Consider the following 56920-nt stretch of genomic DNA (forward strand, 5'->3'; position numbering starts at 1 on the left):
CTTTTGAAAGTCGCCATCCTGCATACCCGTGGCACGCCACAGCGCGCGGGCACCGGCCATATTGCGGCCAGCGGTGGTGGTACGTGAGCGATACTCTGGCATGGTGTCCTCTACTCTCTAATAAATAGCTAGGCTCTATTTTTTATTAGCCCACAGCACGCAAGGCTGCAGGCTAGACTAATTCTGAAAAATATCAGTGGCTTTTGATTGTGGCATGAGCAATGCGCAGAGACTAGATGTGGAGGCTGGATGTAGAGGCTAAATCACGAGACCCGATAGGAAGTAAAGCGCCCTCCATGGCGCCGATTCATCAGAAGGTCGCCCACGCCTCTTCGGCTGGCTGGGCTTGGGCAGTACGCTGAGTCGGGGAGTTTTGGGGCGAGGCTAATGTGGGAGATGACGCTAATGGGGGCGTGGAGCCAAGCCCTGCTTGTTTAAGCAAGCGCTCGCGAGCAGTCTCACTGCTCTCTTCGGCAGCACCCTCTAAGCGAAAGGCGGCGATAACGTTGGCCAGGCTCAGCGCTTCGCGGGTGAGGTCTTGAGCAGCGCTGGAAATCGACTGTACCTTGGAGGCGTTCTGCTGGGTAACGTGATCCATCTCCGCGACCGCGGTATTGATTTGCGCGATACCGTTGCTCTGCTCACCGGAGGCGGTGCTGATCTCTTCCATGATATCGCTGACTCTCATTACCTGAGTCACTACCTGATCGATAGCGGCTTCGGCCTCCTTCACCGCCTGGGCACCGCCGCTAATCTCCTGGGAGGAGGAATCGATTAAACGACGAATATCGCCAGCCGCATCAGCGCTACGCCCGGCCAAGCTACGCACCTCATTTGCCACAACTGCAAAACCACGCCCCTGCTCGCCAGCCCGAGCAGCTTCTACTGAGGCATTCAGCGCCAGAATATTGGTTTGAAAAGCGATGCCGTCGATGACGCTAATAATGTCGGTCATCTTATCGGCGCTGGCAGCGATACGCTCCATGCGTTCGACTAGCGCCTGCATGCGCTCGCCGGTTTCGCGGCTGGTGGTGGCATTTTGCATGGCCAGTTGATTGGCCTGACGGGCGTTTTCGCTGTTTTGCTGCACGGTCGCCGTCATCTGATCCATGCTAGAGGCAGTTTGCTGAAGCGAGGAGGCCTGCTGCTCAGTGCGCGATGCCAGGTCTTCATTCTGCTGTTTGATATGTTCGGACGCAGGTGTCACCACATCAACTTTGTTGCCCACCTCGGTAATCAGCCCCGATAAGCTAGCGCGCATGGTTTCCAGCGAACTCAGCAACTCGCCTAACTCGTCATTACGCTTTAAAGTCACTCGGTTGGCGAGGTTACCCGCGGCAATTTGGAACGTTACCCGGCGCGCCTCGTTGAGTGATTTAATCAGCGATTTGAGTACCGCCATGCTCAGCCCCACCATTAACACAATACCCAGCAGCAGCACGCCCAACTGACCGTACAATAATACCTGTTGCTGCTGTTCGGCATTGTCCATCAGCGTATGCGCAGCCGTGCGTTCCTGTTCAACCAATACATTGATAGTGGCACTAATACTTTCAGAGGTGGGCTGCACGTTGTCATTAAAGGCTTCAAAAGCAGCAAAGCCGTTACCATCGCGGATAGCCGTCAGGGTGGTATCGGCACTTTCAATAAAAGTGGTGAGATGTGCCGCTAGGCCCTCTTGCACACCGCCGGTTTCGCGCTCTGCAGTATAGCCTTGCCACGACTGCTCAATGTCGGCACTCATGGTGGTTAACTGGCTTTCAAGAGCATCAAGATCCGCCCGCCTCGGGTTGCGCACCGCCGGTTCTAACGCCTGAATGGCTTGGCTAACCCGCTGGCCTATCTGCTGAAGGTCGGTAATGCCTTCAAGGCCCGTTTGATTGAGAGTGCGTAAGCGTTCAGCGGAACTGGTTAAGCCATACACCCCCGCCGCCCCTGCGATGACTAGTAAAACCACCGAAGCCAGCACCATGCCCATTAGTTTGGCCTGCATACTGCTGAAACTAAAACGCTTTACCCATCCACGCAGACCGGTGTGGCGTATTGCACCATAATGCAGCTTGAAACCACGTGTTTTGCCCTGTTGCATTGCAGCGTATACCCGCTCTGCCCGGGCAATGGCTCTATCCACCGCTTTACGCCGGATAGAGGTATAGCCCACCACGCGGTTACCATCGAGCAGCGGCGCGATGGTGGTATGCATCCAATACGCTTCTCCCGTTTGGCGGCGATTCTTGATCAGCCCCTGCCAGGTTTTACCGGCTTCAATGGTTTCCCACAGGTTCTGAAAAACCGCCTTGGGCATGCTGTGGTGGCGGAACAGACTATGGGGTTCACCCATGATCTCGTCCAGCGTGTAACCACTCACCTCCACGAAGGTTTGGTTGGCGTAGGTGATTCTGCCCTGCAGATCCGAGCGCGAGATCAACACTTCGTCATCGGCTAATTCATAAATAGTGGATGCTGCTTGTGCGGCATTATGCATTGAGACCCCCTACTTTTTTATTGAAGGCTTGTGCCATCTTTAGGATTAGCGGTTCCCTAGGAGCCTGTCCGACTTAACACTGATCTACTGCGAATCTATGCTTCTCGCGACGATCGGCCAAGCCAGACAGGCTCCTAACGCTAAGCCTTTTCAATTAGAGGTAATGCATGAAATATGCCACCGCGAAGGGTGGCATGTCATAAAACCGAATAAAGGGAAATCAAGCACCTAACAGTGTCGTCTACCGGGCTAAAACGCTTCCCACTGGTCAGCGCGAGGCTGTGTTGCGGGTGTCTTAGCACGCTGCTCTGAAGGGGCTGTCAATTGCTGAGTTGCTTTACTGAGTGCCTGGTTGGCGCGCTGTAACTTCGCCCGCGCCTCTTTGATGTTCTCGTCTTGAGCGCCTTCCAAACGGAATGCATCGACCACGTTAGCGAGTTCAAAGGCTTCGAGGGAGAGATTGTCCGCTGACGCCGCAATCGACTGAACTTTTGAAGCGTTCTGCTGGGTCACAAGATCCATTTCGGCAATCGCCGAGTTAATTTGACCGATCCCACTGCTCTGCTCGCTGGACGCAGTGCTGATCGACTCCATCAGCTCACTGACTCGACTCACCTGCTGAGAGACTTCCTCAATCGCCCGCTCCGCCTGCTCTACCGCACTACGACCACCGCTGACTTCCTGAGTAGTGCTATCAATCATCTTGCGAATTTCCTGGGCGGCATCTGCGCTGCGACCAGCTAGATTGCGCACTTCGCTGGCGACTACCGCAAAGCCGCGTCCATGTTCACCAGCACGCGCAGCCTCAACCGAGGCGTTGAGTGCCAAAATATTAGTTTGAAAGGCAATGCCGTCGATCACGCTGATCATCTCGGTCATCTTTTCAGCACTCTGGGCGATACGCTGCATGCGCTCCACCAGCTTTTGCATTTGCTGACCGGTTTCCTTGGTGCTGGCAGCGTTCTGCACTGCCAGATCAGTCGCCTGGCGGGCATTATCGGTGTTCTGCTGAACCGTCGAGGTCATCTCCTCCATACTCGAAGCGGTCTGCTGAAGCGACGACGCCTGCTGCTCAGTGCGCGAAGAGAGTTCCTCATTTTCAGCGGCTATCTGCTGAATCGCCGGAGTAACCACTGAGACACGATTCTCTACATCGCCCACGATGCTGGAGAGGCTAAAACGCATGGTGTCCAGGGAGTAGAGCAGCTCGCCCAACTCGTCGTTAGTTTGACGACGTTCACGGGCGGCCAAGTTACCCGCGGCAATTTGGAAAGTGATATACCGCGCGCCCGACAAGCTGCGAAACACGGATTTCAGAATCATTACACTCAAGCCGATCATGACTAAAAAGCCTACCGCCAGTAGCACCAGCTGCGCTATCAGCATTTGCTGACGCCCGCTTTGTGCCTCGGTCACCAGCAATTCGGCATCGGCACGCACCTGCTCAACCAAGGTGCTGTTCATCTCGCGCAGCGACTCTGTGGTCGGCACCACCACGTCATTCAAGGCCTCAAAGGCCGCGAACCCATTACCCTCTTCAATCGCCACAAGGGCGGTTTGCACCGCATCAATCCAGGTATTCAGAGCACTATCAAAAGCCTGGGCGGTCTCATCAGTGACCGTCGCATCCGCATAGTAGCCCGCCCACAGCGTCTGCATGGCATCGGTATACTGGCCAATGTCTGCGTTGACGGCCTCCAGGTCAGCCCGACGAGGGCTTCGTACCGCAGGTTCCAGCGTGCCAACCGTTTGACCAATATAGCGTTCGATATTCTGCAGCGAGGCGACATCGCTCAACCCTGAGCGATTAATGGTTTCCAGCCGCTCGCCGGAGAGTAACAGCGCAGAGACTCCCAACCCACCCGAAAGACAGAGTAGCAGCAGCGACGCCACCACCATACTGGTGAGCTTGGCTTTCAGGCTAGTGAACTGAAAGCGCGACAGCATTCCGGTCAAGCCTTTACGCCGCAGCGTGCCATGGGCTAGTGCGTAGTGGCGGGATTTACCTTTTTCGCGAATCTCGGCATAGATTTTTTCTGCCTGGTTAATGGCTTTTTCTGACGCTTTGCGGCGCACGGAAGTGTAGCCGACGATGCGCTCACCGTCCCGCAGCGGCGCCACGGTGGCATTCACCCAGTAGTGATCGCCATTTTTACGCCGATTTTTAACCACGCCTTGCCAGGTTGTCCCCGCTTGGATGGTTTTCCAGAAATCCTTGTAAGCAGCTTCAGGCATATCAGGGTGACGAAGGAGGTTATGGGGAGAGCCAATGAGTTCTTCACGGCTATAGCCACTGACCTCAACAAAAGTAGGGTTGGCGTAGGTCACATTGCCCTTTAAATCCGAGCGGGAAATCAGCACCGCTTCCTCACTCAGAACATACTCACGCTGCGTCACGGGCTGGTTATTGCGCATTAGTTCTCCAAGAATTAGATATTCTTAATTTTTATAAAAGCATAGGTCATTATCGCTATAGATCATCTCGGCAAACCAGTGAACAAATGTAAAAAAAGCGCCTTACTCTCGTAAGACGCTTTAAAAGGTTAGATAGCCATTGCTGCAAATAAAATCAACGCTCTATTTTCGGCCAAACACGACATCTGCCACATCACGGTAGCGCTTGGCAAAGTGCACCGTCATGCCCTCTTTCAGGTAGTCCGGCAACTCTTCGTAATCGCGCTTGTTGGCGTCGGGCAAAATCAATTCAAAAATATCGCTGCGTCGCGCGGCAATGACTTTCTCACGAATACCGCCAACGGGGAGCACTTGGCCGGTTAACGTTAGTTCGCCGGTCATCGCCAAAGGCCTATCGATCGCATGGTGCTTGGCCAGCGAGAGCAGCGCCGTGGTCATGGTGACACCCGCCGAAGGGCCATCTTTCGGCGTGGCGCCCTCGGGTACGTGCAAGTGTACAAACGCCGAGTCAAAGAAGTCGGTATCGGCACCATACTCCTGCAGGTGGCCCAGGGTATAGCTGTAAGCGATATTGGCGGACTCCTGCATCACTTCGCCTAACTTACCGGTCAGTTTAAAACCACGATCCAGTGAGTGTACTTTGCCTGCTTCGATGGGCAATGTTGCCCCCCCCATGGAAGTCCACGCCAGGCCGGTCACTACCCCTTCGCCGGTAAGCACTTTCTCCTTACGGAAAATCGGCGCACCTAAGAACTCCTCCAGGTTTTTAACTGATATCTTGACCGTTTCAGACTCCTCTTCAAGCAGTTTAACGGCCGATTTACGCACAATGCGGTGCAGTTGCTTCTCCAGCTGGCGCACTCCGGCTTCCCGGGCGTAGCCTTCAATGACCTGCTTTAAAGCCGCATCGGAGAGGCTGATCCTCTTTTTCGTCAGGTTGTCGCGCTTGAGCAGCTTCGGCCACAGGTGGTGCTTGGCAATCGCCAGCTTCTCTTCAGCGATATAACCGGAGAGGCGGATCTGCTCCATACGGTCAAGCAGCGGCCCTGGAATCGAATCAAGCGTGTTGGCAGTGCAGATAAACAGCACCTTGGAGAGGTCCATGCGCACATCAAGATAGTGATCAAGGAAATCGACGTTCTGTTCGGGATCAAGTACTTCCAGCAGCGCCGATGCTGGATCGCCCTGAAAGGACTGCCCGAGCTTATCGATTTCATCCAGCATGATAACGGGGTTTTCGACCTCGACCTCTTTAAAGGCTTGCACCAGTTTGCCGGGCATAGCGCCCACATAGGTACGCCGATGGCCTTTAATTTCCGCTTCATCGCGCATACCACCGACTGAGAAACGGTAAAACTGGCGCCCTAAGGCTTCGGCGATCGAACGTCCGATGGAGGTTTTGCCTACCCCAGGAGGGCCTACCAACAATACAATCGAGCCGCCTACGTCGCCTTTGAAAGTACCCTCGGCCAGAAATTCGATAATACGCTCTTTAACGTCTTTCAAACCGTCGTGGTCGCGATCCAGCACCTGGCGGGCATGGGGTAGATCCAACTGATCCTGGCTGGTCACTCCCCAGGGCAGCGAGGTTAACCAATCCAGGTAGTTACGCGTGGTGCCATACTCCGGCGAACCGGTTTCCAACACGCTGAGCTTATTAAGCTCATCGTCAATACGCGATTGAACACGCTCGGGCACTACCAGTGACTCCAAACGCGCTCTAAAGGTATCTACATCGTTTTCTCGATCACCTTTGGAGATACCCAATTCACGCTGGATGACCTTGAGCTGCTCGCGCAGGAAGAACTCGCGCTGGCGATCCTGCATTTGCGCGTTTACCTGCTCGCTGATCTCGCCCTGTAGCAACGCAACATCGATCTCTTTCCGCAGCAGCGGCAGCACTTTCTGCATCCGCTCTTCTACCGAAAGTGTTGCCAGCACATCCTGAAGTTCGGGGCCTTTGGCGGAGGTAATAGCGGCGGCAAAATCGGTCAACGGCCCCGGCTGATGAGGACTAAAGCGGTTGAGGTAGTGCTTGAGTTCTTCACCGTACAGCGGGTTAATCGGCAGCAGCTCTTTAATGCCGTTGATGATCGCCATGGCGTAAGCGCGGGTCTCTTCGTTCTCCGCATCAACCGGCTCTTTAGGGTAGGTCACCTCGACGAGGTAAGGCGGCTCTTTGGAGAGCCAGCGGGTAATTTTAAAGCGCTGAAGCCCTTGAGCGATAAACTGAATCTGATCGTCTTCGCCCTTAAGTTTGTGCACTTTGACCGCAGTACCGATCTCCGGAAAACCTTCGTGATCCAGTGAGGTGACACCCTGCTCGCCCACAAAGGCAACACCCAATGTGTGGTGCGGCGTGTTACCCACACGGCGCATGGTCTCTTCCCAGCGCTCACGATTAATCACCAGCGGCTGTACCTGGGCGGGGAAGAACGGCCGGTTATGAATAGGCAGGAGGTAAATGCGTTCGGGCAGCATTTCACTAGCGGGCACCAGAGAGTTTACCCGCTCGCCGTCTGAGCGGTACTCACTTCCTCCCTGCTTACTATCGGCCTCTTGAGAGCTTTTTTCAGTCTGTTCGTTAGAGTGGTTTGCACCACTGTCTTCACTACTCTCTTCACTACCGGGGGTGTCATCAGTAGTGGATGACTGCTCATCATCAAGTTGCCAATCAAGATGTTCAGCGTCGTGTTCGTAATCCTGGTCGCTCATGCGTCCTCCAATGAACCGATACCGGCGGTGAGAACCGCCTAGTGTTGTCCATGGAATGCGGGCAGTGGGCCAAAACTTCAACCCTTCGCGAGTAGAACAGTCAGTTTAGCGGCGCTCCCTGCGACCGTAGGTAAACTTTTCTTTTAAAATTATTGAGGCCAAAGCTCGGGCATCGGGCGCCCATTGATACGCCAAACGCCACGCACCACATCAAACTGCAGCTCCCGAGTGCCCAGGGGCAGACCTAACCATAATGCGGCGACGGTAGGCGCATCGTGCCAGGTAAAGTCGCCATCAATGCGCTCCAGCCATTTCGCCTGCTCTTTCTTTTTATCGAGGTTAACCACACTCAGCTCATCCAACTGGCGGGCATCAAAAAACAGCGCGCCATCCGCATCCAGGCGAATACCCAACAGCGGGCTATCGATAGCAACGGTCGTGACATCTAAACGCGGCGAGTCGCTAAGCACTTTGCGCAGATCCGGCTCTAAACGGGCCAGCAACCCTTCGGCCATAGGTAGACTAGCGTCTCCCCAGGCGGCTTCCTGACGCAAACGACGAATCACTTGGCGAACCGCATCGGCATTCAAACGCGAAAGTTCCATCTCTATGCGGCCATTGAGCAACGGCATGTCCGGCGCTTGAGAAGGCACCATCACATCGCCCACTTCAAGCTCGCCTTTGATACGGAGTTCGCTCTCATCCAGCACCATATGGCTGTTTAGATCGAGAGGTGAAAACTGGATATCGTAGGAGGGGTAGCTGAGCGTCAGCGTTTCAATATGCAGGTGATCGCGTTGAGCAAAGTGGTAAGCATCATCAATATAAGTATAGCGGCTTTCGAGCACCGTGGGGCCTATCGCAAGCTGGGCCATACCGTCGGTCAGGGTAAGTTGATCAAATAACGCGCGTAGTCGCCAATCGCCAAACACGCCTTCCAAGCGCAGCCGACCACCGCGGACGGCTAAATCGCGGCCATTTTGTTGAATCACAAAGGGGGCAAGGGCAAGGCGCAATTCGCTATGACCGCTAAGGGTGTGATAGCGCCCCTGCCAACGCGGCACAGAGGGGGCGGTGACCTCACCCACGGCTTGCTGCAGAACGGTATCGAGACGTGGTAGTACGGTGCCTTCGACATCCGTGCTTAAAATACCGTGCCGCGCGCTATACGTGAGCTCAAGGCGCCAGGGTCGACCCAAAAGCGGTGACAGTATCACCCTGCCTTGGGAGCTTAACCACCCTTGATGACTCTCAGTACGATTGACGCGCCACTCACCCCGCGCCTCCAGATCTTCGAGCGCTTGGCGTAGACTGCGCTCAAACAGCACACTGGAGAGTAGCTGCGCTGCCATCCACACTACGGCTATAATCGCCAGCGTGGGGACAATCAGACGTTCCTTGCGCATGCTACCTCCTTGAAGCCAACGCCTTGCAGCCAATGCACTCGAAAAAAGTTATCAACCGCTCCTGATCTCTACTTACCACTTACCACTTACCACTTACCACTTACCACTTACCACTTACCAAGTTTAGTGTAGCCAGAACCACAGGTGCATAGTACTCCAGGCGTAGGCCCCAGCCATCACGTCATCGATCATAATACCAAAGCCGCCCGCCACGCGGCGGTCAGCCCAGCGAATCGGCCAGGGCTTAAAGACATCGAAGATGCGAAATACCACAAATCCCCATAGCGCAGCCTCCCACGAAAAAGGCACCGCCGCCATGGTTAGCCAGTAACCCACAAACTCATCCCACACGATACCCGAGTGGTCGTGTACCCCTAAATCGTGGGACGTTTTATCACATAGCCAAACGCCAATAACAAAGGTGACAAAACAAATACTCAGGTACCACCCCAGGGGCAGTTCCGCCATCATCCAGTAGAACGGAATGGCCGCTAGCGTGCCAAAGGTACCCGGTGCCCAAGGCACAGCGCCGCTGCCTAAGCCAAAGGCAAAAAAATGTGTTGGACGGCGCCAGACACTTTTAGGTGCACGATTCATGGCGCTTCCCCACTAAAATGCTGCCAGCCGGCATAGCCGCTGACATAACGACTCAGTTCACTCTGGCCAGAGGCAGTAACGCCTAACGCTTCACTACAGTGGCCAATGACGGTCAGCGCTAGACCCAATGGCGCTAAACGCTGTTGCGCCTCTGCGACGTCGTCAGCGCCGAGGGTAACAAGCAGTTCGTAATCATCCCCGCCTGAAAGTGCCGCCTTTAGTGCAGCTTCCCGACCTAGGGAGCTTTCCAGTTCGTCCGCCAGTGGTAAGGCGTCTAGCGCGATGACGGCTCCGACCTGCGAAGCGTCGCGAATATGCGCCAAGTCGGCCAGTAGCCCATCGGAGATATCCAGTGCAGCGGTGGCTAAGTCGCGCAACGCCAGGCCCGCCGCTAAGCGCGGTTGTGGCAATAGGTAGCGACTTAACAATGGATGCGCCAGATCGCGCTCGCCCTGCTGCCAAAGCGCCAGCCCGCCTGCCCCACCACCTAGTGCACCGGTGACAGCGATCAGATCTCCCGCCTGGGCACCGCTACGGGTCAAGGCTTCGCCCACCGGGAGTTCACCCATCACAGTAACGCCTATGGAAAGCGCACCGGAAGTGACATCGCCCCCCACCAGCGTGGTGGCGTGCTGCTGACAAAGCGTATGAAAGCCTCGCGCATAGTCTGTAAGCCAAGCATGGGTGGCTTCATCATTGGTAAACTGGCGCTGATCAAGGGTTAACGCCATCAAACACCAACGCGAAGTCGCCCCCATGGCGGCCAGATCGCTCAGCGCAACGGCCAAGGCACGGTGACCCACCGCAAATGCTGATGCTTCGCGGGGAAAGTGTACATCCACCACCGAGGTATCAACGCTCACGACCAACTGTTGGCCTGCTTGCGGCAACAGCAGCGTGGCGTCGTCTCCACATCCCAGTGTGACGCCATTTGACGCAGCCGACGCCTCCTGCGACGACATAAAGTAGCGTCGAATCAAATCAAATTCGGCAAGCACAAAGGCCCCTTAAACGCATTGTCATACCGCTCGCGTTCAGAGACGACGAGCGCTGACCTCGGCACTGCGCAAGCGAATAGCCAGCTTGTCGAGAATGCCGTTCACGTATTTATGGCCATCGGTGGCGCCAAATGACTTAGCCAGCTCAACGCCTTCGTTAATGACGACACGATAAGGTACTTCCATGCGGCGGGAAAGCTCGTAAGCGCCCAACCGTAGGATGGCCAACTCTACCGCATCGAGATCTTCTAAGCGGCGGTCTAGCAGGGGAGAGATTTCACGATCCAGTTCCGCTTTAAACCGCACGGTATTATGGAGTAACTCGTGAAACAGTGCCTTGTCGGCGATCTCCATCACCTTGACCCAATTTTCGTGATCTTCCAGGTCATCGTCGGCGACCTGGCTACGAAACTCGGCTTCAATGGTAGTAATGGATTTACCCGTCATGTGCCATTGATAAAGCCCCTGCACCGTTAATTCCCGCGCCGCGTGGCGGCCCTGCTGAGCGGCAGAGGGTTTACGCTCGCTCATTGGGTATCTCCTGACGGTAGCGCACGGAGCAGAGAGACCATTTCCATCGCGGCCATGGCAGCTTCGGTGCCTTTGTTACCGGCCTTGGTGCCTGCACGCTCAATCGCTTGCTCAATGGTTTCAACGGTTAACACACCATTAGCCACCGGGGTATCAAACTCAAGCTGTAAGTGATTAATCGCCGTATTACAGCCGCCCGCCACGTATTCAAAATGCGGTGTGCCACCGCGAATGACCGCGCCCAGGGCAATCACTGCGTCGGGTTTCATTACCTTCAACACGCGCTTCACCGCCAGCGGGAGTTCCCAGGCGCCCGGCACGTGAACAATGTGGATATGCTCGGCGTCGACACCGTGACGGGTCAAGCTGTCGACGGCGCCTTCCACCAGGCTATCGACCACGTGATGGTTAAAACGGCCGACCACGATGACATAGCGGCCATCGACATCAACAAACGTACCTTCAACTTGAGTGAGGGAGTGCATCAATTTATTCCTGCTGAATTAGTTCTGCTGAGAAGTTGGTTCATACGCCGTGTCATTAGGGCCCAGACGCTCTACGACTTCGAGGTCAAAGCCGGACAGCGCCGAAAACTTCCACGGTGAACTAAGTAATCGCATTTTACCCACGCCTAAATAGCGCAGAATCTGAGAACCGGTGCCGATGGTCAAGTAGTTACCGGCACCGTCGGAGTCGCTGGTACGCGGCTGGCGCACGCGATCCAAAAAGATATCCAGCTGGTCTTTCAAATCCTGGTGCGGGCGGCCGTCGTCAATCAACACAAACACACCTGGCGCGGCTCCGGCAATCTCTTCCAGCGCACGATGGGCATCCCAGCGGCACTGTTCGTCTTTCATCAAGCCCATTACATCGCGCAGCGTATCAGTCAGATGCACGCGCACCGTGGTGGCCTGTTCCGGCGTGGGCTGACCGTTCACCAACGCCAAATGGTGAGCGCCCTGGATACGATCACGGAACACGTGCAGCTCAAGCTCGCCATGGGAGGTCATGACCGTTGACGCTTCCAGATGATCGATGGTCTGTTCGTTAACGATACGGTAGTGAATCAGATCCGCGATGGTACCGATCTTAATACCGTGCTCCTGGGCGAAGGCTTCAAGCTCGGGGCGGCGCGCCATGCTGCCATCATCATTCATAATCTCGCAGATTACACCGCTAGGGTCACAGCCCGCCAGTGCCGCCAAATCACACGAAGCTTCCGTATGCCCGGCACGGCGCAGCACGCCGCCCGGCTCGGCCATCAGCGGAAAGATATGGCCTGGCTGAACGATATCAGAGGGCTTTGCATTGGGTGCCACCGCGGCTTGCACGGTACGCGCACGATCTGCAGCTGAAATACCCGTCGTGACGCCTTCGGTTGCCTCAATGGAGAGAGTAAACTTGGTGCCAAAACCGGAACCGTTATCACGCACCATTAGCGGCAGATTAAGCTGCTCACAGCGGGCGCGAGTCATCGGCATGCAGATCAAGCCGCGGGCGAAACGGGCCATAAAGTTGATATGCTCGGCCTGCACTTTTTCGGCGGCCATGATGATATCACCTTCATTTTCGCGATCCTCATCGTCCATGAGAATCACCATTTTGCCCTGGCGGATATCGTCCACCAGCTCGGCGATAGGGGCTAAGCCTCTAGAGGAGGGGTGCGCCATGGAATCTCCAATAAGTGTTGTCACGATAGCTTGTCAGGATAGGTTATCGAGAAAGAGTGTCGCGAGAGTGAGTCACGATTTTGCGCGTCAGGGTACCTTGCTCTCGCAAAATTCGCCAGATGCGCTAGTCGCTAGAGGGGATGCAATAATGCGCCAATCGCGCCCTACTGCTCGCATATCGTGAATGGTTAACCGCCGCTGATCGGCCATACGTGAGAGCCCTGGCAACGCAAAAAGGGGCCGCGCTTCGCCGCCTAACAGTGTGGGGGCAACAAACAGCTGTAGCTCATCGACCAACGCCGCATCGAGCATAGCGCCCGCCAATGTCGCTCCGGTTTCCACCAGCAGTTCATTAACCTGTTCATTTTCGGCTAACCACTGCAGCATTGCCACTAAATCGATACGGCCATCGCTACCGGCGGGCAACACCTGTACTTCAGCGCCCGCCTGAGTTAACCGTTCCCGCTTCTCTTCCAAGTGGTCTGATGTGGTGATCACTAGCGTACGCCCAGGCTCGCTTAAACAGGCTGCCGCCAGAGGTAGGCGCAAGTGGGTATCTAAAATCACCCGCAGGGGCTGGCGGTGAACCACTTGGTCTGCGTTGTTCAGCTGTAACTGCTCTGCTCGTAACGTCAGCCGAGAGTCGTCCATAATGAGCGACTCAACGCCGCTTAATATCGCGCTGGAGCGTGCCCGTAGCCGCTGCACCTGGGTGCGTGCTTCAGGCCCGGTGATCCACTGAGACTCCCCCGACCCCATGGCGGTACGACCATCTAGACTCATCGCCATTTTCAGGCGCACAAAGGGACGCTGCTGGGTCATGCGAGCAATAAAGCCGGGATTCAGAGCGCGCGCGTCACTCTCTAATAACCCCACCGCCACCTCAACACCCGCCTCTTCAAGCAGACGAATACCGCGGCCACTCACCTGCGGGTTCGGATCCACCATGGCAACCACTACCCGCGACACCTTCGCTTCCTGGAGCGCCACCGCGCAGGGGCCAGTGCGGCCGGTGTGGGAACAAGGCTCCAGGGTGACGTACGCGGTCGCGCCCAGGGCTTGCTCACCAGCATCATTCAACGCGTGAATTTCGGCGTGGGGTTCACCGGCACACAGGTGAAAGCCTTCACCGACAATCTGCTCGTCACGCACAATCACACAGCCGACCCGCGGGTTGGGATCCGTGGTGTATAAGCCTTTTTGCGCCAGTTGCAGCGCCCGCGCCATATAGCGGTGGTCGGCTTGGCTAAAGACAGCACTCATTTTGACGACTCGCTGCCATGGCCCAGTCGGGAAGAGGGCTCTTGGGACAGCCGGTCAATCTCAGCGCGAAATTCATCCAGATCCTGGAACTTGCGATATACCGAAGCAAAGCGGATATAGGCTACGTGATCGAGGGTTTTAAGCGCTTGCATGACCGACTCGCCAATATCACGGGCGTTGATTTCGCGATCGCCCCGGGCACGTAAGGTTTGGCGGATGCGCTCTACCGCCGCTTCAATGGCTTCTGCACTGACCGGACGCTTTTCCAGCGCACGCAACATACCTGCCCGCAGTTTGGCTTCATTAAAGCTCTCGCGGGAGCCGTCGGACTTCACCACCCGCGGCATTACCAATTCTGCGGTTTCGTAGGTGGTAAAGCGCTCTTGGCAGCTCGCACACTGGCGTCGACGGCGTACCTGATCACCATCCGCTACCAGGCGCGAATCAGTCACTCGAGTATCGTTTGCACCACAAAAAGGGCAATGCATGGCGGTCAACCTGTTGTCAGCTCGTGTCGGCGTACCGCACGAGTTAGCGTGTTATAACCTGTCAATGTGTGTGCTATTAATAGCGTTTTAGCAGTAGTAACTGCCACAAGCTAATGTATCTTAGCGTTTAAACGCGGTATCAACCTCGTATTGTAACGATTTGGCACACAAGCTGCAGCGTTTGTGGCAGATTGTTTATCAGGAGCTACCCATGCCCCCCTTTGAGCAGACCGTTAACGACTACCTCAGCCACCTTTATGGCCCCAGGGCGGGGGAAGTGCAGCGCCGTTTAAACCAGCGTCTAGCGCATTTTCAGTCGCTTGCCCCATTTTCATCCAGCTCCGGTAGAACCAGCACTAAAAATGCACCCTCTTGGAGCGAAAAAGATCAGTGGGTGATCAGCTACGGTGACTCGATTATTGAAGATGGTGTGCCGCCGTTGGCAGTGCTTAGCGATTTTCTTCAAGCGCGGTTGGGCGATCGCATCAGCGGTGTACATGTACTGCCCTTCTTTCCCTGGAGCAGCGACGACGGCTTTTCGGTGATCCACTACCGGGAAGTGAACCCCGATCTTGGTGATTGGTCGCACATCCGCGAACTCGCCAGCCATTACGACTTAATGGCCGACCTGGTGCTCAATCACGTCTCACGGGAGTCTCTCTGGTTTGTGGATTACCTGAGCGGCAGCCTGCCCGGCCGCGACTACTTTATCGAAGTCGATCCAGAGACCGATGTCTCCCAGGTGGTGCGCCCACGCAGCAGCCCGCTGCTGGTGCCCATTTCCACCCGGCGTGGCACCCGCTACCTGTGGGCGACGTTCTCCGAAGACCAGCTTGACCTGAACTTTGAAAATCCGGATGTGCTGCTGGAGTTCGTGGGTATTTTGCTGTTCTACCTGGAGCAAGGAACGCGGATTGTACGTTTGGATGCGGTGGCCTTTCTGTGGAAGCGGCTGGGTACTGCCTGCATTCACCTGCCGGAAACCCACACTGTGGTGCGGCTGCTACGAGCGATTGTGGATCACGTGGCCCCAGGTACCCTGTTAATCACCGAAACCAATGTGCCCCACCAGGAAAATATCAGTTATTTTGGCTTGGATCGGTTGCCAGCGGGGGACCCCGACGAAGCCCATATGGTGTATCAGTTTGCCCTCCCCCCGCTGCTATTGCACACCCTCACCCGGGGCGAAGCGTGCACCTTACAGACCTGGCTTGCCAGCCTTCCGGTACTGCCCGACCAATGCACCTACCTCAACTTTACGGCCAGCCACGACGGCATTGGCGTTCGCCCCTTGGAAGGTTTATTGCCCGATCACGAGCGGGATGCGCTGCTGGAGCTGATGCACCGTTTCGGAGGCTTTGTCAGCATGCGTAGCAACCCCGATGGAAGCGATACGCCCTATGAGATCAATATCACCTGGTTTGAAGCCATGCGCGGCACCCGCCGCGGCCCCGACCCGTGGCAGGTAGCGCGTTTTCTATGCAGCCAAGCAATTATGCTGAGTTTGCAAGGTATCCCCGCGCTGTATATTCACACCCTAACTGGCACACTCAATGACGTGGAAGGCGTTGAGCGCAGTGGGCGGCTACGTTCGATCAACCGCCGGCGCTGGCAGCGTAGCGAGCTTGACCTCCTACTCGATAGCCCGTCGACGCCCACTCACGATGTTTTCCACGCCTTAAACCGGCTATTAGACCAGCGCCGCAAGGAGCCCTGCTTTCACCCCAATGCCGCTCAACGGGTTGTGGTCTCAGCACCGGAACTATTGGCAGTAGAGCGCGGCCCGCTCCACGATGGTCGCCGGTTGCTAGCGCTGTATAACGTCACCGACCTACCGCTTCCTTTAGAGAATATGGGTGAGGCAGTTACCCAGGCACTTGAAAAACACGCCTGGCAAGCGCTGGATCCTGCTAACCCCTGGAGCGCCGAAGGTTCGCTGCCGCCTTACGCGGTGCGTTGGCTGGTAGCGGATAGTTAACACCATTTCGTTAATACCATTGAGAAATCTAAAGTTTCAAAAACCGTAAACTTCAAAAACCGTAAGTTGCGACATATTGCCCCAGTTATAAAGCGCATAATCCCTAAATAATGTTGTGCTGCGATAATCGCAACACGGCATTATTTTAGGGATTGCCAGCACTAAGGCGGCGGTTATTAAATCTCTAGCCTCTCACTCTTATTCAAACAAGGCGCTGCAATGCACTTAAAACGTCACGCTGGCATAAGTGGTTTTCTCCTGCTGGCAGGATTGGTCGGCACCTCTGCTAGCTATGCCGATGAGCTACCCGCCCCTATTCAGGCACTTGCCGACCAAGGCTTGGAAATTCATGGTCAATTCGATGCCCCCGGAGGGTTGCGCGGCTACGGCGCCAGCGTGCAGGGCCAGGACATGGCGATTTACCTGACGCCGGATGGCGAGCACGCCGTGGTGGGTACACTAATGGATAATGAGGGGAATGACCTTACCGAAGCGCAACTGGATGAGCATGTACGTGCACCGCTAGAGGCACAAACATGGCAGCTATTAAGCGAAAGCCACTGGGTACAGGACGGCAATGTGGATGCCCCCCGGGTGATTTACACCTTCACGGATGCCAACTGCCCCTACTGCCGTCAAATGTGGCAAGACGTTCGCCCCTGGGTGGAAGCAGGTGAGGTGCAGCTACGCCATATCATGGTAGGTATCTTAGCACCCGACAGCCCTGGAAAAGCAGCCGCTATTCTCGGCGCCGACGATCCAGCGGCGACACTGCATGCCCATGAAAGCGGCCAGCAGGAAATCGAAGCTAGTGCCCAACCGAGAGAAATTGAAGAGCAGGTGTACGCCAATAACCAGTTGTTCGAAGAGCTGGGCCTATATGCAACCCCCACTTCCGTTTTTCAGCGTGAAACAGAGAACGGGGCCGTGCGTCTTGACCGTATTCAGGGTATGCCCAGTGATGAGCGGCTGATCGAGATGATGGGCAGTGAAACACCTTGATGAACTTAGCCTGCCACCGCTAGCTGAGATTGCCGCGTCGCTACGCTCCTCGCAATGACGTAGGTGATGTCATTGAAATCCTTCACCTGTCATTGCGAACGTAGTGCAGCAATTTGTGGCAGGGGACCGGTCAGCCATGCTGACCGCCCCTATGCCGATGTTCCCTTCTCCCGATATCGCCCACACCGTTCTTGATGGGCAGGCCGGTGATGATCTATTGGCGACTGTGGAACAGGTGGGTCTGAAGGGGGTTACTTTTTGGGAAAGTGGTTTCAAGCAATTTACCTGCGACCAACCCGTTAATGGCCCGGAAGACTTCGCAGGCCAAAAGGTACGCGTGATGCAAAGCCCTATCATCATGGAACAGTTTAAAGCGATGGGCGCTAACCCGGTACCGATTGCCTTCGGCGAAACCTACAACGCGCTGCAACAACGCATTGTCGACTGCCAGGAAAATCCGCTGGTATCGATTACACAAATGAAATTTTATGAAGTGCAGTCGGATGTGGTTATCAGCAATCACGCTTATCTAGCCTATGCATTTCTGTTTAGCCAGAGTTGGTTCGATAGCTTAAGCCCTGAGAATCAGGCGCTATTGACGGACGCTGCACGTGAAACCACCGTATTCCAGCGTGAAGAAACCGCCCGCCGTGAAACGGGCTACATTGCCACTATCGAAGCCAGTGGCACTAACGTGAGCACACTGGATGATGCCCAACTGACGGCTTTCAGAGAGTCGACAGCGTCGGTGCACGATGAGTTTGCCAATGAAATTGGCGCAGATCTAATGGCGGAATTCCAGCAAGCCATTGCTGATGCCGAATAGTCGCGCTTCACCCATTAAAGGGCTGATCGGTGATCCCGATAGCCCTTTCCTTCCCCATTGTTTTCATCGCTGGTGGAGTTCGCTATGCGCAAACTTGATCGCCTAATATCGCGTGCCGAGGAGGTTTTGATTGGCCTGCTGATTTTGTCCGCCTCGTTCATTCTTTTCGCCAACGTCATTGCACGCTACGTGTTTAACGATGGTTTTTCATGGGCTGAGGAGCTGGTGCGTTACCAAATTGTATGGATGGTGCTGCTTGGCGCGAGCGTTGCTGCACGGCAAGGGATTCATATTGGGATCGATATTCTACGCAGGTTTAGTCCTCCCCTCATGGCGAAATGGATAGAGTTGCTAGTTCATGCGGTTTCTATCGCTTTTTGCCTTTTCCTGGTGGTTTACGGTTTCCAGTTAACCGAGCAAACCCATCGGTTTGGTCAGGTGAGTTCTGCTCTACAAGCGCCCATGTGGATCGTTCAGTTGGCCATTCCGGTGGGCGCTCTTTTAATGGGTATTCGCTTTACCCAGCATTTCTTCCGGACGTTGCTTGGTCGAGAGCAAGCCTCTGCCCACCTTGATCAAATTGGATAAGAATATGGTCATCACATTCCTGGTGCTATTAGCTGTTTTGATGTTAGTGGGAACGCCCATCTTTATTGCATTGGCGGGTTCCGTCACGGTGGCGATGGGGAGCTTTAGCCATATTCCATTGGCGATCGTGGCTGAGCGATTGTTTGCCGGGTTGGATAAGTTCCCATTGATGGCGATACCCTTTTTTATTCTCACCGGTAGCTTGATGAGCGCGGGTGGGTTGTCGCAGCGTATCATCCGCTTGGCCAACTTGTTGGTAGGACGCTTTACCGGTGGTATGGGGATGACGGCGGTATCAGCGAGTATGTTTTTTGGCGCTATTTCCGGATCTAGCCCGGCCACGGTGGTTTCGGTGGGCTCATTGCTCTATCCGGCCATGCGCAAGGAAGGATATTCCGGTCAATTTTCGATTGGCGTGCTGGTGTCTGCCGGTTCATTGGGCATCATCATTCCCCCTTCGGTTGTAATGATCGTCTACGCGGCTGTCACTGGGGTGTCAGTGGGTGCGCTGTTCATGGCGGGGGTGGGAGCCGGTTTATTATATGCAGCATGCTTATTGCCTTACTGTTGGTACCGCGCCAAAAAGGACGGTGTCACTCCCGTGGAGCCGCCCAGTTGGGGCGAGGTTTTAGCAGGATTCAAAGATGCTTCGTGGGGGTTAGGGGTTCCTCTCGTCGTCTTGGGTGGGATTTACCTGGGTATCTTTACGCCCACTGAAGCCGCCGCTGTATCAGTGGTATATGCCCTGTTGGTCTCAGCCCTGATTTATCGTGAGAAGAGCTTTGCAGAGCTATTCCAAAGCATGATTGAAGCGGCGACCACAACGGCTCAGGTAATGATTATTCTCGCTGCTGCCTCGGTTCTGGCGTGGTTTCTTTCCAGTAATGGGCTAGCGGCCATGTTGGCCAACGCTATCCTGTCGTTATCCGAGAATCCGTACCATATCTTCCTGCTGATCAATGTGACGGTACTGATTGCCGGCATGTTCCTCGATGCTTCCTCCATCATGGTGATTCTCGCCCCCCTGTTTTACACCGTGGGTATGCGCGTTGGTATTGACCCTGTCCACCTAGGGGCAGTACTGACCGTGAATGGGGCGATTGGTATGTTTACGCCGCCATTTGGCCTCAACCTGTTTGTGGCGGGCACTATCAACGGCGTCGATTACGTCCAGGCGGTACGTGGTGCATTGCCCTTTATTGGCATTGCGCTGTTTGCCTTGATACTGCTGACCTATATTCCCGCGATCAGTATGTGGCTACCCAATATGGTGTATGGCGGCTAAACAGCCAGAATAAGGATGGTAGCAATGTCTATTAGCACAACTTCATCAGCGCTGGCGCATTCCCATGAGGGGGTCGTAACCAGCCCACATACACTGGCAACAGAAGCGGGGCTTGAGGTACTTCGTAAAGGTGGAAATGCGGTTGAGGCTGCGATCACCATGGGGGCTTGTCTGTCAGTGACTTGCCCGCACTTTACCGGTCTTGGCGGCGATGCCTTCATGATCATTGCGGATGCAAACGGTGGTGTGCAAACCCTGTCAGGCATTGGCCAGGCGCCACAGGCTAAGTTGGAACTGTCTGGCCAATTGCCTACGAGAGGGCCAGGTTCCATGTTGACGACGGCTGCCACGGTTGATACCTGGGGGCAGGCGCATGAGATTTCCCGTCAGAACTGTGGCGGCCAAATTGGCTGGGCAGCGCTGATGGAGCCAGCGATACAGCTAGCGAGGGAAGGCTTCCCGATAACGCCATCGCAGCGCTTCTGGCTTGATTTTCGTAGCGATGAGCTGTCGATGATGCCAGGCGTGCGAGAGCACTTTATGCCAGGCGGGAAGATTCCCCATGAGGGTGAAAAACTGTACCAGCCACAGCTGGCCGCTTCACTGCAGTCCATTGCGACCCACGGCTACCGGGACTTCTATGAAGGGCAGTTGGGGAAGAAAATCGCCGCTGGACTGGCAGCAGTAGGGTCTCCACTCACGGCCACTGATTTGGCGGCTACCCGAGCACGAGTAGAAAAGCCGTTGTCTGTTCCCTACCGTGGTGGCGAGCTGCTGGCCCATCGCCCCCCAACCCAGGGTATGACGACACTAGAGATAATGGGTATCCTGGCGCGTTTTGACCTCTCCAGGATCGAAGAGGGCAGCGCCGATTATTACCATCTGCTGGTGGAGGCGGTAAAGCGCGCTTTCCTGGATCGTAATAGCTACCTGGCTGATCCCGATTTCGCGTCGGTGCCTTGTGAAAGGTTGTTATCGCCTGCTCATCTTGATGCTGAAGCGGCAAAAGTGGAGGCGGGGAAAGCATTGGATTGGCCCTTCGCTTATCAGCATGGCGATACGGTTTATCTAGCGGCCGCTGATCGTTTCGGTAATGCCGTCTCCATGCTGCAGACGATTTATTACGACTGGGGCAGTGGTGTCAGTGTCGGTGATACGGGGATTTTGTGGCATAACCGTGGTGCCGCGTTCAGTCTTGATCCTGCTCATCCGAATGTGATTGCCCCGGGAAAGCGTCCTTTTCATACCCTTAACCCGGGTATGTATCGTGTCGATGGAAAGCCTCGTTTACTTTACGGTACTCAAGGAGCCGATGGACAGCCGCAAACCCTCGCTGCCGTGCTGACGCGCTTGATAGACTATGGCATGGATCCGCTCAGTGCGCTTAAAGCGCCGCGCTTCCTACTGGGGCGAACCTTTTCCGATGGACGTGACACGCTAAAACTTGAGCAGGATGCGGGAGCTGCTATTTTCGCTGAATTGACCCGGCGTGGTCATCAAATGAGCCCGCTACCCGCACAAAGTGCCCTGGCTGGCCATCCCGGCGCGGTCGTTATCGACCCGGCGAAAGGCTTTTACGCCGCTCATGACCCTCGCAGCGATGGCATCGCGTTAGGGCTATAGCACCAATAGAAACAAGGATGTGTACATGACAAAAAGCGATACGCTCGATGTGAAACAGAGTGCCCGTACCCGGGGAAAAAACCGCCGTAATGCTCATGAAACACGCGAGCGCCTGCTTCAAGCGGCGACTCAAGAGTTTTCCGAGCGCGGCTACGATGGTGCTCGCATGGAACGTATCGTGCGTGCAGCCGATTGTAATGTGCGCATGGTGTATCACTACTTCGATGACAAGGAAGGTCTTTACCTGACTGTTCTCGAACGAGTCTATGAGGAGTTGCGCGCCAAGGAGCAGGCACTCAATTTAAGCTATCTCGAGCCCGTTGCAGGTATGCGCGCGCTGGTCGAATTCACCTTCGATCATATGGCCGAGCATCCCGAGTTCACCAGCCTGGTGCGCAATGAGAACTTGCTGGGTGGGCGCATGCTGCGCAAATCGAGCAAAGTCGTCCAGCAAACGACGCCGCTCGTAGGCATGATCCGGGATACCCTAAAGCGAGGGGAAGCAGCAGGGTTATTTCGCTCGGCTGTAGACCCTACCCAGCTCTACATTTCTATTCTTTCGCTATCAATCATTCACATCAATCAACGCGACACGCTATCCATCATCTTCGAGCAGGATCTGGCTGACCCGGATTGGTTGATTGAGCGGCGTGCCCATGCGGTCGAGGTAATACTTTCCTATCTATGTGTTGAGTCCCGGGTGATTAAATAAGCGACAAGGACTATCTGCAGGGCTCCGAATACCTCATCTACTTGCCCATCTGCTGCATAAATTTACGACAGCAAACCAAGCCAGAACCGCCGCCTTCCTCCGGCGGGCGACTAGCCGCCCGAACAAAAGCGCTGGGAGATTGACCGAGCACCTTGCGAAACATACTGGAGAAAGCGGCTGGGCTGTCGTAGCCGAGTTCCAGTGCGGTTCGGGTAACGGAACTGCCAGACAGCAGCCTGGGAATTGCTGCCATCAGGCAGGCCTGTTGGCGCCATCGGCCAAAAGAGAGTCCAGTCTGCTGACGGAACAGGCGATTGAAGGTGCGCTGACTGCAATGTAACTGCCGCGCCCACTCCTCAGGAAGAGTGTGAATGCTCGGCTGGCCGAGGAACTCTCTGCACAGGCGGGCGAGCGGAAGGTCATGGGGCAGGGGGGCAAACAGTGGCAGGGCCTGAGCCTGTTCCAGCTCGTATAGGAGTAGTTGCGCCAGGGCACCGTCGCGGCCGTTTTCGTCATAGAGCGCGGGGATGTGGGCGGAAGCCAGCAACAGGTGATGCAGGAGAGGCGTCACGACTAGCACCTCGCAGTTGCGCGATGTGCGTGGCGCAACGTGGGGCTCGATATACAGGCTTCGGGTGCTCACCCCGTTCATGCGCACTTGGTGGCGCTTGCCCGCAGGTAGCCAGACGCCGCTGAATGGCGGCACCATCCAGGTGCCATCATCCGTATTAACTTCCATCACGCCGGTCATGCCATAGAGAAACTGGGCACGGCGATGGGTATGAAAGTCGAGGAGGGTGCCGGGGCGGTAGTCAGTGCCGATGGCCACCACGGGCCGTGCTACATGATCCACATCTGAAAGAGGTGTATTGAGCATTAGCGTTAACCTGGCTGAAACGCGTTGATGGTTGTCCGGATGACGAATGTCAGCCAATCCTCGCCAGCATATAGTGCCTGCTGTTTCGTTTCATCAGGAGAGTGCCGGTGTATAGCGTATTGCTACTTTGTGGCGGGGTGGCGGGAGTGACCACCGTATTGTTCGGTTTCGGTGGTGGGTTTGTGGTGGTTCCCTTGCTGTATACCCTGCTGATTTCCGTCCATGGGCCGGATAGTGGTATCGGTCAGGCGGCCATGCATATCGCGGTGGCCACCTCGACGGCGTTGATGGTATTTGCTGCTTCCCTGTCCACATGGCGCCACCATCTACGGCAGACCGTGCAGTGGCACCTGGTGCGTCCGCTGGTGGGCTATATCGCCGTGGGCGCCGTGCTTGGCGCGGCGGCTGCCGTGTCGTTGAGCGGGGAGTGGGTGCGCTGGGCGTTCATCGGCTATCTGGGCATCACGATTGCGGATGCCGCTCTGCGACCCGGTTTTCTGCATCAGGCGGGGAGTGATGTGCGTCCTATAGGGCGTGGGGTAACGGCGATGACGGGGACATTGATTGGTGCGGTGGCCGCCTTGCTGGGCGTTGGCGGCAGTGTGATGACCGTACCGCTCATGCGCCGTAGAGGCGCAAGTATGACGGCAGCTACTGCCATGGCCAATCCGTTGTCGTTGCCCATGGCGGTGAGTGGCACCGCGACGTATGTGTTGCTGTCGGCAAATCACCCAGCGTTGGGGGACTGGTATGCCGGTTATGTGGATCTGCGCGCCTTGCTGGTACTCGCAGTGGGCTCATGGCTCGGAATCCGCCTGGCATCGACCTGGATCGGACGCATTCCTGACCGTCTTCATGCCAGGGTGTACCTGCTATTGCTGACCATGGTGCTTGTGGTGATGGTTTTTGTTCATTGAGTGTTGCTTGCTTGGGAGATGCCTGTTTGGGAGATGTGTGGCGCTTGATATTCAGGTCGTCGCGCAGTCGAGTGAGCTTCGTTTATTTTGTCAGTAGTTTCTTATGAGATCTTGTTGACATGGTTGCCAAAAGCAATTAATTATGTGCTTAAGGCAACTAACTGGAGGCCTCTTCCATGGCCGCAGAACAACGCTTGCATGAGCGAGCTGGAACGGTGCGAAGCTTTAACCGTTTCTACACGCGTCAGATCGGTGTGCTGCACGAGCATTTGCTGGAAAGCCCATTCTCGCTAACGGAGGTTCGCATTCTTTATGAGCTGGCGCATCGGCCGATGCTTACCAGCTCGGATATTTGCCGGGAGCTGGGGCTCAATGCCGGTTACGTGAGCCGGGTGCTGAAAGGCTTCGAGAAGAAGGGGCTCATCACCAGGATCCCCTTGCCCTCCGATCGCCGGGCGGCGCAACTGCAATTGACTGATCATGGGCGGGAAACTTACCTGCCGTTGAGTGATGCGTCCCAGCGCGAAGTTGTTGCCATGCTCAAGCGGCTTTCGGAGCCTGAGCAACACCAGTTGATCGAGGCGATGCATCAAATTGAGAGCCTGCTTGGCGATACCGATTCGAACTACCTGCTGCGCGACCCGCAGCCGGGCGATATGGGATGGATCGTCCATCGGCAGGCGGTTCTTTATGCCCAAGAGTACGGCTGGAACAGTGAATATGAAGCACTGACAGCAGACATCGTCGCCAAGTATCTGCGTGATTATGACCCGCAATGGGAACGGTGCTGGGTCGTCGAGAAGCAAGGAAGTGTCGTTGGTTCCGTGTTCGTCGTTAGGGAGGACGAAGCGACCGCAAAGCTGCGGTTACTCTATGTCGATCCCTGCGCCCGAGGTCTTGGAATAGGTGGCCGTCTTGTCGATGAATGCCTAAGATTCGCCCGCCAAGCTGGCTATAAAAAAATCATCTTGTGGACCAACAGCGTTCTTATTGGTGCGCGAAAAATCTATGAAAGGGCGGGTTTCGAACTGGTTGAGGAAACGCCCCATCACAGCTTCGGCAAGGATCTTGTCGGTCAGGTGTGGAGCCGTGAGCTGTAGTACCCACGTTGCGAAGCATCGCTTTGCCTAGGTAAAGGCCGTATGCCGGACAACAGGGGGCGAGCGCAAACCTTTAAATGATATTGCTAATTTGCCACCGTGGCTCGGCAAGTTGTATGCGTTCAATGACCCAATCCACGAATGCCCGCACGTCAGTATATGTAAAATCTGCACGTAAAGAACGTAAATCATCTTATGCGATACGCCGATTTCCTGGGCTGGCCTGGAAGGCCCCTGAATAACCAGGATTACCTCCAGAATGGATAGCACTAGTGGGAGCCAGTCGAGAAGATAAATCGTGTAGTAACGGCCTTCAGTACCATCAAAATCATAGGCAATAACAAACGGGGTGAGTCTTTTGGCTATCTAATTGCCTCTTTAATGTTGGTTTTAGCGCTACGCATGACCGTCAGCCATAGCTGCATCAAGCTTTTTCTGCTACTGATTCTATTCTACCAAATTCCAGTTAGTATCTGGCTATATTATGAGCCGAATATAAACCATAATCGGCTCATCCTGTGAGCTGAATGGGCGAGGTGGTAGGTCTATGTATTTCTGCTCATCTTTCCTCAAAACTAGTGCCGCTTGCTCTGCACTAGCTCGTAATCTGCTAGGCTTAGTTCCATCTAATACTAAAAAACCATAGGCTTGCACAAAAGCTAGCCAGTCTTTGCACGCCGATTTTTCATGTAAAGCGTGATGCAGTGCCATGGTCGACATTTCCCGCGTGTTCGAGAAAGGAAGGCAATCATGATCGCTCCCCAAGATGGGCGTTTGCGGCTGGATCGCCAGCGCTTGAAGCAGCACCGCAAACGGCTGGGCTTTAGTCAGGAGGCGCTGGCCGAGTACTGCTTCGACCAGCGCCTATGCGTTTCTATTGCTTCGATTAAACGGGCCGAGAGTGGGCGGGCGGTGCTTTACCGATGATGGACAGCCCGGCGTGGCTGGTGAGGGTGCGGCGACTGGCACGGAACTTGACGTTGGGCATGGCACTATCTGGGTGAATGGCGATATTCGCTATATTGCCATGCAGTTCAGTAGGTTAGAAGCATTTCTGGGGGCTGGTCTCACGGATTCAGGTATCCAGCCATACGCTCTTCTGAGAGCCAAATAAACGCTTCATGATCGTCATAGTCCCAACAGTTCCCCTTGCGGCTCATGTAGGCCAGGATGCCGTTCTGGTACAGTCGTGTGCGATACGCACAAGAGGCGTACTGGCTGCCGCGACCCGAGTAATGGAATACGCCTCGAAGAAGTCGCCGGCGACCAACGGCCATCTCCAAGGCATCCAATTTGAGTGACGTCTTCATGTGGTTGGCCATGGCCCAGTGAATTGATCTAGTTGTAACGGACAACCCGGCGTGACCGTGTCAGACGTTTCATGATGTTCGATCAGATGCACCTTGAAGGCCTGCCATAGTGGGCTGCGATAGCGCTCAGGATGCCATATCAGCGAGAATTGCCGGGCCAGGAAGAGCTCGTTGGGCAACGCCACCAGCTCTCCCCGCTCAATCTCCCCGGCTACGCTCATCCGCGACAAACAGCCCAGTCCGAAGCCGGCACGCACAGCCTGCTTGATGGCCTCATGCTGGCTGAGTTCCATGCGCACGTGCAGGCGCTCGACATGGTTCTGAACAGCGGCTTCGAAGACTTCACGGGTTCCCGACCCCGGTTCGCGCAGAATCCATGCCGCTCCAGCGAGGTCGTTGTCATCGAGACTCTGCTTGGCGGCCAGCGAATGTCGAGGCGAGGCGACAATCACCAGACGGTCCTCACACCAGATATCACTGGTCAACCTCGGCTCGTGGCAATGCCCCTCTATCAACCCCAAGTCGGCATCAAAACGCAGTACGTCGGTGATCACCTCGCCGGTATTGCGCAGCCGCAAACGCAGGTCGACAGTCGGGTGCGCCTCGCAGAAGCTTCCCGCCAACGATGGCAGCAGGTAGGTGCCAATGGTGGCACTAGCCGAGACGTTGAGCGTGCCCTGCAGCCGTCCCTCCGGCTCCTCCGCAGCCACCATGAAGTCTGCCAGGCCATCCAGTAGGCGTTCGGCGCGAGGCAGAAGATGTCGCCCCATATCGTTGAGTCGCAGCCGTCGCCCCAAGCGCTCGAAGAGGTTACCCCCCAACTGGCGCTCCAGATCCGATAGTCCCTTGCTGGTAGCAGACTGAGAGAGGCTTAAGTGCCGAGCTGCGGCACTGACGCTACCGTCGCGAGCCACGGCAACGAAGACCTGCAGCTGACGGAAAGTGACGTGAGGAGTCATCTATAACCCCTATCGAAAAGGCATATTGCTATTAGTTGATAACCCTTAGATATATTTCCACATAGGCTGGCCTCAGATACAAGCTCAGAGGAAGCAAAGTCATGTGGCAAGGCCTGACACTCTGCACCATCCTGACCTTGGGCGGTTTCGGCCTGGCGCACCTTCCTGGGCTCGCCGAAAGCGGTATCAGTCCGCTGGTGTTCGCCCTTCTGCTCGGCCTGGTGGTCGGCAACCTCCCTCTGGCCTGCCGCCTATCCGGGGTGGCGCAGGGAGGGCTCCAGTTCGCGACCCGTTGGCTGTTGCGTGGGGGGATTGTGCTTTTCGGGTTGTCACTGACGGTACAACAGATCCTTGCCTTGGGCCCTCGAGTGCTACTGCTCGACCTAGTGGTCATCGGCAGCGTGCTGGTCATTGGCTACCAGGTCGGCACGCGGCTACTCGGCATGGACCGCGAGACGACCCTGCTCACCAGCGTCGGCAGCGCCATCTGCGGTGCCGCTGCGATACTAGCCACCGAGGCCGCGATACGCTCGCGGCCTGCCGCAGCGTCGATGGCGGTGGCCACGGTGGTACTGTTCGGCAGTCTGGCGATGGTGATCTACCCGCTTTTCTTTCCGCTGTCTGGCATGTCAGAAGGGCTTTTCGGCATCTACATTGGCGCCACCGTTCACGAGGTGGCCCAGGTGGTTGCCGCCGGCAACGCCGTAGGTCCCGAAGCGCTCGCGAACGCCGTGATCGTCAAGCTCGTACGGGTGATGATGCTGGTACCATTCCTGCTGATCGTCGGCCAGTGGTGGATGCGCAGCCAGCCAAGCGATGGCGCCTGCGCTACCGGCAAGCTGGTAATTCCCTGGTTTGCCTTCGGCTTTCTCGCGATGGTCGGCATCAACAGCGTGGTTAATCTACCCGAGGCATTACACCAAGCCCTGGTGTTGGCTGGCCAGCTCGCCCTAACCATGGCCATGGCTGCTCTGGGATTTGAGACACGACTGGAGAAGCTCAAGGCGCTCGGTATCCGCCCCTTTCTCCTAGCGCTTATGCTGTTCGGGTTGCTGTTACTGGGAGGTGGGCTCGCCAGTCAGCTGCTGATGGACTAATTTTCATTGGGCTATGGGCGTGGGGAAACGCAGCTAACTCACGTTGTCTTTACGCCAACCCGCCTTTTCAGGAAGACCTAGTGTCATTTTTAGAAGCCGACCGCACGGCGTGTCAGGAGCCGGTTGCACTGTGGCCTGGGCCATCGGGCTGGCTGGCCTTCAAGGCGGTATAGAGGGCCGTCTTGCTGACCTTGATCCGTGCGGCGGCCTCGCGGACGTTCAACCCATTGGCCAGGTGCTCCCTTGCCCGCTTCAGCTTGTCGTCGGTGACGACGGGCTTGCGTCCCCCTTTGCGCCCCCGGGCGGCGGCAGCGGCCAGCCCCGCCTTGGTGCGATCACGGATCAGGTCGCGCTCGAACTGCCCCAGGGCGCCGAATACATGGAAGATCAGCCGCCCACCGGGGGTGGTGGTGTCGATGGCTTCGGTCAGTGACCGGAAGCCGACACCACGCGCCTCCAAGGTGCTGACTACCTCGATCAGATGCGGCAATGACCGTCCCAGCCGATCCAGCCGCCACACGACCAGCACATCCCCGTCGCGTAGGAACTCCAGGGCCGCCGTCAGGCCAGGGCGTTCCGCCTTGGCCCCGGAGACGATGTCATCGAAGATTCGCTCGCACCCTGCCTTGTGAAGCGCATCGGTCTGCAAGGCGGAGTCCTGCTCCGCCGTCGAGACCCGCGCATAGCCGATCAGTGCCATGGACCGCCTTTTTGTCCGTTTATCCGTCCGCCTATCTTATTGTCCGAAAACCCATTAAACAAGACTATTCTCGGACACTGTCCGGCTTGGCCGCCTAATGATCGTTTTCCGGACAGGGCGATTTCATACGGCTCCTGATGGTCGAGTGATGAAACGACCCGAGATAAGCCTTCGTCGTTAGCACAACGAGGAAGTGACTGTTCAGCTTTCAGTGGCTGGGGGCAGGGACGCCACCAGGAGGAAGCGACGGCAGCCATAGGGTAGGGCTCCGTGGGCGGCACCGGCTGTCCAGCTTTTGGTTAGAAGCTGGACAGTGTGACGTACCACCAAAGGCGCTGCCAATCACGCGTACTGCGGGGCAAGAAAGGCCCCGTTTCGTGTGCACGACAAGGTTTGCGTGGATTCTTTACGCAAAACCGCCCCTCCAGGGGCTCCTGAAGGGGCGGTCAGCAAGCGTAAAGAAAATGACCATTTTTCTATCTTGTTGCACCTTGATTCGCCCACAGTGTTAGTGCATAGTCTGTGCAGCGCACAGCGAGGGAGCCGTGATGCAGCAAACGAATTTCACTTGCCGGGTGGATGCAGAGCTAAAGCAGGCGTTCATCAGAGCAGCAAAAGCCAACGATCGTCCGGCTTCTGTCCTGATACGGGACTTCATGCGGGAATACGTACAGAGAACGCTGGAAGCGCAGCAAGAGTCACTTCCGTTCGATGAGCGGGCAGCTAGCAGTGGGTGGGAGAAGCATGGTTACGAATGTCGATAGGGAAAACACCACAAAGGCAGCTCAGTGTGCAGCGATGCTATCAAGTGACCTGAAGGCAGTAGCAGCCTCTGACGACCCATTGTTGGCTGAGCTGGGCCAAGAAGCCCTGGAACTGGCAATCGCTCTGGAAAAGCGCTTGGAGCGGCTAGAGTCCCTAGTGAGCGAATAATTCAAGGTCGGCGAGGCAACCGGGTGAAGGCCGGAAACCTCGCCTTACCATCACCGGCCTAAACGGGAGGCTGATAATGGCAGCGGATACTTTACATGGAAAAGGATCAAGATCCAGGACAGCAAGGCGTGGATGTCGAAGCGCTGAGCCCCGCAGAAGCCTCGGCAAGCGATGTTGACCTAAAACCAGGGGCTAATGCTGATTCTCCGGCTGATATAGAGAAATATATCAGCGAAGAAGTAAGGGAGCTGTACGATGTATATAGCTATCGGCATGCTGCGGCCATTTTGTCTACCTCGTTCCCCGAAGAGCTAAAGGATATAGAGAGGGCTTTATTGGCTTTCAGGATTAGCAAGCGAGATATAGGCATGCCAGGCGGAAATGAATCTGACATGCCTAAAAAAGTCTCGCAAACATTGCGTCCAGCTGGATGGGTAGAAGCTCGCATCCAGGGAGACCTCTTGGTTAGAATGCAAGAATACAGTGAAGATTTTCTAGATGATGGAAAAGCTAGAAAAATCAAACATCCTGAAAAAGAGGCCAGAAGGATAGAAAATTTCATTGATGGTCATAAAATAGACTACGTGAAAGGCCGTGTAGCATTTGACCTTGAATGGAATAGTAAAGACCAAACCTTCGATAGAGATCTTTACGCTATGAGGGCATTCCATGAGTGCGGCCTTGTTAGTTTGGGCGTAATGCTGACTCGTAGCGAAAAATTAAATCCGGTTTTTGAAAAAGTCCCTCAGCTAGATAAGTCTGGGGATGAGGTTGGGAAGACTGTGCGAGCTAAATATGGCGCAAGTACAACCTGGATGGGAAAGCTCCTATATAGATTGAATGCTGGAAGGCATGGTGGTTGTCCAGTATTAGTATTCGGTATAACCCCGAAGCTAATCACAGATTGGGATGAAGAATGAGCAATAAAACGGTCGACACTTTAATTCCGCCAGACCCGGGCGTGGAATTGCTTGAAAAGCATAGCGGCAAGCGATTTTACACGATACTTGCTGACCCTCCCTGGCAGTTTCAGAACAGAACTGGGAAGGTGGCTCCTGAGCATAAAAGATTGAGCCGCTACGGAACCATGAATCTCAAACAGATTATGGATCTTCCTGTGTCTGAGCTTACAGAGGACACGGCCCATCTTTATTTGTGGGTGCCTAATGCACTTTTGCCGGAAGGCATCAAAGTTATGGAGGCATGGGGCTTTAAGTATAAAAGCAATATCGTGTGGCATAAAATCAGGAAAGATGGTGGCTCTGACGGACGAGGTGTAGGCTTCTACTTCCGCAACGTCACCGAGCTAGTTTTATTCGGCACTAAAGGGAAAAATGCAAGAACCTTGCAGCCCGGAAGGCGGCAGGTGAATTATTTGGCGACGAGAAAAAGGGAACACTCTCGGAAGCCAGATGAGTTTTACGACATTGTAGAGTCATGCAGTCCTGGTCCTTATCTTGAGCTATTTGCTCGAGGCCCAAGAGAGGGTTGGTCTGTTTGGGGAGATCAATCGGAAGAGTATTTCCCTAGCTGGGACACATATTCCAACCATTCGCAATCAGAAAAGATTGCTATCGAAGCCATGCCAATAAAATAAAAATCAAACAACAACAGCCCGGAAAGACCGGGCTGTTGTTATATCGATCAAAGCGCTTTCACAAAGAAACAGGAAAGCACTTTTTTATAAGTCTATCCAGTTTAAAATCACGCACCCTTTGGGGGTTAATGAGAAATACGCTTTCTTTCTCCCATTGTTTTGCACCGATTTTGTGAGGGTGAAGACTAAGGCTTGGAATTATCTTTTTCCACTCCACGTATATAGAATCATTTCTTATATCCTTCACCTTCCCTGCGGCTCTAACAGTGGCGCTACTATCAATAATATTGAAGTTTGCCAGAATTATTACCGCACCGACTTTCATGTCAGAAACTATACTCTCAACCGAGTTGTGCCTTCCTTCACCAAGAGGGTTAAACCCAGGGAAGGTTGCTATTTCCGATTCTAGAACATATTTCAAAGAATTTTCTTCGTAAGCGAAGCGCCAAACCTGGGTGCTCATCCAAATTTTCACATGTAGGATTAATGAACCCCATATTCTACTACACCCAAACGTTAATTTGAAGATCATTTCAATCAATCTATGTTTAAAATATAATGATCCATTGCTATTTTAATCAACCCGGAGAGATGAAAATGCTTGACATAACAGCGCTTGCAACCAGCATAAAGTCAACGTTTGATCTTGCAAAATCAGCTAAAGATGTTAACGACCAAGCCCGAGCAAACGCAGCTATTATTGGTATCATGCAGCAGCTTATGGAGGTTCAATCCACGCTAAATTCCACTCAAATAGAGAACAGGGAACTCCTTGAGCAAGTGGCCAAACTGCAATCCAAACTTAATGATAATAAGCGCTTCGATGACTATCGAATGGAGCGCACTCCAATGGGGGGATATATCCTCACGCTCAAAGAGAAGGGTATCCGGATTATCTGGTTGGTATGCGAGAGAGAAAGGTGGCCGAGGCCTGGGTGCGGTACTTGCTGAGGTACTATGAGAAATCCGGGCTAGGCCTTCCGCCAACTACTGAAAGGCAAATTCTGCTCTTTTATTTGCCATGTTTTCACCCCCGTTGTTTATTATTCGCGCGCGGCAAACGAGGTTCTTACTAAGTTCAAGATGGCAGAAAAGTAATCATAGGTAAATATTATTAGCCATCTCATCCTAAAGTTTTATTCATTGTTTAGCAGAAATATTGTGTTACGCCGTATTTGGCCACCTATTCAATGATGGTTCAGGCTCATCCTGGCGCCTAAAGCTGGCTTGCGGGATGCATTAACACGATTCGCTTTGTGGCTGCGGTAATAAGGCAGATCTAACGGTTCCACTTTCACTGCTAAGCTTGAAAGCGTCCACTAAACTACTGAGACGGCTTGCCTCTTGCTGGAGGGAGGCCGCTGAGTCACTAGATTGTGAAACAAGTGCGACGTTTTGTTGAGTCGCAGAATCCATTTGTGTGAGTGCCGCCCCGACCTGCTGTATACCCGCTTCCTGCTCGCGCACGGCGAAAGAAATCTCGTTCATCAAGCCTGAAACCTGTCGGATTGCTTCTACCGTTGATTGAATAGTCTCGCCACTACGCACCGCCTGCTCAGCGCCACCCTCTATACGTTGGCTAATTTCTTCAATTATTTGACGAATTTCTTTCGAAGAACCGGAAGTCCGGCCGGCTAAGTTACGCACCTCACTAGCCACTACGGCAAAGCCTCTGCCATGCTCCCCTGCTCGCGCCGCTTCTACCGAAGCGTTTAGTGCAAGAAGGTTCGTTTGGAAAGCGATAGAGTCAATCACATTGACGATTTCACTGACTTGACGTGAACTCGCCTCTAGTTCGCGCATTAAGGCCACCGAGTGCTGCACCTCTTGGATACTTTTTTCGGCTTTTTCGGCAGCTTGGCTTGAAAGCATGTCAGCATTGTTAGCCGATTCGCTGTTCTGACGCACAATTGAGGACATTTCCTCCATACTGGCAGCCGTTTCTTGTAATGCAGAGGCTTGTTGTTCTGTTCTTGATGCTAAGTCTTCACTGCCAGAGGCGATCTCGCTCGACGCTTGGTTAACATTGCGTGCACCGTCGCGCACAGCCCCAAAGCTTTCGTCCATACGGGCAATAAACGCATCAAATTCGCGAGCCATCTCCCCTATCTCATCTCGCCGCTGACTAGCTATACGTGCGGTCAAATCTCCACCGCCCTCGGTAATATCTCGGATTCGCCTACTGACTTGTCGAATGGCTCGGGACATAAGGTTAGGACCCATTAAAGCAATGACTAGAGTGATTAACAGTACCAACGCAGTGAACCCCATCACCCAGCGTTGCTGGGCAGCCACTGCGGCCAACGTTTCCTGTTCAAGGGCGAGCCCACGCTCATCCGCATTTTCGCCCGCAATATTATAAAGCGCCCTTAAGGACTCAAATGTTACTAAGGAGGCCTGCTCCATTTGGGCTTCAGCGGCGCCAACGTCGCCACTTTGATGTAGATCAAATACGCTTTGAGACGCGGCTTTCCAGCTATCAAAGCGTGCTTCGAAGTCGTTAAGGCCATTGATTGCTTGGGGATACTCATCAAGTAATACTAGAAAGTCATGCATCCTATCGTAAGCCTGCTGAGCATTTTCCTGAAAAGCTGCATATTGTTCAGCGGCCCTTTCACTGTCGGGAGACGCTCGCAGTAATTCAAGCTCAGCCAACCGGGCTTGATTAAGGTCACGGTCAGCGTTAAGCACTGCAGAAACAGCAGGGTTGAAGGAGCCGCTAAATGCCTTCATACGATCACGCATGGTGTGCACCAGTAGGCTTTCGACGACCACAACTGCCAATAATGCTAAGGCGACCAGTATGAAAGCGAGGGAGTATTTCACATTTATCTTATTCAGCTTTTCCAGCATGGCATCACCCATTTACAATTATTATTTGTGCCCCATCCGTGGCTGATTAATTTTACAAGGTATGATTTATTATCGGCCATGACTATAAAATATTTAAGTAGCCGTTGCCCTAGACGCTTCTGCTACAGACACGGTATGTTTCAATAAAAATAATGAAGGGTTTCGGACATGCTAATGCTAGCTTCTATACCAAGAGCCATCACTACGGTAGCCCTCACTGCTTTTTTGTATGCAGCGTCTAGCCAAGCGGCCGAAGTGACGTCAAGTATCCTTTCACCATCAACCGATGAATCACCTGTTTTCACACTGCATACCGCAGAAGAAAGCCAGTCAATCAGTCGGTCTCAGATTGAGAAATCATCTCTGTATGAGGTATCACTACAGCATTTTGAAGGGCCGCAGGGACGTTTTGCGGGTGTCTGGTTGGATGACTTCCTAGAGGGCGAAGGTATCGAGGATTTAGCAACGTTACGTTTCGTTGCCCATGATGATTACACGACCTTCATAACGCCTGCCGACCGGGCAGCCAAACGCTATCTTCTCGCCACGAGACTGGACGGCCATTCACTGACGCGGAATGAATTCGGCCCTACGATGCTACTCATTCCCGAAGATGCTGAAGCCGTCGAGGCAGGCACCGTGAGCATGACCTCATGGATATGGTCGATTAAAGACATCTACCTACAACAATGAAGCTGCAATTTAATCGGTCACTTGGGTGGCAACTAGGCCTTGGGTTCACTCTATTAGCTGGTATTTGCGCTATAGCAGCAGGGGTTTACCTATACCAGGTACGCCAGCATCTGGGATCAAACTATACAGCCCTTGTGGCTGATGTCATACGCCCGCAGCTGCATACTGTTCTGCTGCACTCCGCTTTGGATGAATTCCGCGAGCGCCCACAGGATAGCGAAATGATAGAGCGCTTCGACAATTTGCTTTGGCGCATTCCGCAACATATAGAAGGTGTGAACTTTGGGCTCAGCAAAATCCGCTTCAGACCAACCGATTTTGCAGCTTCTTTAAATCGCTTGCAGGGCGTAGCAGAGAGGTTGCCGGACTTACGTCAGGCACTGGACAAGATGGTAACGGGTGGGCCTCCTGATGACTTACTTCAACAAGGCTTCGCCATTGAAAACGATCTGGCTCAAGCATACAGCAGGCTCAGTGACCTCTTACATTCTGAAGCTGCCAAACAACGCGTGGCGATGGATCGTCTTGCGATAGGCATCGCCCTCTTGATACTGGTAATTCTGCTTTTGGTAGGTGGCCTGATGCTTGCATTAATTCGCTTGCATTATCAGCACAAAAAAGTACTCAAACTCAGCCTGATGGATGAACTGACTGGGCTTGGCAACCGCCGTTACATGCTTAATTTCACTAACTTCTTATTCGAGCAGAGCCAGCACAGTGGACTCCCCTTAAGCGTTGCCCTGCTTGATCTTGATCACTTCAAGCGCGTGAATGACAATTATGGACACCCTGCGGGCGACCAGGTACTCCGCGCCTTTGCCGACGCATTAATCAACGAAGTTCGAAAGGCCGATGTCGTTGCTCGCATTGGTGGTGAAGAATTCTGCGTACTCATGCCTGATACCGAGGCAAAAGGCGCACTAGAAGTGGTTGAACGAATACGCCTGCGAGTCTCAGCGCTATCGCATCAAGAGCTTGGTGTGCCCGTTGCCGTGACGGTGAGCCTGGGGTTGGCTTCTTCCGATAATCACGACACTACGTTTGAACATCTTTACGCCCGCGCTGATCAGGCTCTTTACGAAGCCAAGACCAATGGGCGTAACCGGGTTGTTGTAGTCTAACGTCATGTTTGAATTTAAACAGCAACTCCGGTAGGGCAATAACGCCATCTTTCGGCAAAGATTTGGAAAAGAAAGCCTTACAGCCGATCACATTGACGGTGGACCAGATCCGGCTGTTGATCGCGATTTTCAATACCCTCAGCGACCACGACCAAGCTCAGTTGATGCGCCATAATAATGATCCCTTGCTCATTCGCTGCATTACGTGTGTCGGTAGTAATGTCCTTAATGAAAGCCAAGTAAAACTTAACCTTGGGTATCGGCTGATCACGCAAGTAGCTGAGACTGGAAAAGCCGGTGCCAAAATCATCCAGCGTCACTTTAATGCCCATCGCTTTCAGCTGATTGATCAGATCAATTGCCTGCTCAGCACCGTCGAGTAAAACGCTCTCTGTCAACTCGATTTCCAGCCGTTCGTTAAGATACCCAACACCTTAAACGACTGAAACGCGAGCTAGCGAGTATCTATGCACTTCGTGGTGAAACAAATTGCCAGCGAGTCGCTTCGGGGGTTAGCTTTTTGCTAGAGTCTGGCGACCTCTCGCCTTAATATGTCTAAAAAACGAGTTGCGGGTTTTCTTAGGCACGCTCAGGGGCAGATAATGGATCCTCTAGCACAATGCAATCCCTTCCCTGTTCCTTTGCTTGATAGAGTAATTGGTCGACTACGCGTAACCGTTCTTGCAGATCGCTGGTATCGCCCAACGCACAAATCCCTATACTTGCCGTTACATAGAGCGGTTCGGTTATATCGGCTAACATTGGCTTTTCGGCTAATAACTGACGTAAACGTTTAGCAGCTTGATGCGCCTCGCCTGCAGTGGTGCTAGGCATTAACAATATAAACTCTTCACCACCCCAGCGGGCTAGAACATCCGCTTGACGTACAATCGAAAGGCAGCGTTGCGCAAACCGCTTAATCACCTTATCGCCCATGGGGTGCCCATGGGTATCGTTAATTTGCTTAAAGTTGTCGATATCGATCATCAGTAGTGCCGCTGGCCTGTCACCGCGTTTAATTAACGCCAAGGTACTGCGCAGCCGTCGCTCGAATGCCCTACGATTGAGCAGCCCGGTGAGTGCATCAGTTGCGGCCAGGTTAGCCATTTTACGCCGAGCATTCTCCAGCTCAGAAATCAGACGTTTTTGCTGCTGATGGGATCGCATCAACGCTAAATGCGCCATTCCCATAGGTATTTCTCACTGATCAGCAGGTTGCTGAACGCCGCCTATTAATGTTCCAACGTTTCATTGGAACGAGGTTTTTGGCGAGGGAAAATAAATCCTAGTATCCATTGCAGTGCCACGTAAATCATCGAGAAGAGCAGCGGTAGCATTGCCTGGAGTGTAGGTTCAGCAAGGATTATGTCCCATGGCCCCGGCTCCATTTCCACAAGATGCCCACCGAATCGACTAACCTTCAACGTCTTGCCGGTGGCGTGGCAAGCAACTTCAATACCCGAAGTATTTAGCCCCGCCACAGAGAATACGCAGGCCGTATCGGCTGGATGGCCTTCGGCATTCATTACCCATACTTCATCACCTAGTTGCAGTTCAAGTTCCATCACGGGGTAGCGGAGATCCGAGAGCAACCGTTTCTCCATCACTACCACACGGCCTGCTCGTAAGACTGGAGGTGGCTCGCCCATGGTGGCCGCATAAGTCTCGCTACCAATGGCACCGACTGCCAGTAAGCTGCCACTGAAGGGAAGCTCTTCAATGCGAACTTCGAGGGAAGCGGAATTTGCCCAATGCCAGGTCGCATTTTCGGACAACACGTTTTCCAGTGTGATTACTGGAATCACACGAGAAAATTCTTTCTCCTCTCCTTGCGGGGCGCTATTTTGCGCTTCGAACAATGATCCAGGAGTTTCTAACCCCCCAGGTTCATACTCCTGCAGCGTGACCTGCAACGGATCGCTGCCGTAGCGCACCATTCGCACATTCGCCCTAGGGCCAATCTCCACTAGGCCGCTGAATGCATAAGACTCAATGGGACTTTCTCCCAGGGGATCCGCAGCGCCCTGCATGACGTCCCCCTGCTCGATGTACCACCGTGTAGCACTAACCCCCGTCGTGACCATATCCAGTATTTCCGTGTCTGCGGCGATATGGAAAGTGCTGGGCTTGCGTAGCGCCTCGGCCAGCAGATAGATCACGCCGGGAAGTAGTACAAAAGTAAGAACCAATCCAGCGGCTTGGCGGCCTAAGTACCGTGTTCTTGAGTGCCATATCACCGCCAAGGCAGCAATCAAGCGATTAACGGAGGAGAGTCGTCTAGGTCGTTTCATGGCGCTAACGGGAAGGGGACTGGTGGGGCGCGGTTAGGGCCCCTAAGACGAACCAGCTCAGTCTGGCCGAATTGCGGTTCACCGTGTTCACGAAGCTCACTAATATCGACCAAGCATTGTCGGTCGAAGGCAATACGCTGAGGATCAGGTATAATATCGCATTCAATGGCTTGCGGTGCCTTGCCCTCGTAAGGAACGACAAGAAAGGTTTGCATACGGCTGCTGTTAATCATGACGGCCAATTTTTGGGCTTCCTCTGGCCGCTCCCAGGAAACAGGCAGAATATGCTGAGCCGGGTGCCCGGGGGCACAATTCTGTTTGACTTCGGCCAGTGCTGTCAGCACATCCGAACGATCCTCAGCATAGAAGGCCGGCTCTCGGCTTTCGAATGTTACGTGAAGCAGAAAAGGCGTCTCGCCTGCTACTAAGGGCGCCCTCAATAGCCCAGTGTAACGCCCATCTCTTGCCAACAAGGACAGGCACAGCTCAGCATTCTCGATATCCATACCCTGCGGCACCCAGACAAAAAGTTCCTTACCATTGGGTTTGCCGCGGTGCTCGAACATGGCCCCCGCGAGCGGCCTTCCCGATATTGGTACGGTGGAAGAGAATCCCTCATCCACCATACGGGCTGTTACCTCCCGCTCGGGAAGCGGCTGGGCATACGCCAGGCTATTGAGCAGCAGACTTATCCCTATTCCCCACCACGCATTCATGACAAACGGATCCGGGCTGGCAAGCTGGCACTCTTACCGTCAGCAAAATCCTCCCCCATGTGCGGACTTCCTATGGCACAGTTCAGCACGCCGGCTAACTCAACACCGGAAAGCTCATTTAATGCTAGTGCACAACTGTATTGAGGAGTGCTATTGCGAGTGTGGCTTTTCAGTTCAATTCGTAATCCTCCGCGAGTCAGCTGGCCCACAAAGTTGTTATTTCTCACGGAAGCCGTTCGGAAGCTTCCAGTAATCTCGTCAGTAGCAGTATTTATCTTCAACTCGGTAAGGATGAGCTCACGGTATAAGTTGTAAGTATAAGCTTGGGCTTGACTAGCCTGAGTTGGCTCGACGATTTCGACGACCAAGAAGTCTCGGCTGTTAATCAGCTGACGCAGCCCTGCGGTCTGCAGCCGCTCATCATCGCTACTCAGTGCCGTCTCCATGGCCATGTTGCGCAGTAGTGAATCCTCACCCTTCATCACCTCTTCGAACACTGCCATTCGCACCGAGGCACTGTCGTCGGCAAGCAGATTGCGCACTCGATCAATAATGCCAGCCCGCTCCTGGGCCGCCTCAAGGCTGGCAAGATCTAACGCCATCAAGGGGGTACTGGCTAATGCTAAGACTAGGCCTACCCAGTAAGCGCGAACATGTTTCATAAGAACCTCTCCCGCAGGTTTGATTGTTGTTGTCAGCGCGCGGTGGTGTTGCGCACTCGCACATAGCCTTCACGGGTTTGCCACCATGGCAGCCCTGTCACCTTTCCGGTTATTTCGACGCTCTGACCCACGCTCAGCCAACGCACCACGGGGGACCACTGGCTAGGCTCCTCGCGGATGGCCGTACGTGCCGTGATAATGGCCGCCCCGCCATGGGGTTCCACAGGCAGGTGGGATGGCGGTAGCTGACTCGGACCGGAAGTCTGGAAGAAGCGAGCCAGAAGATGGCTGAGGGCATCATGTCGATAGGCCCTTACCACGCCATCATCGGTCGTAAGCACCATGCCGACCGGCATGCCGTCCAACAGTAGCTGCGAACCACTGACTCCCTTGAAGGCTTCGTCGCCCTGATCAACCGTCTTCACCTCTACATGACGATCATCTAACCCAGTAAAGAACACAGGATAAGAAACTATGCCGCCCGTCTCACGCACCCGTAGAATCGAACCCTGGCGGCTGTGTGAAACGGCCTCGGTCAGAGTAGCATCGAGGTTATCGATTATCGGCCAGCCCGTACCGCAAGTAATCTTGCCTTGCGAGGCCACACGAATCACCGCGATGTCGTCGCCGAAAGTCGTCTCAAGCGACGCCTGCGCCCAGACACGATCCGCAGACATCACTTTGAGCCCCAGGCCGAAGCCAATCACATGCTCCGGCACGATGGCAAAGCACTCACCACTGCGTACCCGAAGAACGCCCTGGCCTACCTCCTCGGCCTGTACCAGGACAGGATCGGCGGAAGCCAACAGCGTTGTTGTCAAAAAGAGACAACCGCTCAGCAGACATTGCAGCATCACACGCATCCGCGTCCCCACCTTCCTCACTTTGTATTTTCTAAGCATAGCCCAAGATAAACTTTACTCAATCGGCCTAATCATGGTTATTCAACGTAAATCAACAAGCGTTCTCAGAGTTTTATAACTAGAGAATTAGCTATTCATTCTAAAATCGAACGTTATTCACGCTTAATTGCTGTTTGTTGAACCCATTGGAGCGCTTCCAGAACTTTTCAGCTCGAAAACTTATTTAGCTCGTTAGCAGGCTTGTGAAACCAGCAGCGTTGACAGTTGGTCGTCGGTTAGATATTACTCAGAGTCGCCTAAAACCCTGAGGTGGGCTCAATCAGTTGCTTAACCTGATGGAGTCACTAATTTCTAATCCGGTTGTATACCTAGCTCAGGCTGCCAAGGTTACGGGTTTCTTGTAATGCTCCTAGATCATTGCGAGGCAACGTTACCAGTGAGGTAGATGTTGTTGCTTTTGGCCATGAGAATGAGCGGGAAGCCTTAAGTCATCCAGCTATACGCTCGATGAGCTGCTTCATCAGTGTGACAAGGCAGTGGCTGATGACAATGATATTGTCGCTTGGCAAAATCTTAAAAAACGTTCGAGGAGAATGAGCTACTGTTGCTTGCTAGGTCGGTGAAAAGAAAAAAAATTGTTGAAACAGAGTGCTAGCCTGGATTTCTCATAGTACCTCAGCCAGTACCGCACTCAGGCTAGCAATCTCGGGGTTAATCTGCCACCGCCGCCAAAGATTGCTTCGTCGCAAGTTCCTCGCAATGACATAAAGAGGACTCCTCTCAATGACAAAAAATGAAAGTTCCTCATAATCACATTTCGTGACGGTATTACTCCTCGGAAAGGTTTTCAAACCTCGGCATCCCGACGTTCCAGGGTTTAAGGTCGCCCTTCTCCCCGAAGTTGTCGTGATCACCGAGTACATGGCCGTCGTGTTCGCGGGTTTGCCCGTACAGTGAGCGGTTATGGAAGGTCGGGCCAAAACGCTCGGCTGTCTCGGCGACATCGCCCGTGTAGCGGGGGTCCTGGGGGCGCTCTTGGCTGTTTATATAGTAAGCAATATCCCAGGCATCTTGATCGCTGAGCGACCGCGGCTGACCAAGCGGCATATTTTGGTAAATGAAGCCCGCCATGGTTTCTACTCGCGCGATTCCCGCACCCCAATTATTAGAGCCGTCGCCCCAAGGGGCTGGAAATACGTATTCGCCGTTTTCATAGTGGCCCGATCCATCCTTTTGGTGGCAAATCGAACAGTTTTCCTGGTAAGCCGCTTCGCCCCTAGCATAGTCGGGCTCTTCAGCTGGCTCATCCGGTGCGGGGAAGCCACGCCCATAGATCGGTTTGTCTGGATACATCGGCGCACCGGTGGCCAGCCATTGATGGTAGGCGCTCAGCGCCAGCATTTCATCGCTGCCATACTCCGGTGGCGCACCATTCATGGAATAAGCAAAGCAACCTGCGATACGTTCTTCCAGGTTATTCACATGCTGATTCTTACCACGAAAATCCGGCAGCGTGATAGCCGCGGCCCACACTGGCGCACTGAACGGCACCCGCCCTTCGCCCAAATGACAGCTAGAGCAGTTCATATCATTGAACACGTTCTCACCACGCAACTGCTGCGTATTGGTGAATAGATCATGCCCATAGCGGATGACTTTCTTCAGCTCCGGATGAAGTTCGGAATTCTCAAGGTCTTCCATGGTGGGGGGCTCGTGTACCAGCATATTCAGCGCAGCGTCTGGACGCTCTTCTGGCTGGGCAAAAACCGTGGCTGTATAAACGGTACCGAACGCCAGCGAGCAGCCGGTCAGGGTTATGACGAGGGAGCGACGACAGATGGTCATTGTGCTGTCTCCTGTTCTTCTGAACCGGGTTGCATGGCATACCAGGCAGACACCGCCTGAATGTCGTTATCGCTCATGCGTTTGGCAATGGCCCCCATGAGATTCTGTGGGTCGTTGATGCGTGTCTCGTTTTTCCACGCCCTCAACTGAGCGCTGATATAGCCAGCATGCTGGCTGGCGACACCTGGGAAGGTGCTGCCAACGCCCGTACCACCGGGCCCGTGGCAGCTTTGGCAGGAAACAATGTAGGCGTTCCAATCGCCGCGTTCGGCAAGCTGTTGACCCCGCGCCAGCAGCGCTTCGTCGGCCTCATCGCCGCCTTGCCCCGGCGTTACCGGCATTTGGCTATAGTATTCGGCAACATCGGCTATTTGCTGATCGTCGAGCATATTGGCAAACGTCATCATGGTCGCATTTTGACGCTGCCCGGCTTTAAAGTCGTGCAACTGCTTAGCGATATAGTCCGCATTCAGCCCCGCTAAGCGCGGCCATGACTCACCATTGGGCACATTCATACCGCTGCCATCGGCCTGATGACAGGCTGTGCAGGTAGCCGCTGCAGCCTGGCCTCGCTCCGCGTCACCCTGCTGCGCCAGCGCGCCTCCAGTGACTAAGCTAATCCCTATCAGCAGGCCAAACCTGCTTAAGTATTTTTTATTCATCTCGGTTTCTCCCTTGCGTTATCGTTGTTAACTACCCGCCACTGGCACCACCAGACGGGCGGTAAAACCACCTCCAGCAGGGCTGACAAACGTCACTTCGCCACCAAAACGTTCGGCGATAGCAGCCACAATGGCTAACCCCAGTCCACTGCCTTGCTGTTTACTGGCGCGCCAGAATCGTTGAGTTAATTGTTCAAGCGTCGCGCCATCAACACCTGGGCCTTGGTCGCTAACGCTAAAGGTAAGATGGCGCTCCCCTGGCTCCCACTGCGCATCAAAGTTAACGGGGGCATCGGCGGGCCCATGGTTAATAGCGTTATTGAGCAAATTACGCAGCGCGGTGATAGCCAATTCGCGGGGCATCGCAAGGGCGACATCGGGCCAATGGGGCGACACTACAAAGCGGGCTGATTTGTTGTGCTGGCTATCCGCCAGGGCGTGTTCGGCCACATCTGCGACGCGACTAGCCTCACCATCATCAAAGCGCACACGCCCCTCTACGCGAGCCAGCGTGAGCAGTTGGTCAAGGGTTGAGCTCAACCGCACCACTCCCTCTTCAGCATAGTTGAGCGATGTTATTGCGGCCGGACCTTCGACCCGGCGAGCCACTTGCAGGTGGGTTTTGATCGCGGTAAGCGGTGTGCGCAGTTCGTGGGCGGCATCGTTTGTAAAGCGCTGCTCACGGATAATGGTTTGCTGTACGCGCGCCAAGAGCGCATTAAGGGTTTCAATCAGTGGCCGTATCTCTTTGGGTAGGCCGTAGGTGGCGACCGGAGCCAGTGCATCGGGGTGGCGATTGGCCAGCGATTCGCGCAGCCGTGTTAGCGGTGCTAAGCCACGCCAAACCCCCAGCCAAAGCGCAAACATGCTGCCTACCAGCGCTACGATAAAGGGCACCACGGTCATGCGTATAACGCCGCCGAGCAGCATATCGCGCTCATCCATACGATCAGCGGTGGTAATCACGATGCCACCGCGCTCGTAGGTAAATACCCGCCAGGTCACGTCGCCTGCCTGGCGATAAGTGTGGCCGCCCTCTCCCGGGGCGAGAATAGCGTCCATGTCGGCATGGGTGCGCGCCATGATTTCGCCTTGGGGCGAGTGCACTTGGCAGGCCAGCCCCTCAATGGGCGGAATAGACAGCACTGGATGCTCGGCATCCTCCCATACGTCAAACGGCAGCTGCAGGACTAACCCGGCCACCATTCTTGCCGACTGCGCTAAGCGCTGATCCAGGGTTTCCACAAACTTCTCTTCCAGGTCGCGCATCAGCCACGCCGCCGCCACACCCCAGAGCAGTGCCAGCGTTAATCCCAGAGTCAGCAGCAAGCGCGCGCGTAAACTCATAGCTGCCCCTTGTAGGGCGTACCAGCCACATGTACCGCCTCGGGTTTGCCCAACCGATAGCCAAGCCCGCGCACTGTTTCAATCACGCCGCTGCCCAACTTGCGGCGCAGGTGGTGGATATGCACATTCAGCGCATTGCTCTCAACATCGTCGTTCATACCGTAAAGGCTATCTTTAAGCTGGTCGGCTGACAGGACGCTGCGTGGCGATTGCAGGAAGGTTTCAAGCAGCACCAGCTCCCGGCGAGACAGCATAATCAGCTGTTCATCGACGTAGACCTCCCTAGCCGTTGGATCTAAGCAGAGTGCGCCATGGGCAATCAGGCCGCTGCTGCGCCCTGCTACTCGGCGTAACAAGGCGTGTAAACGCGCTACCAACTCATCTAAATCGAAAGGTTTCACCAGATAGTCGTCGGCGCCGCCCTGCAGTCCATCCACTCGGTCACGCACCGCATCCCTTGCGGTTAACACCAGCACGGGAACGTCGTTGCCCTGCTCGCGCCACTCGGCCAGCAATTGAAGACCATCGCCATCGGGCAATCCGCGATCAAGAATGACCACATCACTGGCCACCGTTCGCATCGCCTGACGGGCAGCGGTCCCCGTGGAGACGTGATCGACCACAAAGTCGAAGGTCATTAATCCAGCGCGAATACCCGAAGCAACCAGCGGGTCATCTTCAATCAACAAGACGTGCATAGCGGTTTCCCATTTATTACCCATCAGCATGGCGGATGGGCATTAACCCAGCGTTAAGACAAATAAAAACGCCCTTGCTTTGATGGCAAGGGCGCGGGCATGGCAATCGCCGAATAAGGACGAATGGCTAGGCGAGACGCTTCGGTCATTGCCGCCTGCCTGATCAAAGCCAGCAACGGTTTTGACAAAGTCTTGCACTTCGGGGGTATCGAATATCTTCACGGTCATGATGAAACCCTATCGTTGGTTTTCTTGTTGTCTTGGCGCCCGGCGATAGTAGTAGTACGTTTTGGAGAGCAAGTACGCCTATCAAGGGCCTAAAGACGACAGTTGTTGTTATGTTCGCCACTAATATCGATCATGCCGTGACTTCCCGACCAATATCGTTTGAGTTCCCTTCCATACTTGATAGGTATCTCAGATGAAAGTTATGTAGAATATTCACAACCTAATTCGAATCAGCAAAAAATAGCTAACCTTTTATTTTAAAAGAAAAACTATCAAACAATACTACTAAGCCTGCTAATAACATTCAGTTTGACTCCTCATTCACTTAAGCTTTAAACCGATATAGTGGCGTTTGTGAGACATAGCTCTCATCTGACCCACTCAAAAGGAGTAACAATTAATTTCAACTTGCGACAAAAGGATAAAGGGACTGTCAAACGTCAAATGGGACAAAAAAGACCCGCACTGCAAAAGCAGACACGGGCCAAGGAGGATAACCACTATAAAGTTGCAGGAGTTGTATGAGATCAGCCGCTCTTTTTAGCTACCTCACGGGTGAAAATAAACTCGAAGTCCTTGGTTTCGAAGATTGCTGAAACGACCACGCCTAATACCAACGCCCAAAACGTGGCGCCGATGCCGAGAATCTGAATGCCGGATGCAGCAATTAAAAAAGCAAACAACGCGCCTATTTCATGTTTCTTGCCTGCAAAGGCGATAGCCATCGAGGAGGTAATGACCCGCATAAGTGCCAGCCCGGCGATAATGGCGATAAAGTAGCGCGGCGTAGCCTCCAGCAGACTGACGACATAGCCGTAGAAAGGCGCGGCAAGCACAAAGATAGCCCCAGCAATCACCGCCGCCACCCAACGTTTGTCATGAACGCCAGCTTCCGGGGAGGCGCAGACACCGGTCATGGGTGCGGCTATACAAGTACTGTGCAGGTTGAAAAAAGCCGACACCATGGTGCCGACGCCGCCCACCGCAGTGATTCCATTAGCGGGCACTTCTTTGTAACCCATTCCCTTCACTAGGCCGACACCCGCCGGTGTTTCCATTCCGACTAGAATAATAGCGAGTGGCAGGCCGTAGGTCAGAAAAGCTCCAAGAGTAAACTCAGGCATGATGAACTCAGGGAAACGAACGGTTGCTTCTATACCGGACAGATCCACGCCAGTCGCTATCAGGTACAAAATGCCCGCCAGCATCGCCACAACCAGAGGCGGAACCTTACGTAAGAGGCGAGCAGAGAGGAAAAAAGCCAGGATCATGATAGAGGCTGGCACGATAGCGCTCTCCAACGGCTTAACCATGTTGAGGCCAAAGCTAAGTAGCATACCGCCCACCATGCCCATCACTATTGGCATCGGTATCAAACGCATAACGATACCCATCACCCCGGTCACGCCAGCAACTAGCGTAATAGCCCCCGCAATCAAACTTGCACCTAATGCAGCCTCTAAGCCGATTACAGGGATAACCGCTGCGAACATTAATGCACCGGGGATGGAGTTAGCCATTGGCAACGGCAATCGGTAATAGGCTGGCATGAATAGTCCAAACAGGCCGTTGATCATCAGGTAGCTGATCACCCAAATCATGATGAAGGAGGAGTCCAGGCCGGCAGAGGTACCGGCGCTAATGTGGACTACTCCAACACTGAGCCCTAAGATTCCCGCGACTAAACCTGTACTGGCATTTTCAGCATTGAGGTCGCGCAGGAAATCGCGGGGCGCATGCCTTAGGCTGACGCCTTTCTCAATATGTTTCACGGTTTGCTCCAGGGAATTACTGTACTTAGCGTTATCGTTGATACTTCTTTAGCGTTGCCTTAGGTAATTTACTAATAGCCCTGGTCGCCTCCGCCCACTGGCAGCACGCTGCCGGTGATGTAGCTCGCCTCATCGGAGGCCAGGAACAGAATCGGCGCGGCCATCTCGTCGAGCGTGCCGTAGCGTTTCATCAGGCAGCTCTGCTTGGTTTGGTCGATATGCGCCTGGAACCAGGCCCGTTCGGTATCGTTGCGGGGCTCGGGCGTGCCGCGGGAAATCCGGCGCGGCGGTGCTTCCGTGCCCCCGATGGCAGCAGCCGCCACGCGGATCCCAGCATCAGCGTATTCGAAGGCCAGCGACTCGGTCAGCGCATTGACCCCCCCCTTGGCCGCCGAGTAAGGGATCCGGTGGATGCCCCGCGCCGCCACTGAAGAGACATTGACGATCACGCCGCTACCCTGCGCTACCATGGTCGGCAGTACCGCACGGCAGCACCAAAGCGTAGGCATTAGAGAACGGTTGATCTCTGCCGCAATTTGCGACTCGGTAAACTCGGTAAACGGCTTGAAATTAATCGCGCCGCCTACGTTGTTAACCAGAATATCGATACGGCCAAAGTGAGCGAGCGCCACCTGAATCGCTTGCTCAGCGCCTTCCCATGTTTCCAGGTCGGCTTGTACCGCAATCACGTCACTTCCTTGCTTGCTTATTTCAGCGACAACCTCATGGATTTGGTCAGCGCGATCTACCAATACCAAGCGGGCGCCTTCAGCGGCGGCACGCTCAGCCACCCGCTGCCCAATTCCTTGCGCAGCGCCGGTAATCACCATTACTTTGTCATGAAAGCGGTGTGTCATGATGCGCTCCCTGCTTCATTGGGGGTGAACTTCTCATAGTGGAAGCTCTGAGGCTTGATGCCTTCAGCGTCGAAGTACTTCAGCACGGCATCTACCATCGGGGGTGGGCCACACAGGTAAACGTCCACATCGCCGTCATGCATTACCTCGGCGTCCATGTGGTGCGTCACGTAACCTTTACGCGAATGCTCGCTAGCCTCGTCGACCACTACGGTGGCGTAGGTAAAGCTAGGAATTTTTTCTACGAAGGCATCTAGCGCATCCGTTTTGACCAGGTGGTCATCTTTATTGACGCCGTAAATCATATGAATCGGTGCATCACAGCCCTTTTCGACCAATTGCGCTAACATGGAGAGAAACGGAGCCAGACCCGTGCCGCCAGCAAGCATAAGCACCGGGCGCTTCACTTCTCGCAGGTAGAAGCTGCCCAGCGGGCCAGTCAGCGTAAGCTTTTCTCCCACCGCCGCGCGCTCGGTTAAGTAGCCGCTCATTGCCCCGTTGGGGATGTTGCGAATTAAGAAGGTGGCGCGCTTATCCCCCGGCAAGGAGCTGAAAGAGTAGGAGCGGTGCACTTCCGTGCCGGGCACATCAATATGAATGTACTGCCCCGGCAGAAAGGCGAGGCCCTCGGCATCATCCAAATCAACGACTAGCTCAATACTATCTTCGGAAAGTTGCTCAACTGCTGCTACCGTGCTCTCAACCTTGCCCACCTGTGTTTTACACAGCGTGGATGCCACTGGCACTTGAATAACGCAATCCGAAGAAGGCACCATCTGGCACGTGAGCACCTGGCCTTCAGCCGCTTCCTCATCGGAAAGCGCATCTTCCAGATACTCGTCACCCATGTCGAATTCGCCCTGTTCGCAGTGGCCTTTGCAGGTGCCACATACACCGTCAGAGCAGTCCATCGGTAGGTTAACTTTTTGCCGGTAAGCGGCGTCGAGAACAGTCTCCCCCTCTTTACAGCCAATAAAGCGGGTAACGCCGTCCTCAAAGTTGAGGGCAATGGTATAACTCATGGTTAATTCTCCTCTCCCCTCAGGTCACACGTGATATACGTCGATGACTTGATGGATATAGTCGTTATTTAACTGCACGACTTTTCTTGTGATCAGTGGGCGCTCACCCGACACGTCCAGGGTGTAGAAGCACGTGCCGAAGAAGCTGTCGGTCTTCTTGTATTCGAAGGAGCAAGGGGGCTCCATCTACCACTTAATCCGGATACCCAGTATTTCTACTATAGCGCTATGGCTGCCTACGCAGGTGACCCTAGGGGGATGCACTATTTAGGGCACGCTTTCCATTATGGCCACGGTGTAAATATTGAGTAACTATTCAGCACCGGTTGGCTGAGTCGGGGCTTCTTGCTGCATGAAGGCTGGCACCTCCCCCGCAAACAGTTGCTCCAGTGCGGTATGCGCCGCTACCCCTTGCTTGACGGCGGTCGAGAGAAAGCTACGCATGCGGCAGAAGATCTCAGCACCCTCCCAGGAGCGGAAACAGCCCGAGATTTTCTGCTGGACCTTGGTCATTCGCAGATCGCGTTCCCCCTGGTTGTTGGTGAAGGGAGCGGCAGGGTCGTCAAGGAAGCGCAACACGTCGTCCTCGTACGCCTGGAGGCGTTCCAGGAGGTTGCGCGACTTGGTGCGCTTGGCCCGGCCTCGCGTTCCAGGTGGCGGTTTCACCGGCGGGGGGCACTCGGCGTCCCCTTTCGCCAGGCAATCTCGATAGCGCTGCCGCCAGGCTCGGGTCTCATCGGCCGAGAGGCAGCCGTCGGCCACCTCCACGGCGCGATGCATCTCCAACAACAGGTCATGCAAGGCCTTGGCCCATGCCTGGCCATCGTTCTCCCAGGCCGCTGTCAGCTCCCGAAGGTGGTGCGCATTACAGAGCGCGTGCCGGCAATCCGGATAGCGGTAGTAGGGCTTCCAGTGATCATGCACCAGCACGCCACGCACGAAGGGCAATACGCCGATGGCGTCCATCGCTTCCTGGCCGCGCTTGGGGTGCGGGGCCAACCAGGTCAGGGCCTCGTTGGAGGCGCTGTGTAGCCAGTAGCGTTTGCCACCGACCTGCATTCCGGTTTCATCGGCATGGACGGTGGCTGCTTCACGTAGCGCCGGGATCACCCACTCGGCGAACGCCTCGGCCCGCTGGTAGGCCTCCTGGTTGAAGGCGAACAGGGTGCCGGTGCTCAGCGACAGGCCGCACTGCGAGGTGAGCAACTCGCGGATACGCGCATAGGGCAACAGCTGATACTGGGAGAGATAGACGACATGCGCCTTGAGGCGAGGGCCATACTGGATGGGGCGAGTCACGCCCTCGGGGAATGGCGCCACGTAGCGTTGCCCCTGATCATCTTCGAGGACCTCAGCCTGATATTCGGTGACCACGGCCTGGATTACGATGTCCTGCACTTGGCGCGTTTCGACGCCGACCGGGCGGTAAGAACGCCCCTTGGGGAGTTGCCGACGATCGACACGGAGCTTGACCACCTCGTCGGGGTCCGTCACCGGCGCCAACGTCTTACCCTCATGCCCTGGCTGTCCGCCGGGGCGCCGCTCGCCCTTGGCGCGCGAGCGGCGCTGGCGATTGGGATCCTGGGACGGTGGCTTGCTGCTGTTGCGGCTACTGGTGGCCAGGCGATCGGCCATGAGCTTGACCAGCAGCATCAGCACATCGATGGCGGCACGCAGCGACGGCGAGACCGTCTGGTCTTCCTTGAGCTGCTGCCGGACCCGCTCCAGGGCCTCGTCGACGTTGATATCGCTGATGGTCATATCACCGCATAGGTGTGCCGAATGATGCTGTGCACTATGCCAGAAAAATCAGCTGGTTGGCGATATCCCATCCGCAGCCACCTGAATAGTTACCTTTTTCATAACACTCTCCTTTGCATTGGCTGGCTTTATAGCCAGACATTCTTAGTATATACAATATGCCTGAATATAAACTGAAAGTGCTGACCAGCAGTTTGACGAGCGTCAAGGTTGAGCCGAGGCCATCAGCCACTGCCCTCCGTTTGTAGGCCGATTGTACGGAGAGGCTAGAGCCCACCCCTGTCGAGCCATGCATCGTAGATCCGCTGGTCCCATTTGCTCTGGAAGTAGGCGATGGCGGCTTTTTTGTCGTCCTTGGAGAGTTCGTCTTCGAAAGCCGGCATTTGACCCCCTATGGGGGCGCCGCCCTTATTGATGGTATGCATCAGCATGTCGAATGGATGGTGCCAGGCATGAGCGGAGCCGTTGAGGGGCGGCGGAGGATAAGAGCCATCCTGCAGGGGACTTTTCCAATTGAAGGTGCCTTGGGCATTGCCGCCATGACAGCTTGCGCAGTTCTCAGAAAAGACGGTTTTCCCGCGCTCGACCTGTGTTTGCGTATACCAGCGACCCTCCACCGTCTGGTCGCCACAGCCGCTGATCAATGCGACCAAAAGAAGGCCTAGTGATGCCCTTGCCATCCGCATCGTGTTTTTCTCCTCCCTGAATCCGTGATGCCGGCGTCGACACTTTCCCTATCGCCGTCAGCGAGCATTTTTTGACCTCCGATTCCGTCTCAACCGCCGAATGCATCTCTGCCATGGCCAACCATAGCGGCATCGGCCGGCGACGATAACCCGTTTGCTCATGCATTGCTACCCGCCGGGTACGGTGATGCTGGCTGCCGGTGACCGTCAGCCCTCTGCGTGGTGCCTTTGTCCGACAGACGATCAGCATGGCGTGCCTCGCGGATAGCGCAGGCGGCTTCGCAGGGTGTTCAACACCGTCATGCGTCCGATGTCCTGCCCGAAGTCGAGGATGATCTGCCGCGCCTTTTGAACCACGAGCGCCGCACGATGCACCAGCTCTTGTAGCACGGTGCGGATCCGGCGCCGCTTGGCGGGATGGCGCACCGGGCTCAGCTCGCCGGTCATGCCCAGCTGCCCCATCAGCCGCAGGATGTTGTAGGCCAGCTGGGCGAGGTGCAGGATCAGATCGTTGGTGGCGAACTTGCCCGACGGCAGCCGCTCCAGGTCGAGATCGGTCTTGATCTCACTGTGGAATTGCTCGTGGGTGGCATGCGCCTGGTAGCGTTTGATCACCGCCTCCGGCGCCTCGTCCAGGCTGGTCCACCAGCCTTCGTAAGCGTTCATTCCAAGACGTAGTTGACCTACTTCACGTCCCGGAGAGGTCTCAATAACTCCGGCGAGACCTTGTACTGCTTCCTGCCATCCTCATCCAGCACGATCACGCTCTTGCGGTTGATCTTGGTGACAATCCCCAGCACGGGGCCTTCCCGGCTCTCGAAGGTCACTTTCAGGCCCACCCGCAACTGGCTCAGCGCCTGGAGGTTCTCCCGGTCACGCAGTTCATCAATTCGCCGGCAGATGTATTGATTCAGTTCCAGCAACTGGTCGATGCTCATGTCGTCAATGCGCATGAACGGTGGCCTCCGGCTGTTTGTTCTGTCGGTCAGGATGGCGTGGATCGATCAGCGCCCGTAGCGGATTCTCGGCGAACCGGGTTTTCCAGAGACGAGGCGTCAGGTCGCTGACGTCACTGGCCGGATGCTGGCTGATGCGTTGCAGCACGTCCACCAGGTAAGTGTAGGGGGTAATATTGTGCAGCTTGCAGGTGCTGATCAGACTCTGGATGATGCCCAGGTGTTCCGCCCCCAATTCAGTCCAGCAGAACATCCAGTTTTTCTTGCCCATGGGAATGGGGCGTAGTGCCCGCTCGAGGTGGTTGGTGTCTGGCTGCACGTCTGGGTTTTCCAGGAATACGCTCAGGCTGGCTTCCCGGCTGAGCACGTAGTTCAGAGCTTTGGTCAGTGGATCGCTCGGCACCAGGCCGCCTGACGCCAACTGATCCCGGCACCACTGGAAGAAGCCGCTAACGACCGGTTTCGAGTGTTCCAACCGGTACTGACGTTTCTTCTCGCCAGTCAGCCCGTGGGTTCTGATGGTTTCTTCATTCCGGTACAGCGCTGCGATTCGTTGCAGGGCCTCGGTGACGGTTTCCGGGTGATCCTTCTGCGCCTCGATAAAATAACGGCGGCTATGCACCCAGCACTGGGCGTGGGTGACGTTCTCTTGGGCAGCAGCGTAGCGGGCATAGGCCGCGTAGCCGTCACTGATCAGCGTGCCGTTGAACGATTCGCTGAGGATGGCTTCGATGTGGGCACGCCCACGGCTGTTCGAGTAGGTGAACACCACCTCGTCGGCATCGCCGTATAACGGCCAGAACCAGCCGGATTTCAACTTGCCTTTTTGCGGGCCCGCCCGACCCTGGTGACCGGCCTTGATCGGCGTTTCATCCATGGCCAGCACCCGACTGCGCAGCACGTTGTCGGTCTGGGCATCCACAATGGGCCGAAGCAGGTCGATCACGCGCTTGACCAGATTGGTCAGGGTGCTGCGGCTGATTGTGATACCGGCTTGCTGGATGCGCTGGTGCTGACGGTACAGCGGCAGGTGGAACTGGAACTTGTCCACCAGCAACCCGGCCAGCAGACTGACATCGGCCAGGCTGTTGTCCAGCACGTTGAACGGGGCCGGCGTGGTGATGGGCTTGTCACTCCCCTTGCGCCGGAACACCGGGCGCTCCACCTTCAGCACCACGTAACTGGAGGCCCGCTGGGCCAGCCGGTAGGTGGTCTTACTGCCGATTACTTCGTACTGATCGGCCTCCGGCCCTGTCAGCTCTGGCGGCAGATACTCTATGACTTCCACCGGCACATCAGAGGTAAAGCGCAGACCGGTGTCGTTCAGGCAGCCATCGTCGCGCTGCTTCTTGCCGGTGCCACGCTGATAGGCCTTGATGGGGCGTTCTTCTTCGTCAGCAGGCGGCGCCGGTAGCGGCGCTTCCTCTGGCTGGAACAAGCTGTCCTGCCCGGGAAGATCGAACACCTGCTTCTCGGATTTGGGACCGAACAGCTGCTTTTTGAACCAGTCCAGTTGATGCGTCAGCTGACGAATCGCTTCTGCCTGGGCTCCCAACTGCTCCCGCAACACGGCATTCTCCTCGGCCAGAGCCGAGTAGGAAGGTGCATTGGAAGAAGGAGCGGAAGCGGTTGAATTCATGGCCGATATTATATCGAAAGTCGGCCTTCTATACCCCTCGAAAACGCTTGAACTGGCGATATTTCTGCACCTCGATGCCATCGATCAGCAGTTGCAGATCCGTCAGGGTCAGGGCTCGCTGCCCGGAGGCGGATAACGGCACCCGGAACTGGCCCTGCTCCAGGCGCTTGGCCCACAGGCAATAACCGGTGGCGGTGAAGTACAGCATCTTCATCTGGGTCTTGCGACGATTGACGAAGACGAAATACTGGCCACTGAGCGGGTCGTGCTTCAACTGATTCCGAACCAGGGCGCTCAGGCCCCGGAAGGATTTGCGCATGTCTGTGGGTTCGGTACATAGCCAGATGCGCGCCTGGCTATCGAGCCCGATCATCCGTTCTGGCTCAGCCGTAGCTCGACGCCGTTACCCAGGCTGAGCACAATATTCCAGCCTAAGCCGGATGATGGCGACGTGCCCATCAGTGACGACAAATCGAGAAAGCTGGCTTCTCCAGAGTCTGTCGAATTATCGGTCGGCTGATCGGACAGGCGCTTTCGCCAGTTGCAGAAGCTGGAATAGCCAATGTTCTCTTGTTTACAAAACTGCGAAGCTGACAGACCACTGTCACGATGCTGGTCAACCAGGGCCTGCCACTGTTCCGGGGTGCGGTGCTTTCTCATGGGGGTAACCTCGTGTGGGCAAATGTGAGGTTACTGTAGGGCGAATGTCAGCCGGGCGGCAGGACGTCTTAGAATGAACGCTTACTTTTTTTGGGCCGAAAGTATACTGTTTAAATGACGTCAATTCATAAGGAGAGCTCAGACCACGCCACCCCACTCCATCGCGTGCAGCAAACGAGAAACCTGTCTTTTCCCGGTCTCTGTTTTGCAGGCCTTGATCGGGGCTTGGCCACCCAATGCATCGTTTGGGCGAGACAGCCAGTCATACGCTAACTGATTGTTTTCAAAAACCTTAACAGCCAATTTACTGACAGCCGCGTTTTCTCGGTTCATATGAAAACTCCATACTCAAACTTTGCTATCAAATCCAAAGCCTGTCGCGGATCATCCTGCACAACATCAATGGGGCGTTTCCACACCAGTCCTTTGCTTTTGTATATATCCACGACTCTGCTGCAGATCGTTCACCGTCTAATCGTTTTATAACCGCCCGCCAGACCACGATTACAATATTCCCTGATGGTTTTTTTTCAGAATAGATCATCATTCGAATCCACCATTCAAAATTAGCAATATCGCATTAGGAATTAATAACGCCGCCCGAAAAACATGCCATACAATTTCTGAAAACAGCCAAGAGCCACTTATCATCGCATGGATGGTTGATTAATCCATTTTTCTACCTTGGCCAGCAGTTTCACTGAGAGCGAGCCGTGCATTACTAAGAAAGTAGAGTTACGCAAGCATCTAAACGGCAGAGCGGCAGTTAAGTAGCGCAACTTAGAAGATATGTGAAACACGAAGAACTAGTGTCTGATAGTTCTCGTCAACCTGGAGCAGAGAACCCTATTTCAAAAAGTGGGGTTAGGTAGCTAAAACCATCCCGTATGCCCACCAGCACCAGACGGCACCGGAGGCAGGTGTTCATGAACTGCTAGAATTTTCATTGACGGATCTTCATCAATGACCCTCTTGCACGCCCCCAGTCATCTCACTCAGTACAAGATGAAGTTGATCTTGGGCATTTTCGCCAAACCTTGCAACTACCTCTTCGTATTCCGCAATAAGCTTTAATAACACAAAAAGTAGGTTGTTCATCCCTCCACCGAAAATGAACCACTCAATACGCTTGATATGTATTACTTCATCGTCATCCCAAAGAAAATCCATGTGAACGACGCGTTTATCAACCCACGATTTAATTATTTCTCTCAAGGTCTTGCCATCAAGCACTTTCTCATCAAATACTTCATCAACAGATTTGGCACGTTCCTCCATGCGTCGGGCCCGGTAAACATTCTGTAACGTCGAATTTCGCTTTTGGCGATCTGACTCCAGAAAAAGCGTCCGAGTATCTACTAGAATTGATGTTAGGAGAACATCTTTCACAAAAACATCGTCGGGTTCGATATCAGTTAGGCGTAAAATCTTCTGTTTCAAATCACCAAATCTAGCGCTAAATGCCCTCTCAATGCGAGCTTCGATTACTCCGATCCCACCTGCTTTAAGATATTCC

General features: G+C 54.7%; 56 protein-coding genes and 2 pseudogenes (2 of these 58 running past the window's edge). 17 read left to right on the plus strand and 41 right to left on the minus strand.

Annotated features, from left to right (window positions below; all coding sequences use genetic code 11):
* The 12 genes from ilvD to nrdR form a co-directional block, all read right to left on the minus strand.
* A protein-coding gene (gene ilvD / locus HALA3H3_RS24535) for a dihydroxy-acid dehydratase (RefSeq protein WP_022519718.1) crosses the window boundary here: on the minus strand, window positions 1-102 show its beginning. The gene continues 1743 nt to the left of window position 1, outside the view; the window shows 102 of its 1845 coding nt (coding positions 1-102); its start codon is at window positions 100-102; its stop codon lies off the left edge, out of view.
* 208 nt (window positions 103-310) lie between these two features.
* Complete coding sequence (locus HALA3H3_RS24540) at window positions 311-2485, minus strand: methyl-accepting chemotaxis protein (protein WP_022519719.1); 2175 nt, start codon at window positions 2483-2485, stop codon at window positions 311-313.
* Window positions 2486-2734: 249 nt separating this feature from the next.
* The gene (locus HALA3H3_RS24545; protein ID WP_022519720.1) at window positions 2735-4900 is read right to left on the minus strand and encodes a methyl-accepting chemotaxis protein; all 2166 of its coding nucleotides are present in this window, start codon (window positions 4898-4900) and stop codon (window positions 2735-2737) included.
* Between the two features lie 162 nt (window positions 4901-5062).
* Window positions 5063-7615 (minus strand): endopeptidase La, encoded by a 2553-nt coding sequence (gene lon / locus HALA3H3_RS24550; RefSeq protein ID WP_022519721.1) that lies wholly within the window; start codon window positions 7613-7615, stop codon window positions 5063-5065.
* A 149-nt stretch (window positions 7616-7764) separates the two neighbouring features.
* Complete coding sequence (locus tag HALA3H3_RS24555; RefSeq protein ID WP_022519722.1) at window positions 7765-9021, minus strand: DUF945 family protein; 1257 nt, start codon at window positions 9019-9021, stop codon at window positions 7765-7767.
* 123 nt (window positions 9022-9144) lie between these two features.
* A complete protein-coding gene (locus HALA3H3_RS24560; protein WP_022519723.1) occupies window positions 9145-9618 on the minus strand; it encodes a phosphatidylglycerophosphatase A family protein in 474 nt (157 codons plus the stop codon).
* Entirely contained in the window at window positions 9615-10616 is a 1002-nt protein-coding gene (gene thiL / locus HALA3H3_RS24565; protein ID WP_022519724.1) for a thiamine-phosphate kinase, read from the minus strand. Before thiL ends, HALA3H3_RS24560 begins: the two co-directional genes overlap by 4 nt.
* Window positions 10617-10652: 36 nt before the next feature.
* Window positions 10653-11147: a transcription antitermination factor NusB gene (gene nusB, locus HALA3H3_RS24570; RefSeq protein ID WP_007114491.1), complete on the minus strand. Its 495-nt coding sequence runs from the start codon at window positions 11145-11147 to the stop codon at window positions 10653-10655.
* The gene (gene ribH, locus HALA3H3_RS24575; protein ID WP_007114490.1) at window positions 11144-11632 is read right to left on the minus strand and encodes a 6,7-dimethyl-8-ribityllumazine synthase; all 489 of its coding nucleotides are present in this window, start codon (window positions 11630-11632) and stop codon (window positions 11144-11146) included. Before ribH ends, nusB begins: the two co-directional genes overlap by 4 nt.
* An 18-nt stretch (window positions 11633-11650) precedes the next feature.
* Window positions 11651-12817 (minus strand): bifunctional 3,4-dihydroxy-2-butanone-4-phosphate synthase/GTP cyclohydrolase II, encoded by a 1167-nt coding sequence (ribBA, locus tag HALA3H3_RS24580; RefSeq protein WP_022519725.1) that lies wholly within the window; start codon window positions 12815-12817, stop codon window positions 11651-11653.
* An 87-nt stretch (window positions 12818-12904) separates the two neighbouring features.
* Window positions 12905-14080 (minus strand): bifunctional diaminohydroxyphosphoribosylaminopyrimidine deaminase/5-amino-6-(5-phosphoribosylamino)uracil reductase RibD, encoded by a 1176-nt coding sequence (ribD, locus tag HALA3H3_RS24585; protein ID WP_022519726.1) that lies wholly within the window; start codon window positions 14078-14080, stop codon window positions 12905-12907.
* Window positions 14077-14568 carry a transcriptional regulator NrdR gene (gene nrdR / locus HALA3H3_RS24590; protein WP_022519727.1) on the minus strand — a complete coding sequence of 164 codons (492 nt, stop codon included), beginning with the start codon at window positions 14566-14568 and terminating at the stop codon, window positions 14077-14079. The genes ribD and nrdR overlap by 4 nt, the downstream gene beginning before the upstream one ends.
* Window positions 14569-14779: 211 nt before the next feature.
* Here nrdR and HALA3H3_RS24595 point away from each other — a divergent pair, with 211 nt between their 5' ends.
* The 7 genes from HALA3H3_RS24595 to HALA3H3_RS24625 all read left to right on the plus strand — a co-directional run bounded on the left by HALA3H3_RS24595 (window position 14780) and on the right by HALA3H3_RS24625 (window position 22582).
* Complete coding sequence (locus HALA3H3_RS24595) at window positions 14780-16546, plus strand: sugar phosphorylase (RefSeq protein WP_022519728.1); 1767 nt, start codon at window positions 14780-14782, stop codon at window positions 16544-16546.
* A 219-nt stretch (window positions 16547-16765) separates the two neighbouring features.
* A complete protein-coding gene (dsbG, locus tag HALA3H3_RS24600) occupies window positions 16766-17548 on the plus strand; it encodes a thiol:disulfide interchange protein DsbG (protein WP_022519729.1) in 783 nt (260 codons plus the stop codon).
* Window positions 17549-17684: 136 nt separating this feature from the next.
* On the plus strand, window positions 17685-18374 hold the full coding sequence (locus HALA3H3_RS24605) for a TRAP transporter substrate-binding protein (RefSeq protein ID WP_022519730.1): 690 nt from the start codon (window positions 17685-17687) through the stop codon (window positions 18372-18374).
* A gap of 84 nt (window positions 18375-18458) precedes the next feature.
* Window positions 18459-18962: a TRAP transporter small permease gene (locus HALA3H3_RS24610; RefSeq protein WP_022519731.1), complete on the plus strand. Its 504-nt coding sequence runs from the start codon at window positions 18459-18461 to the stop codon at window positions 18960-18962.
* A 4-nt stretch (window positions 18963-18966) separates the two neighbouring features.
* The gene (locus tag HALA3H3_RS24615) at window positions 18967-20247 is read left to right on the plus strand and encodes a TRAP transporter large permease (protein WP_022519732.1); all 1281 of its coding nucleotides are present in this window, start codon (window positions 18967-18969) and stop codon (window positions 20245-20247) included.
* 24 nt (window positions 20248-20271) lie between these two features.
* On the plus strand, window positions 20272-21870 hold the full coding sequence (gene ggt, locus HALA3H3_RS24620; protein ID WP_022519733.1) for a gamma-glutamyltransferase: 1599 nt from the start codon (window positions 20272-20274) through the stop codon (window positions 21868-21870).
* 25 nt (window positions 21871-21895) lie between these two features.
* A complete protein-coding gene (locus tag HALA3H3_RS24625; RefSeq protein WP_022519734.1) occupies window positions 21896-22582 on the plus strand; it encodes a TetR/AcrR family transcriptional regulator in 687 nt (228 codons plus the stop codon).
* Window positions 22583-22619: 37 nt separating this feature from the next.
* Here the strand turns inward: HALA3H3_RS24625 and HALA3H3_RS24630 are convergent, their stop codons facing one another.
* On the minus strand, window positions 22620-23459 hold the full coding sequence (locus HALA3H3_RS24630; protein ID WP_022519735.1) for an AraC family transcriptional regulator: 840 nt from the start codon (window positions 23457-23459) through the stop codon (window positions 22620-22622).
* Between the two features lie 107 nt (window positions 23460-23566).
* Between HALA3H3_RS24630 and HALA3H3_RS24635 the strand changes: the two genes are divergently transcribed.
* The 3 genes from HALA3H3_RS24635 to HALA3H3_RS26835 all read left to right on the plus strand — a co-directional run bounded on the left by HALA3H3_RS24635 (window position 23567) and on the right by HALA3H3_RS26835 (window position 26403).
* Window positions 23567-24376 carry a sulfite exporter TauE/SafE family protein gene (locus HALA3H3_RS24635; RefSeq protein WP_022519736.1) on the plus strand — a complete coding sequence of 270 codons (810 nt, stop codon included), beginning with the start codon at window positions 23567-23569 and terminating at the stop codon, window positions 24374-24376.
* A gap of 176 nt (window positions 24377-24552) precedes the next feature.
* Window positions 24553-25476: a bifunctional helix-turn-helix transcriptional regulator/GNAT family N-acetyltransferase gene (locus HALA3H3_RS24640; RefSeq protein ID WP_022519737.1), complete on the plus strand. Its 924-nt coding sequence runs from the start codon at window positions 24553-24555 to the stop codon at window positions 25474-25476.
* A gap of 750 nt (window positions 25477-26226) precedes the next feature.
* Entirely contained in the window at window positions 26227-26403 is a 177-nt protein-coding gene (locus HALA3H3_RS26835; RefSeq protein WP_144410436.1) for an XRE family transcriptional regulator, read from the plus strand.
* Window positions 26404-26557: 154 nt separating this feature from the next.
* On the opposite strand, the pseudogene HALA3H3_RS26445 reads toward HALA3H3_RS26835, so the two are convergent.
* Together HALA3H3_RS26445 and HALA3H3_RS24650 are read right to left on the minus strand one after the other, a co-directional pair.
* Window positions 26558-26810 (minus strand): annotated as a pseudogene (locus HALA3H3_RS26445) (DDE-type integrase/transposase/recombinase); the annotation flags it as partial.
* A complete protein-coding gene (locus HALA3H3_RS24650; protein WP_022519738.1) occupies window positions 26783-27745 on the minus strand; it encodes a LysR substrate-binding domain-containing protein in 963 nt (320 codons plus the stop codon). The gene HALA3H3_RS24650 and the pseudogene HALA3H3_RS26445, both read right to left, overlap by 28 nt.
* 101 nt (window positions 27746-27846) lie before the next feature.
* On the opposite strand from HALA3H3_RS24650, the gene HALA3H3_RS24655 reads away from it, so the two are divergent.
* On the plus strand, window positions 27847-28842 hold the full coding sequence (locus tag HALA3H3_RS24655) for a YeiH family protein (RefSeq protein WP_022519739.1): 996 nt from the start codon (window positions 27847-27849) through the stop codon (window positions 28840-28842).
* A gap of 112 nt (window positions 28843-28954) precedes the next feature.
* Here the strand turns inward: HALA3H3_RS24655 and HALA3H3_RS24660 are convergent, their stop codons facing one another.
* Complete coding sequence (locus HALA3H3_RS24660; protein ID WP_022519740.1) at window positions 28955-29542, minus strand: recombinase family protein; 588 nt, start codon at window positions 29540-29542, stop codon at window positions 28955-28957.
* 744 nt (window positions 29543-30286) lie between these two features.
* On the opposite strand from HALA3H3_RS24660, the gene HALA3H3_RS26990 reads away from it, so the two are divergent.
* The 3 genes from HALA3H3_RS26990 (at window position 30287) to HALA3H3_RS24675 (ending at window position 32072) form a co-directional block, all read left to right on the plus strand.
* Entirely contained in the window at window positions 30287-30475 is a 189-nt protein-coding gene (locus HALA3H3_RS26990) for a hypothetical protein (protein ID WP_022519741.1), read from the plus strand.
* A gap of 95 nt (window positions 30476-30570) precedes the next feature.
* Window positions 30571-31395 carry a BglII/BstYI family type II restriction endonuclease gene (locus HALA3H3_RS24670; RefSeq protein ID WP_022519742.1) on the plus strand — a complete coding sequence of 275 codons (825 nt, stop codon included), beginning with the start codon at window positions 30571-30573 and terminating at the stop codon, window positions 31393-31395.
* Window positions 31392-32072, plus strand: a complete 681-nt coding sequence (locus tag HALA3H3_RS24675) for an MT-A70 family methyltransferase (RefSeq protein ID WP_022519743.1) — start codon at window positions 31392-31394, stop codon at window positions 32070-32072. Before HALA3H3_RS24670 ends, HALA3H3_RS24675 begins: the two co-directional genes overlap by 4 nt.
* 58 nt (window positions 32073-32130) lie before the next feature.
* Here the strand turns inward: HALA3H3_RS24675 and HALA3H3_RS24680 are convergent, their stop codons facing one another.
* Window positions 32131-32535: a hypothetical protein gene (locus HALA3H3_RS24680; RefSeq protein WP_144410437.1), complete on the minus strand. Its 405-nt coding sequence runs from the start codon at window positions 32533-32535 to the stop codon at window positions 32131-32133.
* 134 nt (window positions 32536-32669) lie between these two features.
* On the opposite strand from HALA3H3_RS24680, the gene HALA3H3_RS24685 reads away from it, so the two are divergent.
* Window positions 32670-33023, plus strand: a complete 354-nt coding sequence (locus tag HALA3H3_RS24685; protein WP_053857100.1) for a hypothetical protein — start codon at window positions 32670-32672, stop codon at window positions 33021-33023.
* Between the two features lie 288 nt (window positions 33024-33311).
* On the opposite strand, the gene HALA3H3_RS24690 is transcribed toward HALA3H3_RS24685, so the two are convergent.
* The gene (locus HALA3H3_RS24690; protein ID WP_158414251.1) at window positions 33312-34925 is read right to left on the minus strand and encodes a methyl-accepting chemotaxis protein; all 1614 of its coding nucleotides are present in this window, start codon (window positions 34923-34925) and stop codon (window positions 33312-33314) included.
* Window positions 34926-35180: 255 nt separating this feature from the next.
* Here HALA3H3_RS24690 and HALA3H3_RS24695 point away from each other — a divergent pair, with 255 nt between their 5' ends.
* Entirely contained in the window at window positions 35181-35618 is a 438-nt protein-coding gene (locus HALA3H3_RS24695; RefSeq protein ID WP_144410438.1) for a hypothetical protein, read from the plus strand.
* A 221-nt stretch (window positions 35619-35839) separates the two neighbouring features.
* A complete protein-coding gene (locus HALA3H3_RS24700; protein ID WP_158414252.1) occupies window positions 35840-36739 on the plus strand; it encodes a diguanylate cyclase in 900 nt (299 codons plus the stop codon).
* 77 nt (window positions 36740-36816) lie between these two features.
* Here HALA3H3_RS24700 and HALA3H3_RS24705 read toward each other — a convergent pair whose 3' ends face one another.
* The 23 genes and pseudogenes from HALA3H3_RS24705 to HALA3H3_RS24820 all read right to left on the minus strand — a co-directional run.
* Window positions 36817-37137 (minus strand): EAL domain-containing protein, encoded by a 321-nt coding sequence (locus tag HALA3H3_RS24705; RefSeq protein ID WP_022519748.1) that lies wholly within the window; start codon window positions 37135-37137, stop codon window positions 36817-36819.
* A 181-nt stretch (window positions 37138-37318) separates the two neighbouring features.
* The gene (locus tag HALA3H3_RS24710; protein WP_022519749.1) at window positions 37319-37930 is read right to left on the minus strand and encodes a GGDEF domain-containing protein; all 612 of its coding nucleotides are present in this window, start codon (window positions 37928-37930) and stop codon (window positions 37319-37321) included.
* Between the two features lie 41 nt (window positions 37931-37971).
* Window positions 37972-39030, minus strand: coding sequence for a hypothetical protein (locus HALA3H3_RS24715; RefSeq protein ID WP_022519750.1), 1059 nt, complete (start codon window positions 39028-39030; stop codon window positions 37972-37974).
* Complete coding sequence (locus tag HALA3H3_RS24720; RefSeq protein ID WP_022519751.1) at window positions 39027-39746, minus strand: hypothetical protein; 720 nt, start codon at window positions 39744-39746, stop codon at window positions 39027-39029. Before HALA3H3_RS24720 ends, HALA3H3_RS24715 begins: the two co-directional genes overlap by 4 nt.
* Complete coding sequence (locus tag HALA3H3_RS24725) at window positions 39743-40408, minus strand: hypothetical protein (protein WP_022519752.1); 666 nt, start codon at window positions 40406-40408, stop codon at window positions 39743-39745. The genes HALA3H3_RS24720 and HALA3H3_RS24725 overlap by 4 nt, the downstream gene beginning before the upstream one ends.
* 32 nt (window positions 40409-40440) lie before the next feature.
* A complete protein-coding gene (locus tag HALA3H3_RS24730; protein ID WP_144410439.1) occupies window positions 40441-41262 on the minus strand; it encodes an SH3 domain-containing protein in 822 nt (273 codons plus the stop codon).
* Between the two features lie 837 nt (window positions 41263-42099).
* Window positions 42100-43116 carry a c-type cytochrome gene (locus tag HALA3H3_RS24735; protein ID WP_022519754.1) on the minus strand — a complete coding sequence of 339 codons (1017 nt, stop codon included), beginning with the start codon at window positions 43114-43116 and terminating at the stop codon, window positions 42100-42102.
* Window positions 43113-43778 (minus strand): c-type cytochrome, encoded by a 666-nt coding sequence (locus HALA3H3_RS24740; RefSeq protein ID WP_022519755.1) that lies wholly within the window; start codon window positions 43776-43778, stop codon window positions 43113-43115. The genes HALA3H3_RS24735 and HALA3H3_RS24740 overlap by 4 nt, the downstream gene beginning before the upstream one ends.
* 27 nt (window positions 43779-43805) lie before the next feature.
* Window positions 43806-45125 carry an ATP-binding protein gene (locus HALA3H3_RS24745; protein WP_022519756.1) on the minus strand — a complete coding sequence of 440 codons (1320 nt, stop codon included), beginning with the start codon at window positions 45123-45125 and terminating at the stop codon, window positions 43806-43808.
* Window positions 45122-45823: a response regulator gene (locus HALA3H3_RS24750; RefSeq protein WP_022519757.1), complete on the minus strand. Its 702-nt coding sequence runs from the start codon at window positions 45821-45823 to the stop codon at window positions 45122-45124. The genes HALA3H3_RS24745 and HALA3H3_RS24750 overlap by 4 nt, the downstream gene beginning before the upstream one ends.
* A gap of 42 nt (window positions 45824-45865) precedes the next feature.
* Entirely contained in the window at window positions 45866-46051 is a 186-nt protein-coding gene (locus HALA3H3_RS24755) for a hypothetical protein (RefSeq protein WP_053857102.1), read from the minus strand.
* Window positions 46052-46578: 527 nt separating this feature from the next.
* Window positions 46579-47823 carry a benzoate/H(+) symporter BenE family transporter gene (locus HALA3H3_RS24760; RefSeq protein ID WP_022519759.1) on the minus strand — a complete coding sequence of 415 codons (1245 nt, stop codon included), beginning with the start codon at window positions 47821-47823 and terminating at the stop codon, window positions 46579-46581.
* A 71-nt stretch (window positions 47824-47894) separates the two neighbouring features.
* On the minus strand, window positions 47895-48680 hold the full coding sequence (gene benD / locus HALA3H3_RS24765) for a benzoate diol dehydrogenase BenD (protein WP_022519760.1): 786 nt from the start codon (window positions 48678-48680) through the stop codon (window positions 47895-47897).
* Window positions 48677-49702 (minus strand): benzoate 1,2-dioxygenase electron transfer component BenC, encoded by a 1026-nt coding sequence (gene benC, locus HALA3H3_RS24770; protein ID WP_022519761.1) that lies wholly within the window; start codon window positions 49700-49702, stop codon window positions 48677-48679. Before benC ends, benD begins: the two co-directional genes overlap by 4 nt.
* Before the next feature lie 312 nt (window positions 49703-50014).
* Window positions 50015-51463: an IS66 family transposase gene (gene tnpC, locus HALA3H3_RS24775; RefSeq protein ID WP_022519762.1), complete on the minus strand. Its 1449-nt coding sequence runs from the start codon at window positions 51461-51463 to the stop codon at window positions 50015-50017.
* A gap of 266 nt (window positions 51464-51729) precedes the next feature.
* A complete protein-coding gene (locus HALA3H3_RS24785) occupies window positions 51730-52149 on the minus strand; it encodes a c-type cytochrome (protein WP_022519763.1) in 420 nt (139 codons plus the stop codon).
* A 243-nt stretch (window positions 52150-52392) separates the two neighbouring features.
* Window positions 52393-52803, minus strand: a pseudogene (locus tag HALA3H3_RS24790) (transposase); the annotation flags it as partial.
* 29 nt (window positions 52804-52832) lie between these two features.
* Window positions 52833-53102, minus strand: a complete 270-nt coding sequence (locus tag HALA3H3_RS24795; RefSeq protein WP_022519664.1) for a hypothetical protein — start codon at window positions 53100-53102, stop codon at window positions 52833-52835.
* Entirely contained in the window at window positions 53092-54744 is a 1653-nt protein-coding gene (gene tnpC / locus HALA3H3_RS24800) for an IS66 family transposase (protein WP_022519765.1), read from the minus strand. Before tnpC (HALA3H3_RS24800) ends, HALA3H3_RS24795 begins: the two co-directional genes overlap by 11 nt.
* Before the next feature lie 28 nt (window positions 54745-54772).
* Window positions 54773-55117, minus strand: coding sequence for an IS66 family insertion sequence element accessory protein TnpB (tnpB, locus tag HALA3H3_RS24805; protein WP_016915087.1), 345 nt, complete (start codon window positions 55115-55117; stop codon window positions 54773-54775).
* Window positions 55114-55404 carry an IS66 family insertion sequence element accessory protein TnpA gene (gene tnpA / locus HALA3H3_RS24810; RefSeq protein WP_022519766.1) on the minus strand — a complete coding sequence of 97 codons (291 nt, stop codon included), beginning with the start codon at window positions 55402-55404 and terminating at the stop codon, window positions 55114-55116. The genes tnpB and tnpA overlap by 4 nt, the downstream gene beginning before the upstream one ends.
* A gap of 138 nt (window positions 55405-55542) precedes the next feature.
* Complete coding sequence (locus HALA3H3_RS24815; RefSeq protein ID WP_022519767.1) at window positions 55543-55737, minus strand: MbcA/ParS/Xre antitoxin family protein; 195 nt, start codon at window positions 55735-55737, stop codon at window positions 55543-55545.
* Window positions 55738-56364: 627 nt separating this feature from the next.
* On the minus strand, window positions 56365-56920 hold the 3' portion of the coding sequence (locus HALA3H3_RS24820; protein ID WP_022519769.1) for a hypothetical protein. The gene runs 68 nt beyond the window's last position; only the last 556 of its 624 coding nucleotides appear in the window; its start codon lies off the right edge, out of view; the stop codon is at window positions 56365-56367.

The organism is Halomonas sp. A3H3 (assembly GCF_000982975.1).
Taxonomy (GTDB): Bacteria; Pseudomonadota; Gammaproteobacteria; order Pseudomonadales; family Halomonadaceae; genus Vreelandella; species Vreelandella titanicae.

Coding starts and splice junctions, on each gene's coding strand:
- HALA3H3_RS24735 (WP_022519754.1), bottom strand. CDS start 43,116: ATGACCATCTGTCGTCGCTCCCTCGTCATAACCCTGACCGGCTGCTCG.
- HALA3H3_RS24680 (WP_144410437.1), bottom strand. CDS start 32,535: ATGAGCACCCAGGTTTGGCGCTTCGCTTACGAAGAAAATTCTTTGAAA.
- HALA3H3_RS24690 (WP_158414251.1), bottom strand. CDS start 34,925: ATGCTGGAAAAGCTGAATAAGATAAATGTGAAATACTCCCTCGCTTTC.
- HALA3H3_RS24715 (WP_022519750.1), bottom strand. CDS start 39,030: ATGAAACGACCTAGACGACTCTCCTCCGTTAATCGCTTGATTGCTGCC.
- HALA3H3_RS24655 (WP_022519739.1), top strand. CDS start 27,847: ATGTGGCAAGGCCTGACACTCTGCACCATCCTGACCTTGGGCGGTTTC.
- HALA3H3_RS24685 (WP_053857100.1), top strand. CDS start 32,670: ATGCTTGACATAACAGCGCTTGCAACCAGCATAAAGTCAACGTTTGAT.
- ribD (WP_022519726.1), bottom strand. CDS start 14,080: ATGAGTGCTGTCTTTAGCCAAGCCGACCACCGCTATATGGCGCGGGCG.
- ggt (WP_022519733.1), top strand. CDS start 20,272: ATGTCTATTAGCACAACTTCATCAGCGCTGGCGCATTCCCATGAGGGG.
- HALA3H3_RS24700 (WP_158414252.1), top strand. CDS start 35,840: ATGATAGAGCGCTTCGACAATTTGCTTTGGCGCATTCCGCAACATATA.
- ribBA (WP_022519725.1), bottom strand. CDS start 12,817: ATGGCGCACCCCTCCTCTAGAGGCTTAGCCCCTATCGCCGAGCTGGTG.
- HALA3H3_RS24815 (WP_022519767.1), bottom strand. CDS start 55,737: ATGAACCGAGAAAACGCGGCTGTCAGTAAATTGGCTGTTAAGGTTTTT.
- HALA3H3_RS26990 (WP_022519741.1), top strand. CDS start 30,287: ATGGTTACGAATGTCGATAGGGAAAACACCACAAAGGCAGCTCAGTGT.
- HALA3H3_RS24555 (WP_022519722.1), bottom strand. CDS start 9,021: ATGCGCAAGGAACGTCTGATTGTCCCCACGCTGGCGATTATAGCCGTA.
- HALA3H3_RS26835 (WP_144410436.1), top strand. CDS start 26,227: ATGATCGCTCCCCAAGATGGGCGTTTGCGGCTGGATCGCCAGCGCTTG.
- HALA3H3_RS24610 (WP_022519731.1), top strand. CDS start 18,459: ATGCGCAAACTTGATCGCCTAATATCGCGTGCCGAGGAGGTTTTGATT.
- HALA3H3_RS24560 (WP_022519723.1), bottom strand. CDS start 9,618: ATGAATCGTGCACCTAAAAGTGTCTGGCGCCGTCCAACACATTTTTTT.
- HALA3H3_RS24785 (WP_022519763.1), bottom strand. CDS start 52,149: ATGCGGATGGCAAGGGCATCACTAGGCCTTCTTTTGGTCGCATTGATC.
- HALA3H3_RS24605 (WP_022519730.1), top strand. CDS start 17,685: ATGCTGACCGCCCCTATGCCGATGTTCCCTTCTCCCGATATCGCCCAC.
- benC (WP_022519761.1), bottom strand. CDS start 49,702: ATGAGTTATACCATTGCCCTCAACTTTGAGGACGGCGTTACCCGCTTT.
- HALA3H3_RS24720 (WP_022519751.1), bottom strand. CDS start 39,746: ATGAATGCGTGGTGGGGAATAGGGATAAGTCTGCTGCTCAATAGCCTG.
- HALA3H3_RS24595 (WP_022519728.1), top strand. CDS start 14,780: ATGCCCCCCTTTGAGCAGACCGTTAACGACTACCTCAGCCACCTTTAT.
- HALA3H3_RS24670 (WP_022519742.1), top strand. CDS start 30,571: ATGGAAAAGGATCAAGATCCAGGACAGCAAGGCGTGGATGTCGAAGCG.
- HALA3H3_RS24545 (WP_022519720.1), bottom strand. CDS start 4,900: ATGCGCAATAACCAGCCCGTGACGCAGCGTGAGTATGTTCTGAGTGAG.
- HALA3H3_RS24615 (WP_022519732.1), top strand. CDS start 18,967: ATGGTCATCACATTCCTGGTGCTATTAGCTGTTTTGATGTTAGTGGGA.
- tnpB (WP_016915087.1), bottom strand. CDS start 55,117: ATGATCGGGCTCGATAGCCAGGCGCGCATCTGGCTATGTACCGAACCC.
- HALA3H3_RS24675 (WP_022519743.1), top strand. CDS start 31,392: ATGAGCAATAAAACGGTCGACACTTTAATTCCGCCAGACCCGGGCGTG.
- nrdR (WP_022519727.1), bottom strand. CDS start 14,568: ATGCATTGCCCTTTTTGTGGTGCAAACGATACTCGAGTGACTGATTCG.
- nusB (WP_007114491.1), bottom strand. CDS start 11,147: ATGAGCGAGCGTAAACCCTCTGCCGCTCAGCAGGGCCGCCACGCGGCG.
- HALA3H3_RS24740 (WP_022519755.1), bottom strand. CDS start 43,778: ATGAATAAAAAATACTTAAGCAGGTTTGGCCTGCTGATAGGGATTAGC.
- HALA3H3_RS24630 (WP_022519735.1), bottom strand. CDS start 23,459: ATGCTCAATACACCTCTTTCAGATGTGGATCATGTAGCACGGCCCGTG.
- HALA3H3_RS24540 (WP_022519719.1), bottom strand. CDS start 2,485: ATGCATAATGCCGCACAAGCAGCATCCACTATTTATGAATTAGCCGAT.
- HALA3H3_RS24625 (WP_022519734.1), top strand. CDS start 21,896: ATGACAAAAAGCGATACGCTCGATGTGAAACAGAGTGCCCGTACCCGG.
- ribH (WP_007114490.1), bottom strand. CDS start 11,632: ATGCACTCCCTCACTCAAGTTGAAGGTACGTTTGTTGATGTCGATGGC.
- tnpC (WP_022519765.1), bottom strand. CDS start 54,744: ATGAATTCAACCGCTTCCGCTCCTTCTTCCAATGCACCTTCCTACTCG.
- HALA3H3_RS24725 (WP_022519752.1), bottom strand. CDS start 40,408: ATGAAACATGTTCGCGCTTACTGGGTAGGCCTAGTCTTAGCATTAGCC.
- HALA3H3_RS24660 (WP_022519740.1), bottom strand. CDS start 29,542: ATGGCACTGATCGGCTATGCGCGGGTCTCGACGGCGGAGCAGGACTCC.
- HALA3H3_RS24750 (WP_022519757.1), bottom strand. CDS start 45,823: ATGCACGTCTTGTTGATTGAAGATGACCCGCTGGTTGCTTCGGGTATT.
- dsbG (WP_022519729.1), top strand. CDS start 16,766: ATGCACTTAAAACGTCACGCTGGCATAAGTGGTTTTCTCCTGCTGGCA.
- HALA3H3_RS24745 (WP_022519756.1), bottom strand. CDS start 45,125: ATGAGTTTACGCGCGCGCTTGCTGCTGACTCTGGGATTAACGCTGGCA.
- tnpC (WP_022519762.1), bottom strand. CDS start 51,463: ATGACCATCAGCGATATCAACGTCGACGAGGCCCTGGAGCGGGTCCGG.
- HALA3H3_RS24730 (WP_144410439.1), bottom strand. CDS start 41,262: ATGCTGCAATGTCTGCTGAGCGGTTGTCTCTTTTTGACAACAACGCTG.
- HALA3H3_RS24710 (WP_022519749.1), bottom strand. CDS start 37,930: ATGGGAATGGCGCATTTAGCGTTGATGCGATCCCATCAGCAGCAAAAA.
- benD (WP_022519760.1), bottom strand. CDS start 48,680: ATGACACACCGCTTTCATGACAAAGTAATGGTGATTACCGGCGCTGCG.
- HALA3H3_RS24650 (WP_022519738.1), bottom strand. CDS start 27,745: ATGACTCCTCACGTCACTTTCCGTCAGCTGCAGGTCTTCGTTGCCGTG.
- HALA3H3_RS24795 (WP_022519664.1), bottom strand. CDS start 53,102: ATGCGCATTGACGACATGAGCATCGACCAGTTGCTGGAACTGAATCAA.
- HALA3H3_RS24755 (WP_053857102.1), bottom strand. CDS start 46,051: ATGACCGTGAAGATATTCGATACCCCCGAAGTGCAAGACTTTGTCAAA.
- tnpA (WP_022519766.1), bottom strand. CDS start 55,404: ATGAGAAAGCACCGCACCCCGGAACAGTGGCAGGCCCTGGTTGACCAG.
- HALA3H3_RS24640 (WP_022519737.1), top strand. CDS start 24,553: ATGGCCGCAGAACAACGCTTGCATGAGCGAGCTGGAACGGTGCGAAGC.
- lon (WP_022519721.1), bottom strand. CDS start 7,615: ATGAGCGACCAGGATTACGAACACGACGCTGAACATCTTGATTGGCAA.